The 41,498-nt window shown below is 39.8% G+C and carries 41 protein-coding genes and 2 pseudogenes (1 of these 43 only partly in view); 27 read left to right on the top strand and 16 right to left on the bottom strand.

Going from position 1 to position 41,498, the window contains the following annotated elements; translation table 11 throughout:
* Together ACYVBM_RS22440 and ACYVBM_RS22435 are read left to right on the top strand one after the other, a co-directional pair.
* The coding region (locus tag ACYVBM_RS22440) for a sensor histidine kinase (RefSeq protein ID WP_460687939.1) at positions 1–1,473 on the top strand (1,473 nt) is incomplete at its 5' end.
* 28 nt (positions 1,474–1,501) lie between these two features.
* A complete protein-coding gene (locus ACYVBM_RS22435; RefSeq protein ID WP_460687938.1) occupies positions 1,502–1,858 on the top strand; it encodes a response regulator transcription factor in 357 nt (118 codons plus the stop codon).
* 285 nt (positions 1,859–2,143) lie between these two features.
* Here the strand turns inward: ACYVBM_RS22435 and ACYVBM_RS22430 are convergent, their stop codons facing one another.
* The 5 genes from ACYVBM_RS22430 to ACYVBM_RS22410 form a co-directional block, all read right to left on the bottom strand.
* Positions 2,144–3,322 (bottom strand): type II secretion system F family protein, encoded by a 1,179-nt coding sequence (locus ACYVBM_RS22430; RefSeq protein WP_460687937.1) that lies wholly within the window; start codon positions 3,320–3,322, stop codon positions 2,144–2,146.
* Entirely contained in the window at positions 3,319–3,762 is a 444-nt protein-coding gene (locus ACYVBM_RS22425; protein ID WP_460687936.1) for a hypothetical protein, read from the bottom strand. Before ACYVBM_RS22425 ends, ACYVBM_RS22430 begins: the two co-directional genes overlap by 4 nt.
* Before the next feature lie 133 nt (positions 3,763–3,895).
* The gene (locus ACYVBM_RS22420) at positions 3,896–4,261 is read right to left on the bottom strand and encodes a type II secretion system protein (RefSeq protein ID WP_460687935.1); all 366 of its coding nucleotides are present in this window, start codon (positions 4,259–4,261) and stop codon (positions 3,896–3,898) included.
* Positions 4,262–4,352: 91 nt separating this feature from the next.
* A complete protein-coding gene (locus ACYVBM_RS22415; protein WP_460687934.1) occupies positions 4,353–5,474 on the bottom strand; it encodes a hypothetical protein in 1,122 nt (373 codons plus the stop codon).
* Between the two features lie 149 nt (positions 5,475–5,623).
* A complete protein-coding gene (locus ACYVBM_RS22410; RefSeq protein ID WP_460687933.1) occupies positions 5,624–6,157 on the bottom strand; it encodes a toxin-antitoxin system YwqK family antitoxin in 534 nt (177 codons plus the stop codon).
* A 795-nt stretch (positions 6,158–6,952) separates the two neighbouring features.
* Here ACYVBM_RS22410 and ACYVBM_RS22405 point away from each other — a divergent pair.
* The 13 genes and pseudogenes from ACYVBM_RS22405 (at position 6,953) to ACYVBM_RS22345 (ending at position 22,380) form a co-directional block, all read left to right on the top strand.
* Positions 6,953–7,333, top strand: coding sequence for a hypothetical protein (locus ACYVBM_RS22405; protein ID WP_460687932.1), 381 nt, complete (start codon positions 6,953–6,955; stop codon positions 7,331–7,333).
* Between the two features lie 72 nt (positions 7,334–7,405).
* Positions 7,406–8,263: a hypothetical protein gene (locus ACYVBM_RS22400; RefSeq protein ID WP_460687931.1), complete on the top strand. Its 858-nt coding sequence runs from the start codon at positions 7,406–7,408 to the stop codon at positions 8,261–8,263.
* 46 nt (positions 8,264–8,309) lie between these two features.
* Positions 8,310–8,423 (top strand): annotated as a pseudogene (locus ACYVBM_RS22395) (prepilin-type N-terminal cleavage/methylation domain-containing protein); the annotation flags it as partial.
* Positions 8,424–8,438: 15 nt separating this feature from the next.
* Positions 8,439–8,744: a hypothetical protein gene (locus ACYVBM_RS22390; RefSeq protein WP_460687942.1), complete on the top strand. Its 306-nt coding sequence runs from the start codon at positions 8,439–8,441 to the stop codon at positions 8,742–8,744.
* Positions 8,745–8,752: 8 nt separating this feature from the next.
* Entirely contained in the window at positions 8,753–9,262 is a 510-nt protein-coding gene (locus ACYVBM_RS22385) for a hypothetical protein (RefSeq protein WP_460687930.1), read from the top strand.
* 37 nt (positions 9,263–9,299) lie between these two features.
* Positions 9,300–10,724 carry a GspE/PulE family protein gene (locus ACYVBM_RS22380; RefSeq protein WP_460687929.1) on the top strand — a complete coding sequence of 475 codons (1,425 nt, stop codon included), beginning with the start codon at positions 9,300–9,302 and terminating at the stop codon, positions 10,722–10,724.
* Between the two features lie 290 nt (positions 10,725–11,014).
* Positions 11,015–14,491 carry a hypothetical protein gene (locus tag ACYVBM_RS22375; RefSeq protein WP_460687928.1) on the top strand — a complete coding sequence of 1,159 codons (3,477 nt, stop codon included), beginning with the start codon at positions 11,015–11,017 and terminating at the stop codon, positions 14,489–14,491.
* Positions 14,492–14,495: 4 nt separating this feature from the next.
* Positions 14,496–18,290, top strand: coding sequence for a DUF6443 domain-containing protein (locus ACYVBM_RS22370; protein WP_460687927.1), 3,795 nt, complete (start codon positions 14,496–14,498; stop codon positions 18,288–18,290).
* Positions 18,291–18,307: 17 nt separating this feature from the next.
* On the top strand, positions 18,308–18,694 hold the full coding sequence (locus ACYVBM_RS22365) for a hypothetical protein (RefSeq protein ID WP_460687926.1): 387 nt from the start codon (positions 18,308–18,310) through the stop codon (positions 18,692–18,694).
* A gap of 211 nt (positions 18,695–18,905) precedes the next feature.
* Positions 18,906–19,922 (top strand): RHS repeat-associated core domain-containing protein, encoded by a 1,017-nt coding sequence (locus tag ACYVBM_RS22360; RefSeq protein ID WP_460687925.1) that lies wholly within the window; start codon positions 18,906–18,908, stop codon positions 19,920–19,922.
* Positions 19,923–19,925: 3 nt separating this feature from the next.
* Positions 19,926–20,201: a hypothetical protein gene (locus ACYVBM_RS22355; protein WP_460687924.1), complete on the top strand. Its 276-nt coding sequence runs from the start codon at positions 19,926–19,928 to the stop codon at positions 20,199–20,201.
* 18 nt (positions 20,202–20,219) lie between these two features.
* Positions 20,220–21,839 carry an RHS repeat domain-containing protein gene (locus ACYVBM_RS22350; protein WP_460687923.1) on the top strand — a complete coding sequence of 540 codons (1,620 nt, stop codon included), beginning with the start codon at positions 20,220–20,222 and terminating at the stop codon, positions 21,837–21,839.
* 58 nt (positions 21,840–21,897) lie between these two features.
* Entirely contained in the window at positions 21,898–22,380 is a 483-nt protein-coding gene (locus tag ACYVBM_RS22345) for a hypothetical protein (protein WP_460687922.1), read from the top strand.
* Positions 22,381–22,407: 27 nt separating this feature from the next.
* Here ACYVBM_RS22345 and ACYVBM_RS22340 read toward each other — a convergent pair whose 3' ends face one another.
* Positions 22,408–22,701 carry a helix-turn-helix domain-containing protein gene (locus ACYVBM_RS22340; protein WP_460687921.1) on the bottom strand — a complete coding sequence of 98 codons (294 nt, stop codon included), beginning with the start codon at positions 22,699–22,701 and terminating at the stop codon, positions 22,408–22,410.
* 87 nt (positions 22,702–22,788) lie between these two features.
* Here ACYVBM_RS22340 and ACYVBM_RS22335 point away from each other — a divergent pair, with 87 nt between their 5' ends.
* From ACYVBM_RS22335 to ACYVBM_RS22325, 3 genes are all read left to right on the top strand, one after another.
* On the top strand, positions 22,789–22,974 hold the full coding sequence (locus ACYVBM_RS22335) for a hypothetical protein (protein ID WP_460687920.1): 186 nt from the start codon (positions 22,789–22,791) through the stop codon (positions 22,972–22,974).
* 162 nt (positions 22,975–23,136) lie between these two features.
* Positions 23,137–24,114: an RHS repeat domain-containing protein gene (locus ACYVBM_RS22330; protein WP_460687919.1), complete on the top strand. Its 978-nt coding sequence runs from the start codon at positions 23,137–23,139 to the stop codon at positions 24,112–24,114.
* Positions 24,115–24,212: 98 nt separating this feature from the next.
* Positions 24,213–24,464, top strand: a complete 252-nt coding sequence (locus tag ACYVBM_RS22325; RefSeq protein ID WP_460687918.1) for a hypothetical protein — start codon at positions 24,213–24,215, stop codon at positions 24,462–24,464.
* A 131-nt stretch (positions 24,465–24,595) separates the two neighbouring features.
* Here the strand turns inward: ACYVBM_RS22325 and ACYVBM_RS22320 are convergent, their stop codons facing one another.
* The gene (locus tag ACYVBM_RS22320; RefSeq protein WP_460687917.1) at positions 24,596–24,928 is read right to left on the bottom strand and encodes a helix-turn-helix domain-containing protein; all 333 of its coding nucleotides are present in this window, start codon (positions 24,926–24,928) and stop codon (positions 24,596–24,598) included.
* A gap of 148 nt (positions 24,929–25,076) precedes the next feature.
* Between ACYVBM_RS22320 and ACYVBM_RS22315 the strand changes: the two genes are divergently transcribed.
* From ACYVBM_RS22315 to ACYVBM_RS22285, 7 genes and pseudogenes are all read left to right on the top strand, one after another.
* A complete protein-coding gene (locus ACYVBM_RS22315) occupies positions 25,077–25,367 on the top strand; it encodes a transposase (RefSeq protein ID WP_460687916.1) in 291 nt (96 codons plus the stop codon).
* Positions 25,368–25,562: 195 nt separating this feature from the next.
* A pseudogene (locus ACYVBM_RS22310) lies at positions 25,563–25,784 on the top strand (DDE-type integrase/transposase/recombinase); the annotation flags it as partial.
* A 318-nt stretch (positions 25,785–26,102) separates the two neighbouring features.
* Positions 26,103–28,076, top strand: coding sequence for a type II secretion system protein GspD (locus tag ACYVBM_RS22305; RefSeq protein ID WP_460687915.1), 1,974 nt, complete (start codon positions 26,103–26,105; stop codon positions 28,074–28,076).
* Positions 28,077–28,081: 5 nt separating this feature from the next.
* Complete coding sequence (locus ACYVBM_RS22300; protein ID WP_460687914.1) at positions 28,082–29,311, top strand: hypothetical protein; 1,230 nt, start codon at positions 28,082–28,084, stop codon at positions 29,309–29,311.
* An 11-nt stretch (positions 29,312–29,322) separates the two neighbouring features.
* Positions 29,323–29,862: a hypothetical protein gene (locus tag ACYVBM_RS22295; RefSeq protein ID WP_460687913.1), complete on the top strand. Its 540-nt coding sequence runs from the start codon at positions 29,323–29,325 to the stop codon at positions 29,860–29,862.
* 27 nt (positions 29,863–29,889) lie between these two features.
* Positions 29,890–30,267 (top strand): hypothetical protein, encoded by a 378-nt coding sequence (locus ACYVBM_RS22290; protein WP_460687912.1) that lies wholly within the window; start codon positions 29,890–29,892, stop codon positions 30,265–30,267.
* A gap of 133 nt (positions 30,268–30,400) precedes the next feature.
* On the top strand, positions 30,401–30,919 hold the full coding sequence (locus ACYVBM_RS22285) for a hypothetical protein (protein WP_460687911.1): 519 nt from the start codon (positions 30,401–30,403) through the stop codon (positions 30,917–30,919).
* Between the two features lie 67 nt (positions 30,920–30,986).
* Here ACYVBM_RS22285 and ACYVBM_RS22280 read toward each other — a convergent pair whose 3' ends face one another.
* From ACYVBM_RS22280 to ACYVBM_RS22240, 9 genes are all read right to left on the bottom strand, one after another.
* The gene (locus ACYVBM_RS22280; RefSeq protein WP_460687910.1) at positions 30,987–32,051 is read right to left on the bottom strand and encodes a hypothetical protein; all 1,065 of its coding nucleotides are present in this window, start codon (positions 32,049–32,051) and stop codon (positions 30,987–30,989) included.
* An 820-nt stretch (positions 32,052–32,871) separates the two neighbouring features.
* Positions 32,872–33,486: a helix-turn-helix transcriptional regulator gene (locus ACYVBM_RS22275; protein ID WP_460687909.1), complete on the bottom strand. Its 615-nt coding sequence runs from the start codon at positions 33,484–33,486 to the stop codon at positions 32,872–32,874.
* Positions 33,487–33,503: 17 nt separating this feature from the next.
* The gene (locus ACYVBM_RS22270) at positions 33,504–34,442 is read right to left on the bottom strand and encodes an NAD-dependent epimerase/dehydratase family protein (protein ID WP_460687908.1); all 939 of its coding nucleotides are present in this window, start codon (positions 34,440–34,442) and stop codon (positions 33,504–33,506) included.
* 22 nt (positions 34,443–34,464) lie between these two features.
* Positions 34,465–35,856, bottom strand: a complete 1,392-nt coding sequence (locus ACYVBM_RS22265; protein ID WP_460687941.1) for an aldehyde dehydrogenase — start codon at positions 35,854–35,856, stop codon at positions 34,465–34,467.
* Positions 35,857–35,980: 124 nt separating this feature from the next.
* Complete coding sequence (locus ACYVBM_RS22260; RefSeq protein ID WP_460687907.1) at positions 35,981–36,136, bottom strand: hypothetical protein; 156 nt, start codon at positions 36,134–36,136, stop codon at positions 35,981–35,983.
* Between the two features lie 48 nt (positions 36,137–36,184).
* Positions 36,185–36,691: a type 1 glutamine amidotransferase domain-containing protein gene (locus tag ACYVBM_RS22255; protein WP_460687940.1), complete on the bottom strand. Its 507-nt coding sequence runs from the start codon at positions 36,689–36,691 to the stop codon at positions 36,185–36,187.
* Positions 36,692–36,819: 128 nt separating this feature from the next.
* Entirely contained in the window at positions 36,820–37,296 is a 477-nt protein-coding gene (locus tag ACYVBM_RS22250; RefSeq protein ID WP_460687906.1) for an META domain-containing protein, read from the bottom strand.
* A 479-nt stretch (positions 37,297–37,775) separates the two neighbouring features.
* Complete coding sequence (locus ACYVBM_RS22245) at positions 37,776–38,228, bottom strand: VOC family protein (protein WP_460687905.1); 453 nt, start codon at positions 38,226–38,228, stop codon at positions 37,776–37,778.
* 313 nt (positions 38,229–38,541) lie between these two features.
* The gene (locus ACYVBM_RS22240; RefSeq protein ID WP_460687904.1) at positions 38,542–39,519 is read right to left on the bottom strand and encodes a c-type cytochrome; all 978 of its coding nucleotides are present in this window, start codon (positions 39,517–39,519) and stop codon (positions 38,542–38,544) included.
* 233 nt (positions 39,520–39,752) lie between these two features.
* On the opposite strand from ACYVBM_RS22240, the gene ACYVBM_RS22235 reads away from it, so the two are divergent.
* Both ACYVBM_RS22235 and ACYVBM_RS22230 read left to right on the top strand, forming a co-directional pair.
* The gene (locus ACYVBM_RS22235; protein WP_460687903.1) at positions 39,753–40,385 is read left to right on the top strand and encodes a TetR/AcrR family transcriptional regulator; all 633 of its coding nucleotides are present in this window, start codon (positions 39,753–39,755) and stop codon (positions 40,383–40,385) included.
* Positions 40,386–40,476: 91 nt separating this feature from the next.
* On the top strand, positions 40,477–41,498 hold the 5' portion of the coding sequence (locus ACYVBM_RS22230) for a TolC family protein (RefSeq protein ID WP_460687902.1). Its footprint extends 250 nt past the window's final position; the window shows 1,022 of its 1,272 coding nt (coding positions 1–1,022); the start codon lies at positions 40,477–40,479; the stop codon falls past the right edge of the window.

The following is a 41,498-nucleotide window of genomic DNA, read 5'->3' as shown; positions in this document are numbered from 1 at the left end:
TTTGAATGGGTGATGACCAATAAGCGTTGGAACGAACTATATGGTGCTATGGTGGGAAAGCGGCTGTTGACATACAACCCGGCAGTTATCGAAACTGGATTGTTCGACGACTTCAAACGGGTAACTGAAACCGGCGTTTCTATAACACAAGAGCACTACTACAAATATGAACAATTCGACGGTTGGTTTTTGCAAACCGTAGCTAAAGTGGAAGACGGATTTCTGCTGTCAACGATCGACATTACAGAGCGTAAACGTCACGAAGCGGCGCTTGCGCTACTTGCCGAGATAAGTGAAGAACTGGTTGTAACTACAGACATTAATAAAACATTATACCTGCTTTGTGAGAAGATTTGTTTGCACTTCAATGCTGCCTTTTGTGCGATTTCTGAGGTAGATGAATCTAAAGGAACAGTAACCCGCTTGCAAATGTGGCAACCAGGTGATGGCGTTATCCCCAGCGATGTATATCATATTGAAGCGCATCACAGTGATGAAGTGAGGCGATTAATGCGCTCCGGAAGGCCAGAGATTGTGCGGGATACGAAATTGTTTCCGAAAGATGTTGCACTCAGGTATGCTTCACTACATATTGGCGCTTATGTGAATATACCGCTCGTACACAATAATGAGTGGCGCTTAACTTTAACAGTGAGCGATAATCAGCCACGGGACTGGAAGGAGGACGAAATCGGATTAATGCGTGAACTCAGTGAACGTATCTGGACCAGGGTTGAGCGCGTGCGGGCCGAGGAAGCCCTCCGCGAAAGCGAGCAGCGCCTAAAAAAATTGCTTAAATTAAGAGATGAATTTATTAGTGTAGCCAGTCATGAATTGAAAACTCCTGTTACGAGCATGGGAGTGTATGCAGAGATATTACAGGAAAGATTGAAGGAGGCAGGAAATAAGGATGACAACGAGCTGATCAGCAGGCTTACTGTACAGATACGCCGGTTGGTAACGCTGATAAATATGCTTTTGGATACTACCCGCATAGCGGAGGGAGAATTACTATTGGATTATGAGATCTTCGATATTACAGAATTGATCAAAGAACGGGTTGATGAGATCAAACGCACCACCGATCATCGCTTTGATTTGAATATAAAGGAGCCTGCAATGGTTACTGCTGATAAAGAACGTATCGGGCAGGTAATAACCAACCTTCTGTCCAATGCGATCAAATATTCTCCGAAAGGAAGCACTATAAAGGTTTTAGCAGAGTGTCATTCTCATCAGGTGGCGATTACCATCCAGGATGAAGGCTGTGGTATATCTGAGGCTGACCAGGAACGAATATTTGAACGTTTCTTTCGTGTTACTTCCTATAAAAAGGGAGCTTCTTCCGGAATAGGATTGGGGTTATATATAGTGGCCCAAATAGTCCACAGGCATGGAGGTACCATCCGGGTACATAGTAAAGAAGGCCGCGGATCGGCTTTTACATTTACGATTCCACAAAAGAGAAGTTAAGTAATTTTAAAGTTAATAACTATTGGGTGTGAAAAAAAGTGTTTTAATTATAGAGGATGATAACGACATACGCTATTCGTTAGAATATATTTTAAAGCGAGCGCATTATGAAGTAAGAATGGGAGCTTCTGCCCATGACCTGGAAGTGGAACTGGCCGCAAAATTTCCTGACGTTATCATACTGGATATTATGTTACCTGATGGTAACGGCATTGAGTTGTGTAAACAAATAAAAGAAAATGCCTTAACAAGCCATATAGCTGTGATTATTATGTCGGCACATCAGTTTAGTAATATAGATGAGGCTTGTGCAGATCATTTTATCAGTAAGCCATTTAGTATAAAAGAAATGCTAGCGGCTATTGAAAGCGTTTCCTACAAGTAAGCTGCTATTGAATTCGTAAAGAAAATAAGCGCTTCATTGAAAACGACAAACGTTTACATTTAAGTATTATACGGGCCATTCATCAATGCTGAATATAACAGCCCTGTTTTGAAGGTAAAACATTAACATCAATCTCACGCAAAATAACTTTGAACTATGATCGTTCTCTTATTTTATACCCTATTTTAAATAGATTTTGTACTGACAGGCAGTACACGTACTGGAAAAAGAAAATTTTTGATCTTTACTTTAATCCTGACATGGCGTGCCATTAGAGGCAAATTGCTATCCGATAGTATTCCCCATATTAAACATCGGTAAATACATAGCAATTAAGACAACGCCAACAACAAGGCCAAGTATGATAATAATAGCCGGTTCTATAAACTTGCTTATTTGCATGGTCTGGTAATCCAGGTCTTCGGTATAACGTTCTGCCAGGTTTTTAAAGAAGAGCTCTAACTGGTTTACTTCTTCACCTACTTTCACGAGGGCTACCATTTTAGAAGGAAAGACTTTTTGCGCAGCCATGCTCTGGTGCAGGGGTATTCCTTTTAAAATATCCTCTTCCATTTGGGCAAGAGCCTGCTCAATCGGGTAAAAGCCCATTACCTGTTTGCTTAATGCTAGTCCTTGTACCAGTGGCACTTTTGCGCTTAGCAATAACTGCATGGTAGATGCAAATCTGGCTAAATAAATTTTGGAAATAATGCCTTTAACTATAGGTGTTTTTTGCAGTAAACGGTCTTTGTGTTTTTTATACCAATGTTTTTTTCGATTAATAATTATAAATAAAATAAGCAAAAAGAAGAACAACAAAATGTGTCCTGCCCAGGCCTGCATAAATTGCGATACATTTAATACCTGTTGTGTAAGATAAGGCAGGTCGCCTCCAAAGCGCTTAAACACATCCGCAAACATCGGTACTACATAGTTCATCATAAATGATACAGAGCAGAACGCAACAGTTAAGACAATAAGAGGATAGGTGAGTGCACTGATAATTTGCCGCCTTTGTTTGATCCTGCTTTTATAATAAAGCGAAAGTTGCTGCAATACAGCAACTAGTTTACCGGTTTCTTCTCCGATTTCAATCGTAAAATATTCATAAGGGGTAAAACTTTTATTTTCTTTTAGGGCTGCAGAAAGGCTTTTGCCGTTTACTACCTTATCCTGTAGTTCAGTCATAATAGCCTTGGGCGCTTTTTTATTTTGCTCATCTCGTATGAGCTGCAACGAACTTCTAATATCCAGCCCGGCGTCCATAAGGCTACCTAACTCCAGGTAAAATGATTCTTTTATTCTGTCGGAAAAGGGTTTGCCGGAAACGGATATATCTTTAGACAACAGCATTTCCAACTGTTTCATAAAAGAGGTGTCGGTTCCCAGTGCAGGGGATGCCTCGTTTTCAAACCGAGGTTCATGATTTTGCCTGAGGGATTTTATTTGGATAGGTTCACTCACTGTTCAGGTTTGCCGGCTGAAAAAATTTCTTCTGCCGAATATTTTTTTTGAAGATAAGTAAAAAATGATTTCCCCTTATACTGGCTGTGCAGTTTTACGAAACCGACAAGATCTGTCGAATCACCTGCGAGCCTGAAGCTTTCGATTTGAGCCCCTGGTGGTAAAGTGTCAAGTGCATCACCCGCAAAGCGCACAACAAAACTGGTATCAAAAATATAATAGACAGGTTCATTATTTCTTTCATAAGGTGCTGTTGGTTGTATTTTTAATTGCCTGCCATCTTCGGAAATGGTAACAGTACCTGTTCTGTTAAAATCATCTTTTAATGCTTTTTTAAGGACAAAGTAATCTGCATAAAAGTTGTTTTTCTCCTGTAACATTTTTGCCTGATTATCTAAGATCGTATAAATGGTAAACCCGGTCATAAACAGCACGCCCATAAGAAAAAGACTGATGACTATTTCCGGTAATGTAAAAGCTTTAAGACTGATATCTTGGAATGCCGAAAATATTGTTTTACCTCTTTTTGCTTCCTTTTTATTATATGTATTAGTTAAACACAACTCTTATCTTTTATTTCCGGGTACTTAGTATAAGATCTTTTACAATAAGGGGCGACAGGGCCGGATCTTTTCTATAAACAGTATATTGAACTCTTACCAGGCTATCGGCCATTCCATAGGGTTGAACTTCGCGGCTCACCATCCATCCATTGATTACATTCTTTTCAGTAACATAATCTCCTGTGCTGTCCGTAATAAAAATATAGGTATCCAATGCATTAGAAGCATTTATTTTTTGGATATTAAATCCAGCCTTATCCACATTGGTGAAAAATTCTATGGCTATAAAGAAAAGGAATAATAAAATGACAAGCGCTACTATGACTTCAATAATAGAATAAGCAGCTAATCTGTATCTGATTTTTAAAAAGCGCAATTTTTGAAATATTATAGTAATAGCAAGATAATGAAATATTTTATGGAATTCGCACGTGGAATCTATTAAAAGGATGCAGGGTTGAAATAGTTTAATATAGCCATTTTATAATCCTTTGTACGGAAGCATTATCAAATACTGAAAAATAATTAGCGTTAGCAAGCCACTTGCTTTTTACAATGGTGGCATCAATTAAAATATTTTCCATACTAATCGGACCGCGTTGTTCAAAAAAGAAATCGCTAAAAATAGCTCCCGCAATTTTACCATTAAGGTAAGTGTATCCCTCGTTGTATACCAGGCCGTTAATATTCGCCATTTTATTGATTTTTATTACTGGCCTGATGTTGGATGTTGCTTCGCCGATTAAAGACATAATAATACCTTCTACAAGGCACCCGCTATGCATCGTTACAGTAGCACCGGTATTACCTAACACATCCTGTCTGCCGATTCCCACGATAGCGGATGGGTAGGTAAGGTGACAGCCCGTTTCGATAGTAATACTATCCAATGCAAAAGCCTGAACAGAACCGGTAAAGCCTTCTTTAAAATGTATGAATGGGGCTATCAGAAGTACATCTTTCAGGCGACTGCTTTCATCTACCTCAATTATTGAATCACTGATAACGATAATTCTTCCTGCCAGGGACTTATTGCTTAATTTGCCCCACTTGTTAGCCCTGATATATTGCGCATCGCTAAAAAAAGACTGTGTTATGTCCTGCGATAGGGACACTCCTTTTTCCGTTTCTGTAATAAATTGTGCCAGCCTCCTGAGCTGATTAGTCAATGCAGCAGCAAGCACAGGAAGCTTTTTTTGGCTGGTATCTGTATTGCCTTCTATTAATTTTTTTCCCGAAAACCCTTTCTGATCAAAGAAGCCGCTTCTCACTCCTGATTTGGGCAGGAAGACGTTTCCTTCAATATAGGTATCTCCCGTTAAGGAGAGCGGCCGGTCATGATCTGTTAAATATAGCGTGGCTGATTCATAATGATGCCGTGAGGCGCCATACATAAATGCGGTAGTTTGAGTTCGACCCTTGCACGTCACTTTTAGAGATGCTGAAGGAAAAATACCCCAGATTTCCCGGATAATGTAACCGGAATCCAAACTGTTTTCAAAAAGCAAAAAGCTATCCTGGAAGGGATCAACATAAAGTTTATTATCAGCCAGTGCAATATTGGTTAAAGATTCGATATTGTTTTGCAACCGATCGGCTATTTCATCTTTTATTTGAAAATATTTGAAATAATACAAGCTTAATAATAATAAGGAGCAGGTAATAAAAAGAACCAGTGCTAAGATAAGAGTTGATAACAGGGATGAGGCCTTTAATTTTTTTCTGAAGAACATAATTGCTATCGGCTAAGAGTGGAATCAGTATTTACTGCAATGCCTTTTTTGTAACGAACTATACGGCTGCTGTCGCCAACCCACTCAATTTGTGAACCGCTAAACTGACCTCTGGTTTCTATGCCGGATTTGATAATGTTGCCATTTATATCGTACTCACTCACGTTGTAAGGATTGCCAAAAAATAAATAGCGTCTTCGCCAGGTAGATCTTAAAACACCATTCTCATACCATGTACGCCAAAGACCCACTTTTTTGCCATTTCTGAATTTACCTTCTTCCAGTAAGTGCCGTTCTTTGTCAACTACTTTATAATTACCGTGCAACAGTTTGCCATAGTAACTACCTTGTGTTCGATGGATCCGGCCGGATTTAAACCAGTAATAAAACCCGTACCGGCTGGTGGCCTTGTCATTATCAGTAACCTGAAAAATATAAGAGCGGTCTGCAGAGTCAATACGTACACGGCCGTCATAATACTGGGCTTTTGCACAGACTACAGAAAGAATGAAGAGCAATAAGAAATATGGTCGGGCCATAAACAGAAAATTTATTTTTCAATAGTAAATATAAAAGTAGGCAAAAAGCATATATTATTTATTGCATTTCCCAAATCAACGATAGCAAGAGGTTACCTATTTTTTGAATTTTTCTAGTTGTTTAAGTTGTTTTTTTATATTTGATATGTGCCTAACTGAATGAGCCGTATTGAATTTGACTAATATTAAAATTTAACTTCCAGGCTATTTTATCAATTTACTGCGAATTAATAATACAGAACTGTGTCCAATAATAAGCTGGTAAATCTCAGCCCGTATTAGAAAACATATGCTTATGAAAAAGTGCACGTATGCCAAAGCTTTAGGTAACAATTTTTTTAAATGGTTAGCTGTTTGTTTTTTCGCTAGTGCTTTCTATATCTCACTTCAGCAATTAAAAAAATAAACAGATGAAAAAAATATCATATTTCTTATATTTATTGTTATTCCTGTTCTTCGTTTTGCACAGAATAATAAGGTATATGAAACCTCCGTAACCTTTCCGGCCAACTACCAGGTAGGAGACTATATTGAATTTCTGAGGGCAAATTCGGCAGTATGGCGTGACACAGGCTGTGTAAGTGCAAAATTATTATATATCATATGGTACTTATAATTTTATTATTGATTGCAATACCGATTATACTTTTCCCAGATTTCGGATACGGGTAGTTGCTACACTGGCATTGCTGCTCCTATAACTGTTTACATAAAGGTAAAATCCATAAACGGGAACCTGGGTGGCAGGCTTTAAGTCAAACTGGTAATGACCTTACGGTAACTAAATTATTACCCATGACGTGGGAATGGAATTTATACACAGGAGATGTATGTAATAATGCCGGTGCCAATATAGCAGCAATAAAAGCCACCGTTGTCCACGGAAAAATCCGTGCTAAAGAAATCAAGGTAGAAACAGCCAACTGGCCGGATTATGTATTTGATTCCAGCTATAAATTAAGGTCTTTATATAATGTTGAAAGCTCTATCAAAGCAAACGGGTATTGGCCGGAAGTCCTTTCTGCAAAAGAAGTGGAAAAGAACGGTCTTGAATTAGGCGCCAGCCAGACCATATTGCTAAAGAAGATCGAAGAGCTGACGTTACATTTGATAGAAGTAAAAAAGGAAAAACAGAATTTAAAGCAACGCATAGAGAAACTTGAAGCTAAAAAATAAATGAATTAAAGTTTATAGCTGCTAACCTTATGTTCAAGCAGACAAGAGACCTTTAAAAATATAAAAATCATAATGATGAAAAGGTATTTTAGTATTATATCATTCGTAACACACATTTCTGTTTTGGCCCAAACTAATACATTCCCAGCCTCTGGTAATGTGGGCATTGGAACTATTAATCCTTCCGCCAATTTGCATATCGGTAAACGGGAAACAACCGTAGTGACTAACGAGGTAAATATTGACAGAGTAGCGATTCAACCTTATTATCATACCGGTGGCCCCTGGTTTATTAATTCGAGAGACAATCCCAACAAAGCCTATTTAGATATAAAATATGGAGCAAGCAAAATTTATACCATCGATCATACAGGTAATGTGGGCATCGGAACAATAACTCCATCGGCCAAACTGAATATTGACCCACAAGGCGCCGGCGGAATAATTATTGGAAATCCTAATACGCTCAGTGGTGGTTATACCAGTCTGGCACTGAAAATATCCGATAATCAAAATGGATATGCTTCCGTAAGCTCTATTAAGGCTTCAGGCAACGCATATGGAATTTTGGCTTTGAATGAGAATGGAGGCAGTGTTGGTATTGGAACTGCTACTCCTACCGAAAAATTGTCTGTAAATGGCAAAATCCGCGCTAAAGAAATCAAAGTAGAAAACAATAACTGGCCGGATTATGTATTGGAAAAAACATATAAGCTGCCCACGCTGCAACAAACAGAATATTTTATACAGCAAAATGGCCACCTGGAAGGTGTGCCCTCTGCCAAAGAAGTAGCAAAAAATGGTATTGAACTAGGCATGAACCAGGCTGCCTTATTAAAAAAAATAGAAGAGATGACCCTGCACCTGATTGATATTAACAAGCGGATGGAACAACTGGAAAAGGAAATTAAACGACTTAATAAATTGTAAAAAGCGGGTTTACAATAAACATATTTGTACATTTGCAGCACTGTAATTGATCTTGTCTGATAAAAATACTATACAAAAACATGCTAAGCGAAAATTAGCAGCATTTACACTTACTGAAGTTCTAGTGGTGCTGATCATTATAGGCATCCTTGTTCTTTTAGCTTTACCCAGTCTGATGCCTTTAATTTCCAAGGCCAAAAGCACTGAAGCTAAATTGCAATTACAACATGTGTATACTTTGGAGCGGTCTTATTTTTTTGAGAACTCTACTTATACAGATGATCTTTCAGCTATTTCTTTTGAACAGCAGCAACTGACAACGCAGGGCGGGCAGGCCAATTACAGGATCGAGATCATAGAAGCATCACCAAAGGGATTTAAAGCCCGTGCAACAGCAGTGGCCGATTTTGACGGGGACGGTACTTTTAATCAATGGGAAATAGACCATAACAAAAAGCTGACGGAAACGGTTCCTGATTAAAACAATTTATGGAAGCAGTATGGTTAGTAATGGTCTGTGTATTGCTGGCTGGTATCGCGTACATGGATTTTAAAGAGCGCGCGGTACCTGTTTTTTTATTGGCAGGGTTGTGGTTGGTAATGGTCATGTATGGAATTACAGCCTATGGATATAAAACCACCTTCAGCCAGTGCTTAACGAACAGTGTAATGGTGGGGTTGGTAGTAGGTATACTGTTTGGTTATTACGCCCTGAAAGAGCGTAGCCTAAAACAGTTCGTAAATAAAAAATTAGGGACAGGCGATGTGGTTTTCTGGATTTGCATAGCCCCGCTTTTTTCACCGGCTAATTTTTTATTGTTCTTTACTGGCTCATTATTGTTGATTATTGTGCTGATAGGTATTCAGGTATTGGCCAGTTCAAAAACCAACCTGGTTCCGTTAGCAGGTTATCAGTCGGTGCTATTATTGATATTGCTGATCGTGAATTATTTTTTTACTAAATATGATTTGTCCTTCAATACTATTTTTCTTCAATAAGTGGCTCAATACATCGCTTTAATTGCGCACCAGGTATATGAACGATAACGGGATATATAGCAAGTTAATTACCTCAGAATTAGCCTGGCGTTATAAAGTAGCGTTTGCCTGTTATAGCGAAACTGGTATGATGCTATATGCTTCACAAAATGAACTTCCCCAAAAACTACAACAGCAGGCCGAAGAGCTGGAGCTCATAACAGGCCAAAAGATTGTATTTGAAAAGATAGATGAACAGGCCCTGCTGCAAAAGCTGGAGGCACAATATGCAAAAAGGGATACTACTGACCAGCGGCTGCAGCATAATTATTACGAGGGCAACCCTGATCATTTCCTGGACGATCTGATATCGGAAGCCCGGCACCTTAAAAGCAGCGATATTCATATAGAAACCTATGAGAACGATTGCCGGGTAAGGATCAGGGTGGATGGATTGCTGGTGCTGCGCTACCTGATCGAAAAAAAGCAATACCCCACGCTGATCAATAAAATAAAAATAGCAGCCAATTTAGATATTGCTGAAAAAAGGCTGCCCCAGGATGGGCGGATTTTCTTTAATAAAGGCAATGATAAATTTGACATCCGTGTATCTATAGTGCCGGCACTATATGGTGAAAAAGTAGTGCTGCGTTTATTGAGCAACGATGCCACGGATATTGTGCTCGAAAGCCTGGGTTTTTCTGAGAATGACCTGTACAATTATCTTGAAGGGTTAAAAAAGCCCTATGGTATCGTGTTGATCAGCGGGCCAACCGGCTCCGGTAAAACCACAACCTTGTATGCTACTTTAAAACGCCTGAACCTCTCTACCAAAAATATATTAACGATCGAAGACCCGATCGAGTACACCCTGGAAGGCATTAACCAGGTGCAGGTGCGGGAAAATATCGGCCTCACCTTTGCCAAAGCTCTGCGTACTTTTTTAAGGCAGGATCCTGATATTATCATGTTGGGTGAGATAAGGGATGCTGAAACCGCCAACATGGCGATACGCGCGGCATTGACCGGGCATTTGGTATTATCTACCATACATACCAATTCTGCCTGGGGAACCATATCGAGACTAACGGATATGGGCATTCCTTCTTTTTTGATTGCGAACACACTCAATACTTCAGTAGCCCAAAGGCTGGTAAGGTTATTATGTACGGACTGTAAAAAAGAAGTGCCTTTTGACGCATCTTTGTTTCCCAGGAAATATACATCTCCGGAAAAGGTAGAAACACATTATATACCCGTAGGCTGCCCCCGGTGCTTTAATACCGGGTATAGAAAAAGAAAAGCCATTTACGAGGTGATACCGATTGATGAGGACCTTGCTGATGAAGTAAAAAAGGGCAGTTCAAAGGTAGATGAATTGCTAAAGGAAAAGCAAATTGCAACCCTCTCGGGGAATGCTTTTCATTTATTCAAAACAGGGCAGACTTCGATAGAGGAAGTGTATTCTATGTTGCTTGGGTAAAGCTATTGACAAGCCGTTGATAACTGGAAATTGATTTGTCACAAGAAAAAATTTGGTGATTCAAAAAAAGGCATACCTTTAGATCAGAGCGAACGAGGCCCTTTGACTATATGTAAAAAGCCAATTGAACATAAGACTTTGTGAAACCAAGACAGGCCAATGAAAAGGTAATTAACGTAGCAGTCAAGACTAATGAGAGGAAAGTAAGTGCAATAAGTACCATAACTAAATCGTTACCAATACACTTTCGTTTCTTGTTAACAGCTCTTTATTAAAAAAATCTAAACCTTATGAGAAGTAAAAAATATATCGTAAGCACGCTTCTATTTTTCATTGTTGCGCTGATTAAAGCACAAAATGCAACGCCTGTTCATGACAGAGATCCTCAATTTCCCAAAATAGAAACGCCAAATGCGGCATCTTTTAGCAAATTTATAGACAATCCTATAAGCCTTTATAACGGTACTCCGGATATCTCTATAGCTTTATTCAATCTGAAAGATGGGGCTATTGAGATACCGATCACTCTGAGATATAATACTTCAGGCATCAAGGTAAATGAAGAGGCAAGCTGGGTCGGGTTGGGCTGGAATCTCAACGTCGGGGGAATTATCACCAAACATAGTGTAGGAAAAGCAGACGAAGTGGATGGCGGTTACGACTATCTGGATTTTTTAGGATATATGAATCTTTGCGGAAGGAACATTGTTGAAACATATTGCAGTCCTGTTTACACAGAAGCCATGCATAATAACTGGTTTGAAGAACTGACTATTACATCTTATAATAGAATGGGGCAACTAAATCCGGATGTTTATTATTATTCATATCCGGGCGGTAGCGGAAAGTTTATAATGGACCATAGAGACAAGAAAATCTATTTATTAAATAGGGAAAACGCCATACAAATATTAGCAGGTGTCAATTTCTATACCGATGGATTTACCATATTAACAGACAGTGGTGTTGAACACTTTTTTAACAGGAGATCGTCCATATCGGATCCATCTCAACAATTTGCCACAACTTCTATTAACTATGCATTGGAATATACTATATATCCTAATGGACAAAGGGTAGATTATACGTATGCCACAATACCATATAGCTCGACAAGTTTAGGAGGCGAATCTTTCCAAAGGATTACAGACAATAGCAATAACATCCCGCCTAACGGTATAGTACCAATATCTGGGATTAGTAATCATACAGATCCTGATTATACGACACTAGAAGGAACCGAGATTGTTTTGACGGGTATACAAACGACGAATTATAAAGTTATTTTTACAACATCCGGAAGAACCGATCTTAAAGATGGATTAAAGCTGGATAAAATTACCATAGAACCCCGGGTTAAGAATGCAGATTCAGAAATTAAACAACTGGAATTTAAATATGGATATTTTGTAGGTAAAGCAATAGGGAAATCTTACTTGTCGGATTCGCAATATGCATTAAATCGATTAAAGTTAAACGCGATTAATTATCTGGATAAGACAAATACAGTATCGGACAATCGCTATGATTTCTATTATGAGGAGGAGACGTTGCCTAAAAAAGGATCTTATGCTATGGATTATTGGGGGTATTATAACGGGCAGCCCAATGTATCTCTTTTGCCGAATATAGAATATTTATATTTTGGGTTACTATCCCAAAGTAGATATAAAGATGTTTTCGGATGGTGTAAAGATTTAAAAGTTTATGGGCTTGGCGGTGTTCCCGCAAACAGAGCCAGTGAAGAGCGTTATACCAAGGCAGGAATATTAAAGGGCGTTAAATACCCAACCGGTGGGTATCGTGAATTTGAATATGAACTGAATAGTTTTGTTGATTATTACATACCGACCGTTTCTGAAATTAAAAATGAAATTTATTACACAGATAATATTTCAGACCGGAACAATTCCAATGATAAAAAAAGTTGCAATTTCACTTTAACGGAAGATTCTAAGATTTCGCTTGCTATGACGGTGGCAAGAGGGTTAAACACCTGGTATGAGGTGATGAATCACTCCCTGAAAATCTATAAGATAAATGGCACAGGGAGAGTGCTGGTCGCGACAGCTGATTGTGGCCCCGAATGTTATACAAATCATATAAACTCAGTCCCAGGCGGAATAGTGAACAAGGAGGTCTCTATTTCATTGAGCACCGGGCAATACATTGCTGAAGTTGATCTTCCTGATGCATTGGGAGACCAGACGTTATCTAACTCCAAGCATGGCGATTTCAGGGTGGTCATCTCTTTTGCAAAACCAGTCAATACAAATGAGTCTAAAGGCTGTGGCTTGCGTATAAAAAATATAACAGCATATAATGATATTGATAAAGGAGAAAAACTATTGTCTACAAATTATACCTATACAAAAGAAGGAACTGGCATAAGCAGCGGTGTACTGCATGAAAAACCTCAATATCACCAAATAGAAAATTGTAATTACACAATTGAATATAAGGACGAGAAAATTATTCTAGAAGAAATAAGTACCGTACACCTAATTGTGCTTTTAGAACAATTTGTTTTAGGAGCTAATAATTATATCTCCAATCCTTATGGAACTGCTTCTCCTGTTGGTTATTCCGCAGTAAAGGAGACTCAGAATGGTACAAACGCTATAGGGTATACCATACATCATTTTATCAATGAAGAGCCTATGGTAAGCCAGCATAGTGTCAGGCTGGATAATCCGTTAAATGGCAGATTAAATGATCTTAAGGTGTACAACAGTTCTAATCAACTTAAAAAAGAAGAAAAATATTATTATCGGTCTGCCGTTTATCATAATTATCATGGCATTAATATAGTCTATGCCTATAATATGTATCCAGGTTTGTTTTCACAAAATGGATTCTATACCATGATCAAGACACCTCTTCCACAACCATCTTATGGAAGTACTCTGTTTTATATTAGGGCACATCCCCTTAATAGCGTTGACATCTATTTGGATAAAAAGGAGACAACTATTGACGGTATAACCACCACAGATATCTATAAATTTAATGATACGACGCACCAGCTAAAAGAACATGCCACAACACTTAGCAATGGCAGTACACTTAAAAGGACTTTTTCGTATGTCAATGATTATAATTACATGGATTACGGGATGGAATATTATAAAATGACTAGTAAAAATATGCTATCGAACATTGTAGAAGAGAAGATTTTCAGAGATGGTGGGTATATTGGCGGATCGCTTACTACATATTCATTTTCGAACCTGCTCCGCAAAGCGCTGTATTTTTCCGAAGCAAACGGAAGGCTGGGTAATGTTGTAACATATGATAAAAATGGTATAAATACAAATATATACTCTCATGAAAACGTAACTTACAAGGAATATGATACATATAATAACCCTATATATATTGTGCATAACGGAGTCTCGGATTTGGTTTACCTTTGGTCTTATCAAGGGCAATATCCTATTGCAGAGATTAAAAATGCAACATATAACCAGGTTCAGGCCGCTGTACAAGCCGTTTTCAGCGTTGCCAATATCAATGAGTTATCTCAATTGGATAATCCTTCGGCCGATAAAATTGAGTTATTGAGAACGAACAACAACCTAGCGAATGCCCTTGTGACCACATTCACATACACACCTCTTGTAGGAATAAGAACAGCTACAGATGCCAAAGGAATGACCACTTTTTATGATTACGATAGTTTCGGCAGGCTTAAAGAAGTCTATATCAAAGAAAATGGCGTGAAAAGAATAATTGAATCTTACGAATATCATCTTTCTAACAACTGAGGCTATGAATAAGATACTACTACTATTGGCAAGCATATCGTTCTTAAGTACGGCAACAGCCCAACCGCCGACAACACATTCTATCGGTACGGTACCGGTCGGAGTGAAATCTGAGTATATCTTCGGTAATCCCGGCAATATATGTATTGGATTCACGCTAACGGAAACGACGAATGTTAACATAACACTGAATTGTACGGCAGGAACTGTTATGCTCTTTAAAATATCTCCCTATTCGGCAACCCCATCAGTAGGAGTGACTAATTGGACTTTAGATGGCGGAGCATATCGTTATTATGTAACTAACCCACAGGGTAATGTTCCTGCAATAGTTTGTTCTCTTACATTTAATCCTCTATCAGCAGCTATTTACCCCACAGCAAAAAACTATATAAAGAAAAGCTCGCCGAGTATAGCTAAAAGTACAATAAACTATAATTCGTCAGAAGAGCAGATTACAGTAGAATACTTTGACGGCCTTGGCCGCCCCGTGCAAAACATAAGCGTCAATGCATCCCCATCCCCTGATGGAAAAGATATTATTACCCCCATTGTTTATGATGCCTTTGGCCGTCAGGACAAAACCTATCTGCCTTATGCCGCGGCAGGAACCAATGGAATCTATAGGCCTGCTGCGCTTGCGGAGCAATCCTCTTTTTATGCCACGCCGCCAACCGTATCAATACCAATCATTCCTAATCCCTTTTCCCAAACCCTGTTCGAGGCTTCGCCGCTCAACCGGCCTTTGGAAGCTGCAGCGCCCGGCGCCAGCTGGGCCATAGGCAACAACCATACGATCCGTACGGGTTATGAGATCAACACTGCAGCCGATGCGATAAGGTTATGGAATGTATATGGCGAAGAGCATAATGCCGGGAGCAATGGGGTACAGGCTAATGCCAGCTACAGCAGCCATACGGCGGGCACCACGGAGTACAAAGCCACCCAAAGCATTACATTTACCGATGGCTTTACTGCTTCTTCAGGAGAAAACTTTACGGCACATATAGTATCAGGGCAAAGTTCCGGCAACCCCGACAGGGGCGCCAGCAGCCCCGGTTATTATGAAGCAGGGCGGCTTTTTAAAAATGTAACCTGGGACGAGCACCGCAACCGGGTGATAGAATACAAGGACAAAGCGGGATTAGTAGTATGCAAAAAAGTGCAGGATGGCGGCGATACCTCCAACCCCAGTTACATGGTTACGCAGTACATCTATGATGACTTTAACCAACTGGCCTATGTAATACCGCCTGCACTCGAAAGTATCACCAGCTTTACCGAAGCCGATACCAACTTTGAAAACTACGTCTACGCCTACCATTACGATGGCAGGCGCAGACTGGTAGAAAAAAAGGTACCCGGCAAAGGCTGGGAATATACGGTGTACAATCCTTCTGACCGGCCTGTTTTTACCAGCAATGCCGAGCAGCGCGGCCGGGGCGTATGGAGCTTTATAAAATACGATGCTTTAGGCAGGGTGATCATAACCGGGGAAGTAGCCGATACTTCAGGCAGGGTAAATTTACAAAACGCGGTAAACGCTACACTAAAACCCACCGGCGCGACAGAGCTTTATGAGACTTACAATGCCGACCCCAATACGATGGGCTATACCAATGCCACCTTACCCGCCACAGGAACTAAAATATTTACGGTCAACTATTACGATGATTACAATATTCTTAACACAACGCTCAATCCTTATCCAGGTTGGTTTACGCAGCCCAATGGCACAGCCAACGAAAGCCTGCGCACCAGGAGCCTGCCTACGGTAACGGCTACCAATATTTTAGGAACGGGCAGCTATTTATTTACAGCCACTTATTATACTGATGATAAAGCCAGGGTAAGCAAAGTGGTAAAGCAGCACCAGTTAGGCGGGGTGGATATCATTAGCAATACTTATAACTTTGTGGGTGAAGTAACCGCTGCCACAAGGCAGCATTATAAAGACGGCAGCCTGGCTTTAACCGTTAACAATACATTCCAGTACGACCATGCGGGCCGTAAAACCCAAAGTACGGAAACCATCAACAGCCAGCCGCCGGTAACCACTGCTTATAGCTATAATGCCGTAGGGCAGCTGGAAACAAAGACAGCGGGAGGGCAAACTACGAGCTATGCCTATAACCCAAGAGGGTGGCTCAAAAGCCAAAGCTCCGGTTTATTTAGTATGGAGCTGAAATATGATGATTCCGGAGGAGAGCCTCAATATAATGGCAACATAGGGCAGCAGTTGTGGGCCACCAACGGGCAAAGCCACAGCTACAATTACAGTTATGACCATGCTAACCGCTTACTCTCCGGCATTAGCGATGAGAACTATAACGAAACGATGAGCTATGACAAGATGGGTAATATCCAAAACCTTACCCGGCAGGGTACAACCGGCATACCGGGGTTGGGTACTTTGGCGTACAATTACAACGGCAACCAATTACAAACAATAAGTGGCGGCTACAACAAAAGCTACACTTACAACAGCAATGGCAGCATGATTAGTGATGGCACCTTGAATATCCAATATAATGAGTTAAATTTGCCTAAGCAGGTAACGGGTACTCCGGTAGGTACAGTAGCCTATACTTACAATGCGGGTGGCGGTAAACTTACCAAGCAAACAGTGAGCGAAACCCGGCAGTACATTGATGGTATAGAATATGTGGGCGTCGCAATAGATCTTTTACATACAGAGGCAGGGATAGCGCGTAATAATAGCGGTGTTTATACTTATGAGTTTTTCCTTACCGATCATTTAGGAAATACAAGGATAGTGCACAACAGTTCAGGGACTGTGCTACAGCAGCAGGACTATATGCCTTTTGGGTTGGATATAGCACGCAGCCAGGCTGTGCCAAATAAATACAAGTACAACGGTAAAGAAAAACAGGAGGAACTGAACCAATACGATTATGGGGCCAGATTCTATGATCCGGTGATTGGCAGATGGCATGTGGTGGATCCAATGACTGATAACTTCTATTGGCTAACACCATATAATTACGCCAATAATAGCCCTATCAGATTCATTGATCCTGATGGACGGGAATTTAAGGATACTATTATTGATGGTAAAAAAGGACGTTATGATGTGGCTACATTGGATGAGGTTGTTGTTTCGAACAAAGGCAGGAAAGGAGCAAATGGTTCGGGTAACATATCTTATTCCTCGCTTCGTACGAAATGGCAAATCCAAACTAAAGATTTATATGTTCAGCAACGTCTGAATGGAGGATCCCCTTGGAATACATGGACAACGAAAGGCATAACAGAACAAGATTGGCAATTCTTTGAGCGTCATTATCGTGCTGAGAAGGACTATAGAACCATGTCTTTAACGGTTGCAGGTGGCTTATTGGCTAGTCCGGTAATAGCTGTTTCCTCCCCAGCAATCATTGCTTCAGCGGGGGCAGGTACACTAGCTCAGAGAGGTGTTTCCATGAGTGTAAATTTGGGCACTCAATATATCTCAGGTCTTCAGTCGTATGGATTCGGTTCGAATAATCTGAAGAATATTAACTTAACATCAGTGCTCGCCGCTGGCGTATTCCCATCGCAGGGGGCCTTATCCTCAGCAATAATTGGTAATTTTGGTGCTACGAACATGCAAGATGGATATATAGGTATAGGATCACAGAAAGCTAATTATCGTTCTATCTTTGTAAATACAGTATTGGATTGGGGTGGAAATGTGACTGGGGGTATGATGGAAGCTCCTTTTTTATTCCAGACTATTTATGGTAATATGCAAGGTGCCGTTAGTCAGGGCCTAATTGGCTCTACCTTTGACAAATAAAAAGTAATTAAAAAACAATGGATAAAGCAAGTAAAATATTCTTACTTATTATTCTGTTCGTATTTATAGGACTAATGTTATATGTGTCTCATAATAAATCAAAATTAAACGAAGAAGGCGTTTTCGTTTCTGTGAGGATCGTTGACTATAATTTTGGCCTGAAAAGTGTAAATACCTTGACATGTGAATTTGCTTATAATCACAGGCAGTATCGTATATCTACAGGCAGCACCGTACCTACACACAAATGGAAAAGACTTATTGGTGCAACTTTTCCTGCGATATATTCTCCTCGGTCAGGTCTTTTGGAAGTACTTATTCTACCCGATGACTTTGAGAAACATAACCTTCCTTATCCTGATACTCTAGCAAGATGGGCAAACGAATATTTGCTAAATAATTAATATTAAAAATATGATCTGTTGCTAGCTCACTAAAAGCACAGTAAGCGAAACCCGGCAGTATGTTGATGGTATAGAGTATATTGGTACCACCATAGATCTTTTACATACAGAGGCAGGTATAGTACGCAATAATGCGGGCACTTATACATACGAGTTTTTCCTTACCGACCATTTAGGGAACACGCGGGTTGTAGTAAACGAAGCGAGTACAGTGTTACAACAGACGGATTATTATCCGTTTGGGATGACCTTTAACCAGACCAGTACGTTGAACCGTTACCTGTACAATGGCAAGGAGCAGCAGCAGGAGTTAGGTGGTACCTATGGAGGGCAGTATGATTACGGCGCCAGGTTTTATGACCCTGTGATTGGGAGGTGGCATGTAGTGGATCCATTGAGCGAGCAGATGCGCAGGCATAGTGTTTATAATTATGCCTTTGATAATCCTATACGGTTTATCGATCCCGATGGAATGGCGCCAATGGATTGGTATAAAGATAAAGATGGGAACTATCGGTGGTTTAATAGCACTGGTAATATTGCGGGGTATGAACATAGAGGAGCTTCCCTCACAATTAATTCCGTGGAGTACCAAGGAGGTAAATCGGTTGGAGTTGCGGCCAGTTATTCTTTAAATTCTAATGGCTCTGTAACCTCAAACGGTCAAATTTATGGGAATGGGGCAACTGTAACAACTCAAGGCGGCACATCAATAACAACAGGTAACGGAACATTTACTTCAAGTGTACTTTCTGGAGTGGAATTTAATGCTTCTATAATAGCAGGCTTAGGTATGGGTTTAAGCTCTGTTCAAGATATGACAGGAGGGTTGGATGCAAGTGGTGGTGAATTAGGTTTAGTGGGATGGGAAGGGAAATTGAATTGGAATGACCCTTCAAAAACATCTAGTGAATTTACCTTTTTAGGAAAGAATCTATCAACAGGAGTAACAACAGAGAAATTAGGGGGCTTTTCTTTAAGTGCACAAAATTTTGGTATAGCAAAGGAGCTGTCAAAAGAGACATTAGCTAATGGACAGGTTAATACAATTAATAAAAGAAGTTTTTCTTTTTATGGGTTCACTATTGAGTTTTCAAATAACTCCAATGGATATAGTAAATCTGAATTGAAATTTGAAGCAAGTCGATTTCATCATGTTGGTGTAGGATATAGAGCTGGATTTTCTGTTCCGTTAATTACTCAAGAAACTATACCAAATAAATATTGATTTATGGATTTCATTTTTTTAAAAGTTGTAGGAATTGTTTTTGTAACTAGTTTTGTCCCGAAGGCATATCTTCACTACTATATAGCAAAACAACATGGATCGGATTTAGATATTTCTGGTATTACAACATCAAAAGACATTTTTTGGTTTTACAAGAAAGCTGTTTCATCTAAATATAGGGGGCTTAAAACTCTTTGCAATATCTTATTTGCCATTTCATTGGTGTCGTTTGTGCTAATTTTCATTTTATTAAATATTTGGGGAAATAAAAAACCGTAAGGACTATTTCCTCGCCGGATGCCCAGCAAGGTTTTCGGCGTCATCGTAGGATGGATAAAGGAGCAAAGCTCCGGGTTACTTACGCAGCAGTTAAAATATGATGATGCCTCCGGTTCCTATGCCCAATACAACGGAAATATTGGGCAACAATTATGGAATACCAACGGGCAAAGCCACAGTTACAATTACACTTACGACCGTGCCAACCGGCTATTAAGTGGCATTAGCGATGAAAGTTATAATGAAACGATGAGCTATGATAAGATGGGTAATATACAAAACCTAACCCGCCAGGGGCCAACAGGTATGCCGGGGTTGGGAACACTGGGTTACTCCTGCAGCGGTAACCAACTGCAAAGCGTAAGCGGCGGCTATAGCAGAAGCTACACTTACAACAGCAATGGCAGCATGATTAGTGATGGTACCTTGAATATCCAATACAATGAGTTAAATTTGCCTAAACAAGTAACGGGCACGCCGGTTGGCACACTAAATTATACCTACGATGCAGGTGGCAGTAAGCTGACAAAGCAGACAGTAAGTGAAACACGGCAGTATATAGATGGCATTGAGTATGTTGGCACAGCAATAGATCTTTTACATACAGAGGTAGGGATAGCACGTAATAGTGCGGGAACTTATACTTATGAGTTTTTCCTGGCGGATCATTTAGGTAACACGCGGGTTGTAGTAAATGAAGCGGGAACGGTGCTGCAACAGGCGGATTACTATCCATTTGGTTTACCGATAGAAATCTACAAGGCAGTACCTAATAATTATCTGTACCAGAGTAAAGAGTTGCAAAGAGAGTTGACGCAATTTGATTTTGGGGCGAGATTTTACGATCCGCAGATAGGTAGATGGCATGTTGTTGACCCATTAGCGGATAAAAGAGAATGGGTATCACCGTATGGTTTTGTACAAAACAACCCCATCAGTAGAGTTGACCCCACAGGAGCGTTTGACAATCCTATTTACGATAGAGAGGGGAATTTCTTAGGTACGGATGACAGGGGATTACAGGGTGCGCCTATTATAATGAATAAAGAGGACTTTACACAAGGGATGGCTCATGCTGATGCAGTGAAAAAAGATTTGGCTCCGAATGGAGGTGCGGAATACTATAAAGCAATACCCGATTGGAATAACTATTATGATTTCTATAATCATTACAATAGCCTGCCTAACCGACCGGATTATGACGGCTTTGTTACAATCCGGGAGGGAATAGACTGGGCAAAATCTCATCCCGGAGCATTACAAAATCCTACACCTGATAATATGCTTTACATAGACGCTTCCAAACTTGATTTTGGAAATATCACTACTAAACTTTTTGTAAACGGAGTAGGTAAATCTTCTCCAATAAATTTAAATACCCCTGGAAATTTTGCTGCAGCTCAAACCAACTATACTCTGGCATCTACGGTTTATGCCCTGGGGCGTGTAAATATTACATTATTGAACAATGCCGGTAGTGTTAAAATTGTAAATGATGATGCGACCGATTATGATTGGAACAAAGGAGGAAGTATTTGGAGGAAGGGGCTTATCAATTATGAAAGGTGGTCGGAAGGTTTGAATGACACTCACGGATTCAAAACCTTCTATTATGGCATCGGTCAATTACGACCATAATGATAGAAATTTTTATAAGAATTGATAAGAGGGTTTTTATTCCATTAAAGCAACCTTTATGCGACAAGTGAACCATTATATATTTTACGTTATTATTGTCTTGTTTGCACTTTTCACTACTTCTTGTAATTGGTGGAGTGATATATGGGGAAACCATCAGTTAGGAAGCCATCTTTCATTATGGGAGGGAGATAGAAAAGAGGATAGGGTTATTGCTTATTGCACGAGCCAAAGTGGCGGAGCTTGTGTGAGTGGTATTTATGTTGTTCCAAGTGCAGAAAGGAATATGGTTAATGGCAAATATGCCGAATATGTAGAAGAAGCCACATCCAATAAAAAATGGGTAATAGCAAAAACGTTACAGATAAAAGACAACAAAGAAAACTATTACATTATCAGCAAAGACTTTAATATTGAAGGTGCAGATTGTGCAAAGGCTAATTGCGACAGTATTTTGCAAAGCCATGTAACCGGGCCATTGAGTTTAAGTGAATTTGAAAACAAAAAGAAAGCCTTGAATATCGGGATGGATTTTAAATAGTTTGCAGGTAATAGGAGATAATTTTTTTTACCTGAAAGCCTGTTTAGTTTTAAAGTTTTGGATGTAGGTATCAATGACGTTGAACAGGACATTTTTGGTATCGGCATCCATTTTTTGTATATCGTTGATACGTTCCGCCGTTTCTTTGTCATAAGAAGCGTTTTCCCCTTCGCCGATTAGAAAATCCACCGTTACGCCAAAGGCTTTAGCCATTTTAGCCACCATCTCAATGGAGGGCAGGTTTTCATTACGTTCATACTTACCGATAATCTCCCGGGATACGCCTGCGGCCTTGCCAAGGTCGGTCTGCAAAGCCATCATTTATTCCGTTTCCTTTTGGCTTTTGCCATCGCTGCACAAATAAAGAGGCTTTCTTTTTTTTCCTTTTTTCTTTTAAAAGTATCTTTTATGAAGTATTACATCACTTATCCAATCAACGAAAACGCAAATGACAATGATTATCGTATTGTAAAAGTCAGAGAAGCTGATGAAGCCAATTTTTTAAAGGACTACGGCCCCCTTGTCATCGCCAGCGGTAACAGCCTGATGGAGGCGTTACTCAACTTTGAACAACGAAACATTTACCCGGCTTAATAGCCGGTTTTTTTACAGCAATAATAATGGAACATTGAAAAATGTTTTATCTTGTGGGTAGGAAGTTCTTTGATTTTTATTATCCTGACAAAGTAGGTCTTTAGAAGCAACGGGAAAGCTACTAAAAAACGTGTAGACTAAGATCATTTAGGGAATGTACGGATGATGCTGGCTGATGATGGAACAGTATTAGAGGAAACCCATTATTATCCATTTGGCTTGACGCAAAGAGGAATAAGCACCAGGCAAACGGGTAATCTACACAATAAGGAGAAGACCTTCCAGGACCAGCAGATAGATGAGGATTTAGATTTAAACTGGGTACAGTTTAAATACCGTAATCACGACCCGCAGATAGGGAGATTTATAGAAGTGGATCCTCTGAGTGAAGATTATGTGCACAATAGTACTTACGCGTTCAGTGAAAATAAAGTAACGGCTCATCTGGAGTTGGAAGGACTAGAGTCGATTAGGTTCCAGGATGTATGGAACAATAAATCGAATTTAGTAGATTATATAGCAAGTGGGGATATTTTTGTCGAAGCCACAAACTATTTTAATACAGAGTTAAATCCACTCGTTAAGGCAACCGAGTTTGTAACTGGCAAAAGTTTTAGTAGTGATTTTTCAGAACAAAAGCCAAGAATTACTACAGCAACCGAGGGTGTTATGTTGTTTTTAACTCCCGAATTTAAGATAGGAGCTGGAGGCGTATTGAAAATGGGAGCTGTAGCAATGGAAAAATCATTGGTACAAGGTGAGGTTAAGAAGATAAGCTTAGATAACAATGCTCTTATTGCTGCAGTAGAAGGCGGAGGAAAAGAGGCTGTTGTTAACGCCATAGGAAGTAAGCAACCTATTATTTCTTATACCGCAGCAAAAGAATTTTTAGCAAAAGGTAACAAAGGTGAGCTCAAAGCATTTATGAGCGAGATAGGTGCTACGGTTAGTAAGAACGGCGCTTCAGCGTCTCAAGTAAAAGGATTGCAAAAAGCTGCGGAAGGTGTTGGTAGAAAACTTGGGCAAAATGATGCAAGTATAATTGGCGGAGCAATAAACAACGGTGCTTCTATTTTGACCAATGACAAGCGAATGATGAATTTTATGCAAACATTCGGGATACCCGGATTAAAATATTGATGATGGGCGCTTATAATATTATTTGTAAAGATGTGAAATGTTCGGAATGCTCGAATAGTTATATGGGTCGAATTCAGTTTAAGTTTGGGGACACTTGGATGAAACTTTATAAAATTGGAGACACAATTCAATGGGGGGGGAATGATATTGGTGAGCCGCACTTAACTGAAGTAAAGGTCTACGGGATTCTGGATTCGGATGAATGCCCGCTCTGCAAAAAAGATAATGCGCATAATGAATATGATATATTTATCTTTAATGACATCATAAAAGATGTAAGGTTAATGTCTAATATAGAAGATTATTTTGAGGGAGATGGTAATTATAAAATTTGCAAAAGTAATATATAGAGCAAAAGAGAAAACAGTCTGCTTTAAGGTATAAGGGTAATCATCTTACAGTAACATTTTTTTTAATTTTTCTATTAGCACTAAAAACTAAAGGCAAAAAAGGAACTCGTCTTTGAGTTCCTTTTTTGCTTTTACGATGCGTGCGCTTTTTTTACTTTAAAGTCGCGCAGCGCCATATCGATAAGGTTAAGGACAAAATTTTTATTTTCTTCGGGTAGCTTGCTGATATCTTCGAGTCGTTTAAGGGCCTGTTTATCGAGTTGTAATGTTGTTTTGCCCACGAGATAGTCTACGGACACTTCGAGGGCCTGTGCGATTTTTACCGCCATTTCAATGGTGGGTTTTACTTCGTTACGTTCGTAGCGGCCGTAGGCATCGCCATTGATACCGATCTTTTTACCCACATCTGCCTGTGAGAGATTTTTTCTTTTTCTAACCTGTGTTAAGCTTTCTCCCAAAGTCATATTTGTAGGAATTTATACACCAAAAAGGATATTAAGCAAAATTACAAACAAAAAAGGAACAGCTTAGACTGTAAGCTCCCCATAAATCCGGCCATCGCAGTTAGAGTTAACACGGAGTGAGTTTGTTAACTTTAAATTTTAAATAGCAATGAAAAGGAAATTTACAGAGAGCCAGATCGTGGCAGCAATCAAGAAGCAGGAAGGTGGCATAGCAGTTAAGGATATCTGTCGTGAGATAGGTATCAGCGATGCGACCTTTTATAACTGGAAAGCGAAGTATGGAGGTATGGAAGTAAAAGATGTGACCAGGATGTGCGAACTGGAGAAGGAAAATACCGAGTTAAAAAAGATGTTCGCGGAGATGAGTTTGGAGAATCGTGCAATGAAGATTTTGATAGAAAAAAGTTCTAACGTCTCAGGAGAAAAGGGAAGCTGTTGAATGTCTGACGATAGATGGACAGCTAAGTACCCGCAAGGCGTGTAAACTGATCAGTTGATCCCGAACCAGCTATCAGTATCAAGCAAAACTTAAGGATGACACAGCGCTACAAAATGCATTAACGGATCTGACTACAAAATATGTTGCGATGGGCTTTTGGCAATGTTGTTACCGGCTTTGGAATAAAGGTCATTCCTGGATGTCCCTACAGGGCCCAATCAGGTATGGAGTATCGACTTCATGAGTGATGGTTTTGTGGATGGGCGCAGATATCGCTTGCTCAATGGTATATACGATTTTAACAGGGAGTCTCTAGCTATTGAAGTAAACACATCGCTGCCCTCATTACGCGTAATAAGAATATTGGAGCGGCTGATAGTTCACAGAGGCGTACCGACAACTATTCGTTGTGATAACTGATTCACTTTGTGATCATTCATTGACATTATTCAATAAAACAAATGGGCACCTGACATTCTTGAAGACCGCATATCTCTTGTTGGTTAGAAAAACTCCTTGGGAGCGCCCTCTGGACCGGCCTGCGGTTGTCTCCTCTCTAAAGGAGAATATTCACTTTCTCGCATTATAGAGTGATCCGTACTATTGTAAAAATGTTATACACCCAGCAAATTTCTTGCTTTCGATTTAGCGATCTTTCCATTACCTTTATGCCATTGCAAGCCCTGGTATAACTGGAGTTATATTTGCTGCTTCTTGAGTTTAACTAACAATAAGATGAGTAAAATTACTGTCCCAACCTTATGGAAAGAACAACTATGGCTGACTGTGCTGCTGTGCGGTTTAACGATAGGAGTATGTGGACAGGGCACAGACCGTTTAAGCAATATCCGATACCGACTCAATAATCTTGCGTCTGATCTTCCCGGCCTTAACCAGAAAATAGAAATGAATGTGGCGGCTGTACCTATTGCCGATTTTATGCGTGGGCTCGCTCAATCTTACAAGCTCAATATTAACATTGCCCCTGACGTGCAGCAGAAAATGACCAATCATTTTTCCGGCATCCCGGTGATGGATGTACTTTATTTTATAGCACAACAATATAACCTGGATTATGATTTTTATGGTAGCATCATTAATGTACGCAATTACCGGGATCCTAAGCTGGATTTGCCCCCGCCACCCAAGGATATCCTGATTACTTACCATGCATCTGATGGACTGATTACCCTTGATCTAAAAAATGATACTTTACAGGATGTTGCTAAAAAAATAACCCGGTTAAGCGGTATAAATATTGTGGTGTTGCCTAATGCCATAAATAAGCTGGTTACATTATATGTTAAAGACGTGCCACCCGGTGACGCCATTGAACAAATGAGCTGGAGCCACCGTTTGAAATTCACAAAAACAGATGAACGTACCTATGTGCTGGAGTCTTTGGCAGATAATGAAGAATTTGTTACAAAAAACCAAAACAGGAACAACGCCAACTACACTATAGCCCGTTCTCTGCACCAGGGAAGTAATAGCAATATACCTGCCCGGCTTTCGGTAGATGCAGAGCAGGTGGGTAATGAGCGGCTATTAAATATCAGCGCGGTAAATACACCTTTAAAAGATTTAGTTAAAAGCCTTTCGGAACAGGCAGGTGTGGCTTATTTTATCTATGCAGAACTGCATGGGAATGTAACAGCAGAAGCCCGTAGCCTTACTTATTCCCAGGCATTGCATAAAGTGCTGCTTGGCACTCCTTACTCGTTTACCAGTGATAACGGAGTCTATATGATCGGGGAAAAAAATTTTGAAGGCATCCGCAGCCAGCGCCTGGTGCAATTACATCATCGCAGTGTGGATTCGCTGGGCTATTTTTTACCCGATGATATGAAGAAAGATGTAGTGATAAAAGAATTTAATGAGTTAAATGCCTTTCTAGTAACGGGACCGGAACCTCAGATTAATAAAATAGAAACGCTGGTAAAGCAGATCGACCGTAAAGTACCTATGATTACGATTGAAGTAATTATTATGGATGTTACCAAAGGACGTACAACCGAAGCGGGTGTAAAAGCGGGTGTAAGAGTACCGGGTGATTCCATCCCGGTTGGAGGTACTATTTTAAATGGTCTCAATTTTACGCTTAGCTCACGCAGCATTAACCGTTTTATTGACCAGGTCGGGTTAAACAATGTGTTCAACCTGGGCCGTGTGACGCCGGAGTTTTATGTAAACCTGCGTGCGATGGAACAGCTTGAAAATGTGGAAACGAGGCAAACTCCCAAATTGTCCACGCTAAATGGCCATGCGGCCAATTTAAGCATTGGGAGTACCCGCTATTATGCCGTTTCCACGCAGAACACACTGGGGTCTTTATCTCCTACAACGATCACCACACAGCAGTTTTACCCGGTAGAAGCTAATCTTTCTCTTAATATAAGACCGTTTGTTTCAGCAGATGAGGATGTAACCTTAAATATGGAAATGGACATTACGAATTTTACAGCGCAGACGGATATTAAAACGCCTCCGCCAACCGCTACGAGTAAGTTTAACTCCACCATACGTGTAAAAAATGATGATATGGTGCTGCTGGGTGGTATTGAAAGATCGGAGAAAGGAGAAAGTTCATCCGGTATACCCTTTTTAAGCCGGATACCCGTATTGAAATGGATATTCAGCTCCCGAACCAATCGTAACACAAAAGTTGTTTCTATTGTATTTATAAGGCCTACTATCATTTATAATTAGCAATTGTGATCCGGTATATCCGAAATAATATTATCACCATTCGCCAGGCCATTGGCATTGATATTCATTTTCTGAATGATGGAAAAATGACCATATCCGGCGTGCAGATTAAAGCGGCAAAGAGCGAGGTGCAAAAAGTAAGTAGTTTTGATCGCATCCATTCTGTAAAGGATCTGAAAAGTAAATTACCTAAAAATATTCCTGTAGCAGCTACTTTAAATGGTAAGGGGATTTTGATGCGTACCAATTCCGGTAAGGCTACGGATAGTATGATCAGCACATTGTTTCCGGGTGCCAACCCGCAGGATTTTGTATATACCATACACGATATAGAAGGAGATGATAATGTCATATTCATCGCACGTAAATCATTTGTGGAGGATACTGTTAAAGAATTGAATGGGGCAGGAGTGAGGCTGGTGGCCTTAACATTGGGTTCTAATCCTGTCAATATCCTGCTTCCCTTCATGCACAAATGGAGTACTGACCTGATAACGCCAATGTTACGGCTGGATATCAATGAAAAAAAAGTAGTATCAGTAAAACCGGAAGATGATTCGGCTGCAGTATATAAGGAAATTGAAATTGGGGGCGCATTATATAATACAAATAAGGTATTAGCCCTGGGTGCTGCGCTGGGCCTGCTTTCAAAACCTGCAGACAGGTTGCACAGCGATATCAGAACTACCGAAATTAATTACCTGCAGAAGGATTATGTATACTTTAAACTTTTTCAGTTTACCGGCTGGGCAATACTGATAACAACTTTGAGTTTATTGCTGGTTAATTTTTTTGTATTTAATCACTATTTTAATAAAAATAAAGAGTTGGTACAGGCTAATGACCTGCTGGCTGCTCAAATGGATAATAGCTCAGATGCAAACCGGCAGTTGGATTCTTCCTACAATTTCTTCATGCGTTCGGGATGGAACAAGACTTCCAGGCACGGGTATTATATAGATAGAATAGCAGCGTTGGTTCCGGCTTCTGTTAGTTTAAGTAATATGCAAACCGCGCCATTACAAGAAAGCATAGGTGTAAATGATTATATTTTTACTACGGATAAAATACTGGTTTCAGGAACGTCCATAGATCCAACGGAATTGGAAACTTTTAGCAGGTCGGTAAAAAACATAACCGGTGTAGCGGCCGTGGCTATAAAAAGCTATTTTTATAAGTCAGAAATCAAAGCGGCAATTTTTACGATAGAAATAACGGTGAGTACAAGCAATTGAATGTAGTACAGATGGATAAATATTTTTATATATTACAAAAAAATGATTACAGGAGCAAATGGCAGCTGCTGATGTGGTCAGCTTTACCTGTATTTCTGATATGTTATTTTCTGGCTTTTAAAAAAACGTTTAATACTATTACAGCTTATAATAAAAACCAGCTGCTCACCCGGCAAGCTGGTAGCAGGCAGGATAGCCTGGCTATTTATGATACCAAGCTGAATGCTATCAATGCATGGAAAAAACAATATATATTGGATAGCGCTGTGATGGATGCTCATGTGCTTGCCACAATAAATATAATCTGCGATGAGTTGGGGATTAATTTTAACGAGTACAAGCCCCTGGGAACAAGCAGGCAAAATGTATGGACGCGGCTGGTTACGGTTGAGGGTGATTTTAATACAATACTTCAGATGATCTATAAATTAGAACAGGTAGATAAAATATGCCGGATAGCATCGGTAGATTTTAAAAAAGCAAAAAGCTCCGGTGATAAGGCAGGGGAATTATATTGTACGCTATATATACAAAATGTGATCAGGCAATAAGTGCCTTGGCTGTTAAAATTAAAAAAGATGATGCAGCGATTTTATATTATAATAACCTGCTTGCTGTTAGGTATGCTCATACTCGGTGGCTGTGAAGAAGTGTTTGAGCAGGATTTAAGTAAAGCAGCTATTGTTTTAGTAGCTCCTTCGGATAGTGTGGTTACGGGAGATACGTCACAAAATTTTGCCTGGGAGCATGTGGGTCCGCTAGCAAATTATCAGCTACAAATTGTATCGCCGCGTTTTGATTCGATTGTTATTTTAGTAGCTGATACCATTACTGCTGATAACCTGGTACAGGTTACGCTCTGGGAAGGCAGGCAATACCAGTGGCGCGTAAGGGCAATGAATGAATACTCAATGAGCCCTTACAGCCAGCCCCGCACCTTGACGATACAGGAATAGCCCTGTTGCTGTGAAGCGTATGGAGTAAGGGAAGGTTATTTAGGAGCAAGAGACTTACTTTATATGAATTAAAAAAGCGCGATGCTCATAATATTTATAATAAGGGGTAATTTTAAATACCGAAACTTTAATTTTGAAAAACAATCTAAATACTAAATATGTGCTCATTGGCCTGGTCGTTCTGATCTGGGGTATGATCATTTATAAAGTCATCGCCGGTTTGTCTGGTGATGAAACGGTTGTGCCTGTAGTTGCTTTTAAGTCAACTACAAAAATTAATGCGGATACTAGCTATTATTTATTGAATATCGTTTATCCCGATCCGTTTGCTAATGAGAATATCTTTGAAGAGACAGCAGAAGATACGCTACTGCCTGCCGGTACCGATCATCCTGAAAATTTCGCAGCAATGCAAACTTATACATCTCCGCCGGTTGTAACCCAGCCTCCTGCAATTAAATACAACGGATATATCTATAACCCCACTACTAAAAAGAAAACCGCTTTAATAACCTATAACGGCAGGTCGATGGTAGTAAGTGTTTCCGATATGCTGGATGAAAAAACCAAAGTACTGAAAATTGATGACCATGAATTGGCGGTTACGGTTATGGGGAAAAGATTTGTGATAGAAGTGGGGGATAGAATGTAAAACCGTTATATCGACTTTCTACCTGGGCATTGGAGGTTTAACGCCTGCTGAAAAGCTACCGGCATCTTTATCTATGTTTATCATATTGCTTTCGTTTCAGCTGTCTTTTCAACTCCTTGTTTTCCGTTTCCAATTGTTTCACACGCTTATTAATATTTATTAAGTATAAAGTCATTTCTTCTATTTTTTTAATCAAAATAGCCTGACCATTTCCTAATTCAACCCCGTCTTTGGCTACCTGTTCAGCAGAAGGTATTTCAGGCAGGTGCTGATAGTGTTTAATGAATTTCTCCGTTTCTTCCAAAGAACGTACTATATAACCTGGTTTAAATACATAATCAGGCCAGCCGGAAGCATTGGGTTTGATCTTTATCTCATCGGCTATTACTTTACCGGATACAGCTAATTTATAGCCAATTGGCACAGAAGTTGTGCCAATGGCTACACCACCAGAACCATCGATGATCAATCGTTTTGAGTTATTTGTAGAGAATTCCATACTATTATTCCCATATACATATAAACCAAAATTAGATTCATTATTTCCATATATACTCTTGTTTGAACCAATGATGCCGATACTGGTACCATTATTTCTAAACAATAAATAATTATAATCCGACAAACCCGGATTAATCGTGAGTGCTCCAGCCGTTTCTAACTTGGTTGTCGGATCACTTACACCAATGCCAACATTTCCATTATCAGCAATGATCATGCGGGGACTCTCGCTAAATTCTGCACCTACCGCTTCTCCTGAATATGACTTTGTATAAAATTTAATACCTCCTTCAATAAACCCACTTCCCATTATAATAGCGCTACGCGACATAGCAGGATAACTATAAACCATCTTATTTGTACTGTTGCTTGGTTTCAAGCCATGGGCTAATGCCAAACCTGCAGCAGAATACATACTCCCAATTGTATTATATTCATTATTACCAATATTTCCAAAGCCCAAATAATGACCTCCGGTTGGATTTAATATATTGATATTTCCGCTTACAGTTAGTTTTTGTGTTGGCATTGTTCCAATACCTATGTCGCCATTACTTTCGAAAATATTTGATTGGGCCTGACATAAGCTGCCTATATATAGAAAAGACAATGCTACAATATTTTTTCTCATACTTATGCTTATTTAGATTGATTTCTTTTTTTAAAGGTTGTATTTTTCATCCTTTCATTTGTTTTTCGATCTTAACCATATATGTGAGTGCAAATTATCATTTTGTGCATCCTGCACCTGCAGCCCTGTAACATCCTGGATGTAAAGAGAGTTTGTATAATAGTGTGTATTTTCCCATATTTATTTCGGTTTTATTTTTTTTAAAAAATTAATCTGTGAGGTTTGTTGAAAATACTTTATGCCTCTTGCTAATGTTTAGTCCGTTTTAGTTAGATACTATCAAAGTACACAAACTTAGTGATTTTCAAAATCGCATGTATGACAAAATTATATGAATTGGCTTTTATTAAAATTATCTATTCGGGGGTATCTGAAACTACGGTATAAAGGTTGATTGAGCATTTCGTTTGCTTGGCCGTTGTTGGTGTTTGTATGTGGCATATGCGCCAACCTTCATCAACAACAGAGGCAAGGAGTACCAAAAACAGGTTACTGTTAGTGTCTATGGAAGAGGCACATACAAGGTTTAAGTCAGGAAGCTGGTTTAGGTAGTTTTATCAATTGAAATATATTACACAGTAAGCAAATATCAGAATGGAATTGAGTGTTAAAATGAGGATTGTTTATGTTCCGGTACTGGTCATTACAGCACTCAACTATTTTTCATTTATTCCTACTAATAAGTGAAGAGAGCATGTTGACGATTTTTAAAAATTGTATCGAATAAGTAAATGGCGTGGAGGATATATTGTGTTTATAATATTTTAAATTATTATATTAAATCTTATTTTTTCTTTTCATTACTGAGGCAAATGAATAATTAATTAAACGATGTCCTAAATTTTAGTGCAGATACAGCAGTCCTGCTTTTGAATAAACGGTGGAATGACTGCGGATGCTCAAAACCTACATGATACGCAAAGTCCTGCGTAAAAGCATCCATATTGGCATCTATTTCCCGGCTTACGTTTCTGATAATATCCATTATGGATTTTTCTTCCTTTTCTGAAAGCCACAAGGCTTCATTACTTGTATAAGAGAAATAGCCGTAATTTTTGACATTGGAAGCTAACGCATAGCCCTGCAAAAAATCGGGATGCACCACCAGTACAAATCCTTTCACACCGTTCAGCAATACATCTTCAAACTGCAGCACCTGGTGCGGAGCGATGAAGTACATAATGCCTTCATCAAAATCATAATATTGCTGCCCGTATTTGCATTTGCCGCCTGCACAATCTTTTTTCAAAGCAACCACGTAAAAATCTGTCGGAACCGAACTGAGAACGGTTCCGGGCTCCAACTGTACTTCGTCAAAATTGAATACGCTGATCAATGGATTAGACGGTTTCTTCAACCTCAAAAACCGGTGCAGCGCGGTGATGGACGAAACTTTAACCGGAGCTTTCATTTGCTGATCTGCTGATTTATTCATTACTATATTACTGTTTTTTATTTTTGTGCTGAAAGTTGTTCATTCCTGATCTGCTCAATCCCTTGCATGTAGGTGGTTACCTCGAATTCAGGAAAACGTTTTCTGAACTTTGAATCATCAAAAATATTGTCGTGTTCATATCTGGGTAACAGTTCCAGCAATTCTTTTATCCTGTCGTTAAATCTTGCCGCGATCTTAAAAATAAATTTCGGCACAACAGCATACTTTAAATCCCTGCCATAAATGCCGGAAGCCGATGCAATAAACTCTTTGTAAGTTAGATGACTTTCATCCACAGGCAAATGCCAGGTTTGCCCAAAAGCATCTGGTGTATTGCCAATCAATGCTGTTGCGCGGCTTGCATCGGGTGTCCAGATCAGGCTTCTTTTTTTGCTAGCGCTTATAGGCACTTTCAGCTTTTTACCTACTTTGATGTTATTAAAAACCAGGGTATTGGTAATGCTTTGCGTTTTACCGGGGCCGTAAAATTCAGGAGCCCGGCAAATAACAGCCTCCAGCTGTCCTGACCGGATTGTTTTTAAAACCATTTCAGCCATCTCCCTTCTTACTTTTCCTTTTCTTCCTACCGGGTCAAAAATGGTTTCTTCCGTCAAAACGTTATCATTCTGCGGGTACATGTAGGTGTTGTCAAAAAACACCAGCTTTGTGCTGTAGATTTTGCAGGCGTCAATTACGTTTTGCAGGATTAAAGGAAACTGTTTTTCCCACAAATCGGAACTGATAGGAAGCCCTAAAGTGAAAAATGCAATTTCGCTGCCCCTCACTGCTTCGATTGCTTTTTCCTTTATGGATAGATCTGCGGGGAAAACTTGGTCCGTATCGTTTACTTTTAAGGCTTTACGACTTACGATCCGGATGTCAGAAGTGAAATTCCTTTTCAGCTCTCTTGCAAGTACTTCGCCAATTTGCCCGTTAGCGCCCAATATGGTTTGCATAATTTGAGTTTTAAATTTGTTATTACATTACTCTTTTCAGCCATTTCATTTTCTTATCCGTATACGGCGGATATTTCCAGTCCGGTTCTCCCCAGGTAGGTTTTTCAACAACAGATTTTTGATGCGAGAACGAAAGGAAGCCATACTCACCGTGATAGTTACCCATACCTGAATTTCCGATACCGCCAAACGGAAGATAATCGTTCGTAATGTGCATTAATGTGTCGTTGATGCAACCTCCACCAAAAGAAACCCGTTGCAGTAATTTGGCTTTTTCATTTTCGTTTTTGGTAAACAGGTAAGCGGCTAAAGGCTTTTCGCCAGCAATAATCTTTTGCAACACCTCATCATAATTCCTGAAGCTGATCACAGGGAAAACGGGCCCGAAAATTTCTTCCTGCATTATGGCATCACTCCAATCTACATTATCCAAAATAGTCGGCTCTATATACAGTGTATCCTCATTGCTTTTTCCTCCGTAAACTGTTTTGCTATCGTCTATCAGGCTCAAAAGCCGGTCAAAATTTCGCTTATTGATGATACGGGTATAATGTTCGGCACCATCCGAATAACCGATTTCGTCCAGCTTTTCCTTCATCAACCGTAATAATTCCGGCTTTACGGATGCTTCCACTAAAAGATAATCAGGGGCGATACAGGTTTGACCGCCGTTTAAAAATTTACCCCAGACCAACCTTCTTGCCGCTATTGCCAGGTCTGCTGTTTGGGTAACAATCGCAGGCGATTTTCCACCCAGCTCAAGTACAACGGGAACCAGGTTTTTTGCGGCAGCTTCATAAACGATCTTTCCCACTTTCGGGCTCCCCGTAAAAAAGATCTTATCATAACGGAGCCGGAGAAGTTCCGTGGTCTCAGATATGCTGCCTTCCGCAACATATATATAATCAGAAGAAAAACTGGAATTGATCAGCTCTGCTAAAAGGTGCATGGTGTTTTCAGGCAATTCGCTTGGTTTTATCATACAGGTGTTGCCCGCTGCAATGGCACTTATCAACGGAATCAATGTAAGCGAATAAGGGTAGTTCCATGCTCCGATCACTAAAGTAACCCCTAACGGATCGTAATAGATATAACTTTTTCCGGGCTGTAAGCTGAGCGTCGTTTTTACTTTTTGGGGTTTGGTGAGCTTATCTAAATGCTTTACGAAAAAATCTACTTCGTTATACACCAGGTTCAATTCGTTGAGAAAAGTATCGAAAGCACTTTTGCGAAAATCTTTGTAAATGGCTTCATACAAACGGGCTTCGTTGCCTTTAAGAATTTTCTTCAGCTTTTTTAAAGTCTCTTTTCTGAAAACCACATCTTTGGTTTGATGCGTATTGAAAAAGTCTTTTTGCGACTGAAAGATTTTGCTAAACTTCATTGTTTCGGGTGTTACAATTGATGGGATCATTTCTTGCTTCCTGTACCAACAACGTGTATATAAAGCTGTCTGAAATTCATAATGGATCAGTCTGCCTAAATCCAATGATCTGATAAATGCAGATAAACGTCCGTTGGTAAGGTTGATCTGGACATTATCCTTGCTTTTGTTGGTTGCTTTTTGAAGGGTGTGCACTTCTGTATATTATTTGCTTCTCCAGTTCTTTCATCACTACTTTTGCCATTTCTTTTGAACTGAAAGGATTCTGGCCCGTGATCAGGTTCCCGTCCACTACCACTTTTGATGTCATCGGGATAAACGCCTTCTCGTAGTCAGATCCCCTTTTTTTCAGGCCCGCTTACAGGTTAAAGGGAACTTTTTTCTTCCTGTTGGCAAGGCTTTCTTCAAACCAGTTAAACCCGGTGATTTTTTTATCTTTTATCAGGTATCCGCCATCAGATAGTTTTACATTCAGCAAACCGCCAACACCATGACAAATGGCAGCAGCCATTTTGCCGCTTTCGTATTGATTCCGGATAATAGATTGCATGGTTTCATCTCCCGGAAAATCATACATGGTGCCGTGTCCGCCGGCTAAATATATCAGGTCAAGATTTTCGTTTTCTACTTCCTTCAGACATTTGCTGTTTTTCAACAATTCAGGAAATGAACTGTCATTCCAGTATTTTTTGGAAACCTTATCCAAAGTGAAACGCTTTAAGCTCTCCGGGTCGATAGGTACATTGCCGCCATTGGGGCTTACAATCGTTACTTCATAGCCTTTTTCCCCGGCTGCATGGTAAATATGGGTTAATTCGCTGAGCCATAAACCTGTTTTTAGGTTATTATTGGCATATGTACCTATTCCCCTGCAGCCGCTAAGCCGTTTACCGAACGGAGCATTTTACCGTAATTTTCAAAAAAGCCCGGATTATCATAAATGTTCTGCTGCATTATTGTTTAAAAAAGATTATCCTGGTAGATCCGTCTGTCTTATTGAGCTTTTAGCCGGGCAATAGTTTCCTGCTTTTCGTTGTTCAAATCAAGTGTGTCATTATTTATACTAAACGCTTTGGTACTTTTTAACACCTCAAGAAACGCCTGCTCTACCTGCAAATTGGGGCAGGCTATCATTGTAGCATTAATATCAGAGATCTCCAGGGTGTTATTGGCACTGGGTTTGTAATTGCCTCCAAAAGTATTGCAGCCGAGGTTCCCTGAAACTTTGTTTTCTGTTTCGAAACGAACATGCGGATATTTTGGAAAAGTAGTGTCCAGAACCACGGGTTTGCCGTTTAATTCCAATAGTTTCCATTCTTTTCCGGTAAGGTCGCTATTGGAAGCAGGTGTTATTGCTTCTGTTTTTTGTTCCGTAGTCTGGTCTTCGGTAGTGCCGCTTTTTGTATTGCTGTTGTTGTTACAGGCGGCTAGGGTACCAAGCATTGCCGCAATAAGGATGTAGTTTTTCATGATTTTTGTTATTGGTTTTATAAATGAAACAATTCCATATAAAGATAAGTAAAGATTTTGCAATTCAGCATATAGCAGTATTATACCATTTTTAAGGGCTTCTGAAATCTTTTATCCGGTTGCACCACTTCTTTTATCAGTGTGGTTAAAGCGGAAATGTTAATCTCATCAACGGATTGATAGATTTTTTAGGAGATCTGTTTATTAGTTCCGTGTTCCAGATGATTGTTTTCATCTTTCTGGCAATTGTCCTACCAAAAACCAAAACACACCGCTTTTAATGACGCTTAGGGGAACAGATGCAGGAAATATCAGACAAATAGATTTATTTCCATAGCGCTCCTGCAATTTCTTAACGGTTTTATTTTCCAGTGCTGCCCACATGACAGCGTATTTTCTAAATTTTCTGCAGGCAGGCAAACAATGGGAGTTCTTATAGTTTATGCTATTGAGTTTTCAATTGCTATTGTTCCGTTTAATCATTTATCGCTCAGTGGTTCTGCCAGCCCTATGAGAATACCTTCAGCGCCCCGAATGTAGCAGAGCTTATACGTATTTTCATACCGTACTACTTCGCCCACGAGCTGGGCCCCGTGGCGGCAAAGCCTTGTTATCATTTCCTCAATATCTTCAACTGCGAACATTATGCGAAGATAGCCAAGCGCATTTACAGGAGCCGTTCGATGATCTGTAACAGTTGGGGGATTGAGGAACCGGGATAACTCAATTCTGCTGTGCCCATCGGGTGTAACCATCATCGCCATCTCTACGCATTGAGATCCCAGGCCTGTAACACGACCTGCCCATTCTCCTTCAATGGTGGCTCGCCCTTCGAGTTTCATTCCCAACTCCGTGAAAAAAGGAATGACCGTATCGAGGGATTGTACCACGATGCCAATATTGTTCATTTGCAGCAATTTATTTTCTTTCATGTTCTATTCGTTTTATTTGCTGCTAATTTATAAATACATAGTTCATTTCACCTTGCCATAAGACAGGTTTTACTGTTAAATGGCAATAACCGTTCGACCAGTTGTTGAATCCTGTAATGCAGTTAAGGCAGTAATCGTTCGCGTTGTTGGATTTATAATTGCACTATTATCTGTAAGTTGCGGCCGTCTTATAATGATCATTAAAGTTAAAGTATCGGAGATATAGCGGCTTCATGTATCTGCCCGGATATGATGAAAAAATAAAGGGCTTTCATCTAAAAAGAATTGTTTGGTAATCGCCGCCGGTGAAAAATCACCTGTACTTTAAGTATTCTCTAACGGCAACAGCATTTTCTTTAGGAGTCAGGCTCTTTAAATACAGGTAAATGGCTTCCAGGTCAGATTCTTTCATACCTGCATACATATTCCAGGGCATTGGGGTATTTAATTCATTAGTTTTCAGTTTTTGTAAATTTCCCGTATTCTCGTAAGCTTTAAATTTTTGTATAAAAAGTTCTTTGGTCCAGCTGCCGATACCTGTTGCTTGATGCATGGTGATATTGGGCGCCCTTATTATGCCGGCAGGTTGTTTAAATTCCATACCGCCACTAAATGCAGTACCTTCCACTATTACGCCTTTATTTACCTTGCTATGGCAATCTACACAACCAGCTGCATTAATAAGATAAGCTCCGTAAGCGATCCTGTTCGAGGTGTCGGGCAGCGCCTGGGGAGTGGGATCTGCAGGGCCTAACTTATTAAGCAAGCTCACCGGAAAATCGATTGCTGTTTGAGGCAGCTGGTTCGTAAGAGGCTGCAGCGAACGTATATAAAGAATAATACTATAGATATCTTCCGTAGCCATCTTGCCAAAGCGTTTGTAGGCCATTAAAGGAAAAATTGCCCTGCCATCCTTACCTATACCGGCACAAATAGCCTGGTAGATTTCATTATCTGTCCAGCCAGATAAGTGGTAGGGTGTGAGGTTGGGTGCATAAATTTCCCCCGGAAATCCGGCTTCCCGGCTAAATTTTTCTCCTCCTATACCTTCAGAGCCCCTTACCATAGGGCCGCTAAATACATTCCAATCTCTTTTGCTATGACAATCCATACAAACTGCCACATGATGGGCCAGGTATTTGCCCCGCTCAAGAGAAGCGCCGGGGATATTCAGGTTGACCACAGCTGTTTTATTCACTCTGGGAAAGGCATAATTGATGTAAGTGCTGCCGATTACAACTATCAGCAGCAGGCCTGCTGTAATTAGTGCTAAAACTTTTATAATCTTCATTTTGTAGTATTGATTTTTCAAAACTATATAAAATACTGCTTAGCGTTATACGGAGTAGACATAAAGCAGGAAGTTGTAGATAAAAGATGATGATGAGCGACCAAAAGCGCTTTTCCCGGCACAGTTTGAAACATATAGGTTGTGAACCTGTCATTTATTAATCAAATGATTAAAATTATTGATTAAATATAAAATTAGTTGATATCTTTGTTTCTGAAAAGACATTATCGCAAATGGCAAAAAGCAAAAAAGTTCAAAAACCAGATACCACCACAGAAGAAAAGATAAAAGATGCTGCCCGCACTGTATTCTATAAAAAAGGCTTTGCTGCTACCCGCACAAGAGATATAGCAGAGGAGGCAGGCATGAACCTTGCCTTGCTCAATTACTATTTCCGTAGTAAGGCAAAGCTGTTCGAGATGATAATGATCGAAACCTTGTCTGTTTTTTTCCAGGATATAGTGATAGTGATCAATGATGAAACTACTTCATTAGAAAAGAAAATACAGGAAATTACCAGCAGGTATATAGACCTGTTAGCAAAGGAACCTGAGATCCCAACTTTCATCATGACGGAAGTCCGCAGCAACCCCGGAATTTTCCTGAAAAAATTGCCGGTAAGGCAGGCGGTCTTTTCCTCGGCATTTTTCAGGCAATATCAGAAAGCCGTTACTGATGGAAAAATCACTGAATCTGATCCGCTGCAGTTTTTAATAAACCTGCTTGGATTGACCATTTTCCCATTTATTGCCCAACCGATAATCATGAATATTAATGGCCTGAACGTGAGAGACTTTAACCAGTTTGTACAGAAGCGAAAAAAGCTTATCCCTATATGGCTAAAGGCAATAATGAAAGCGAAGTAAAAAAACGAAGCATATAATACCAGGCAGTTGAAAAGCGAAAATATCTGCGTATTTAATTTAATCAAATGATTAAAATATAAAGTTAAACAAAATGATTCATAAAACAATCTGGACTGTCGGCTGTTGGTTAATTGCTGTATACAGCTCAAACGCACAATCCATTACATTGGAAGAGTGCTATCAATTGGCAAAGGCAAATTATCCGGATATAAAAAAAATAGACCTGATTGCTCAGGCCAGTGCATATGATATACAGGATGTCAATAAAAAATATCTCCCCCAGGTAAACTTTTCCGGTCAGGCTACTTACCAGTCGCAAACAGTAAGTTTCTCTGATGCCCTGGGTGCGCTGCCACAAGGGATAACGCTTCCATCTATTAGTAAAGACCAGTACAAGATCCAGGGCGAGATCAATCAGCTTTTATATGACAGGGGCAATACCCATATCCAGAAAGACCTGATTAATACCAGTAAAGAATTGCAGGAACAGCATCTTGAAACCAGCCTGTATGCCATAAACAGCCGGATTAATAACCTTTTCTTTTCTGTACTATTGATGGATGCCCAATTGAAACAAAATGAGCTGAATAAAATTAACCTTCAGACTCAAATGCAGAAAACCGAAGCGGCACTTGAAAACGGTGCAGCCTTCAGAAGTAATCTCAACGAACTGAAAGCCGAGATACTGAATATTGAAATGACAGGTACAGAATATAAATTTAACCGTACTGCTTATTTAAAGATGCTTTCACTGTTTATCGGTAAAGCATTGCCTGAGTCCGCACAGTTGATTGTACCAGCAACAGCTGTTGCACAAAATATTATTAACAGGCCAGAGCTGAAAGGTTTTGACCTGCAAAGATCGATGTATGATATACAGAGAAAGGAATTAAGGTCGGGTCACCTTCCACAGGTAAGCGCTTTTTTCCAGGGGGCTTACGGCAGGCCTACATTAAACATTCTTGAGAATCAATTCGGCCCCTGGTATGTGGCAGGCTTAAGGTTTAGCTGGTCGTTAGGCAGTCTTTACACATTATCGAATAAAAAAAATATACTTATGCTCAACGAGCAATCAGTTGAAGCTGACCGGGAAGCTTTTTTACTGAATACCCG

It is taken from the genome of Niabella aquatica (assembly GCF_054779315.1).
The sequence above is the reverse complement of the archived record's forward strand: the minus strand, read 5'-3'. Positions and strand labels throughout refer to the sequence as shown.

Coding starts and splice junctions, on each gene's coding strand:
- ACYVBM_RS22325 (WP_460687918.1), top strand. CDS start 24,213: ATGAAACTTTATAAAATTGGAGACACAATTCAATGGGGGGGGAATGAT.
- ACYVBM_RS22380 (WP_460687929.1), top strand. CDS start 9,300: ATGAACGATAACGGGATATATAGCAAGTTAATTACCTCAGAATTAGCC.
- ACYVBM_RS22270 (WP_460687908.1), bottom strand. CDS start 34,442: ATGCAAACCATATTGGGCGCTAACGGGCAAATTGGCGAAGTACTTGCA.
- ACYVBM_RS22350 (WP_460687923.1), top strand. CDS start 20,220: ATGCCCAGCAAGGTTTTCGGCGTCATCGTAGGATGGATAAAGGAGCAA.
- ACYVBM_RS22365 (WP_460687926.1), top strand. CDS start 18,308: ATGGATAAAGCAAGTAAAATATTCTTACTTATTATTCTGTTCGTATTT.
- ACYVBM_RS22370 (WP_460687927.1), top strand. CDS start 14,496: ATGAATAAGATACTACTACTATTGGCAAGCATATCGTTCTTAAGTACG.
- ACYVBM_RS22250 (WP_460687906.1), bottom strand. CDS start 37,296: ATGAAAAACTACATCCTTATTGCGGCAATGCTTGGTACCCTAGCCGCC.
- ACYVBM_RS22305 (WP_460687915.1), top strand. CDS start 26,103: ATGAGTAAAATTACTGTCCCAACCTTATGGAAAGAACAACTATGGCTG.
- ACYVBM_RS22295 (WP_460687913.1), top strand. CDS start 29,323: ATGGATAAATATTTTTATATATTACAAAAAAATGATTACAGGAGCAAA.
- ACYVBM_RS22345 (WP_460687922.1), top strand. CDS start 21,898: ATGCGACAAGTGAACCATTATATATTTTACGTTATTATTGTCTTGTTT.
- ACYVBM_RS22245 (WP_460687905.1), bottom strand. CDS start 38,228: ATGAAAGAAAATAAATTGCTGCAAATGAACAATATTGGCATCGTGGTA.
- ACYVBM_RS22290 (WP_460687912.1), top strand. CDS start 29,890: ATGATGCAGCGATTTTATATTATAATAACCTGCTTGCTGTTAGGTATG.
- ACYVBM_RS22260 (WP_460687907.1), bottom strand. CDS start 36,136: ATGACATCAAAAGTGGTAGTGGACGGGAACCTGATCACGGGCCAGAAT.
- ACYVBM_RS22405 (WP_460687932.1), top strand. CDS start 6,953: ATGACGTGGGAATGGAATTTATACACAGGAGATGTATGTAATAATGCC.
- ACYVBM_RS22385 (WP_460687930.1), top strand. CDS start 8,753: ATGGAAGCAGTATGGTTAGTAATGGTCTGTGTATTGCTGGCTGGTATC.
- ACYVBM_RS22280 (WP_460687910.1), bottom strand. CDS start 32,051: ATGAGAAAAAATATTGTAGCATTGTCTTTTCTATATATAGGCAGCTTA.
- ACYVBM_RS22355 (WP_460687924.1), top strand. CDS start 19,926: ATGGATTTCATTTTTTTAAAAGTTGTAGGAATTGTTTTTGTAACTAGT.
- ACYVBM_RS22265 (WP_460687941.1), bottom strand. CDS start 35,856: ATGATCCCATCAATTGTAACACCCGAAACAATGAAGTTTAGCAAAATC.
- ACYVBM_RS22425 (WP_460687936.1), bottom strand. CDS start 3,762: ATGGGCGTGCTGTTTATGACCGGGTTTACCATTTATACGATCTTAGAT.
- ACYVBM_RS22315 (WP_460687916.1), top strand. CDS start 25,077: ATGAAAAGGAAATTTACAGAGAGCCAGATCGTGGCAGCAATCAAGAAG.
- ACYVBM_RS22330 (WP_460687919.1), top strand. CDS start 23,137: ATGATGCTGGCTGATGATGGAACAGTATTAGAGGAAACCCATTATTAT.
- ACYVBM_RS22340 (WP_460687921.1), bottom strand. CDS start 22,701: ATGATGGCTTTGCAGACCGACCTTGGCAAGGCCGCAGGCGTATCCCGG.
- ACYVBM_RS22390 (WP_460687942.1), top strand. CDS start 8,439: ATGCCTTTAATTTCCAAGGCCAAAAGCACTGAAGCTAAATTGCAATTA.
- ACYVBM_RS22335 (WP_460687920.1), top strand. CDS start 22,789: ATGAAGTATTACATCACTTATCCAATCAACGAAAACGCAAATGACAAT.
- ACYVBM_RS22320 (WP_460687917.1), bottom strand. CDS start 24,928: ATGACTTTGGGAGAAAGCTTAACACAGGTTAGAAAAAGAAAAAATCTC.
- ACYVBM_RS22375 (WP_460687928.1), top strand. CDS start 11,015: ATGAGAAGTAAAAAATATATCGTAAGCACGCTTCTATTTTTCATTGTT.
- ACYVBM_RS22275 (WP_460687909.1), bottom strand. CDS start 33,486: ATGAATAAATCAGCAGATCAGCAAATGAAAGCTCCGGTTAAAGTTTCG.
- ACYVBM_RS22410 (WP_460687933.1), bottom strand. CDS start 6,157: ATGGCCCGACCATATTTCTTATTGCTCTTCATTCTTTCTGTAGTCTGT.
- ACYVBM_RS22400 (WP_460687931.1), top strand. CDS start 7,406: ATGATGAAAAGGTATTTTAGTATTATATCATTCGTAACACACATTTCT.
- ACYVBM_RS22240 (WP_460687904.1), bottom strand. CDS start 39,519: ATGAAGATTATAAAAGTTTTAGCACTAATTACAGCAGGCCTGCTGCTG.
- ACYVBM_RS22235 (WP_460687903.1), top strand. CDS start 39,753: ATGGCAAAAAGCAAAAAAGTTCAAAAACCAGATACCACCACAGAAGAA.